We start from the raw sequence: 57,482 nt of genomic DNA on the forward strand, positions 1-57,482 counted from the left end.
GAGCGCGGCCAGTCGTCGCACCCGGCCCGCCCGTCCGCGATGGAGCGCGGCCGCCAGCTCACCGGCGCCCGCCGCACGGCGGACCGCCCGGATCTCCGGCAGGACGTGCCAGTTCCTCGCCCCGGCCACGTCGGCGACGTCGGCGGCGTGCAGGGGGTCGCCGCGTCCGGTCCTGATGACCAGGACCACGCCCGGGTGGTCGCGCACCGCGTTCCCGGCGGCGACAGCGCCCTGGAGGTCGGCCCTGGTGACGACGACGACGAGGTCCGCACCGGCGAACACCGGCCCGCCGTCGGCGAGCCCACCGCGATCGCTCACCACGAGTCCCCCGGCCGACCGGTGGGCCTGCTCCGCTCCCGGGGCGCCGTCGAGGGCGCGGACAGGGTCGGCCACGACCGGTCCACTCCTGGACCGCGCCAGGACGCCGAGTCCGGGCAGGGCCTCGGGCACCGCACCCCACAGGGCCTCCGGATCAGGTCCGCCCAGGTCGGCGCGCACGTCCTCGACCCGTAGCCCGGGCCGCTCCTCGACGCCCAGCACCAGATCGACGCCGGTGCCGTGCGGGTCCGCCTCGACCAGCAGGGTCCGGAGGGACGGCGCAGCCCGAACCGCCAGCGCCGCCGCGAGGGTGCTGGCCCCGCAGCCGCCCACCGCGCCGGCGACCACGATCAGCGGACCCGACCGCGTACGCACCGGCGCGAGCAGCGCACCCACGAGATCGCCGGTGCCGGACGGCAGGCGGACCACCTCGTCGTCGTCGCCCCGGTCGCGGTCAGACCCCACCCGCACGACGCGTGACCTACCGGTATCCACCACGGCGTCCGCGCGATCGGTGACCACCACCTCGGAGTGGTTCCCGGCCCGGGTGTCCGTGTCCAGGGCGAGGGCGGCCAGGACGGCACGCACGTCGGCGTCCAGATCGGGGTCCGCGACGTCCACCGCGACGGACCGCGCTCTCGTAGTCGTGTTCACGGGGCTCAGCCTCGCGCATCCACCCGCCCGTCGACCGCTCCGCGGAGGCCCACGGCGGCCCGCCTGTGGAGGGGGACGGGGCTGTGGACAACGTGCCGCGGGGAAAGCTCGCGAGGGCACTGTGCGGTGGGCGCGTCGGCAGCTGTCCGGTACAGCCGAGCCCGCGAAATGCGAGAGACCGCGGCAGGGGGTGCGGCGGTCTCTCAGAAGTGTCAGTTCTCGGGGGGATGAACTGAGCACCTTAGGGGGATGCCCATCACGGGCACCGTCAGTATCGCCCATCTGCGTCGCCAGCACAAGAACCGTATCGTTGGGGCGTGTCCGCCCCACGCCCACCGGGCCCCAGGATGTCGCACCGCCCTCGCCGGGTCGCTGCGTTCTTCGACCTGGACAAGACGATCATCGCGACCTCCTCGGTGTTCGCGTTCAACAAGTCGTTCCTCGGCGAGGGACTGCTGTCGCGACGGTCGGTGATCGATCTGGCCTATACGCAGCTGGCGTTCAGCCTGTCCGACGCCGACGACGAGCAGATGCAGAAGGTGCGTCAGGCCATGGCGACCGCCACCAAGGGGTGGTCGCCCGAGCAGGTCGAGCGGATCGTCACCGAGGGACTCAAGGAGACCGTCTCCCCGACCGTGTACGCCGAGGCCCAGGACCTGCTCGCCGAGCACCGCGCGCTGGGCCACGACCTGGTGATCGTGTCCGCCTCGGGCGAGGAGTTGGTGGCGCCGATCGCCCGGATGCTCGGCGTGGACCACTACGCCGGCACGCGGATGAACCGGGACGCTGACGGCCGCTACGGCGGATCGATCGAGTTCTACTGCCAGGGTCCCGGCAAGGCGGAGGCGATCAGCGCGTTCGCGGAGCGCTACGGTTACGACCTCGAGGCGAGCTACGCCTACTCGGACTCCTCCACCGACCTGCCCATGCTCGACATGGTCGGCCACCCGACGGTCATCAACCCCGACCGCGCACTGCGGCGCGAGGCGCTGGAGCGGGGCTGGCCGATCCTGACGTTCGAGAACCCCACTCCGCTGCTGCCCACGCTCGAACGGGCGACCGGGCCGATCGTTGGGGTGGCGGCCATCGTCCTGGCCGTGGGGTCCGCCACCGTGTCGTTCGTCCGGGCCGCGCGACACGCGGGGCGGTAGCGCGCACCATCGGGTGCGCGCGGCGGCGGGGCGGGCCCGTGCGGTGCGTCGGCAACACCTCATCATCGGCGTCGGCGACGGGCACGGGCGATAGCCGGACTCCCCCACGAGTTCCCGTGTTCCTTGTGCGATCCCACCATCGCCCCGGGCCGGTCACAGGCGGCATGCTCAGGGCACGGTGGTGAAGACGCCAGGACCGGGACGGAAGAGAAGTCACGGCCCCCCGCCCTCCTCACCGTCATCGACATTCGGAAACCCACGCGACGGATAACGCCCGAGAGGCAACACCAGCCGTGGGTCCGCGCCAGCTGTCACCGACGGTTGTCCCGGACCGGCGACACGGCGGATCACAGGACGCTTGGTACCCGGATCTCTCGATGCACCGCAGTGAATTGGCGGGTCGACTCCGGTCGGCCCGCCATTCGCGCGCGCCCGGCCCGTTCGGCCACCGGCGCGCTCCGCTTAGCCCCCGGCTGCGTCGGCGATCGAGGTGGCCTCGCGCGCGCCGGCCTCGAGGGCTCTACAGCAATGGAGGAGCCATTCGGTCACGCCCTCCTCGGTGCCGCTCATGTATCCCTGCAGGGCGGCCCGGTGTGCCTCCGGGTCCCGATAGAAGGTCACCTCGGGCACGCCCAGGCCATGGGGGTCGAGCCCGGTCGACACCCCGACCAGGCGGAACGCCGCCCGGGCGACGATCCCGTCCGCGGACCCGAACGGTCGCAGGCCCGAGAGTTCGCCGACGACGACCGCGGCGAGGACGGGCGCCGGCGCGCGGGTGCCACCGGTGATCAACTCGGCGAGGCCCTGGAGACGCTCGGCGACCCCCGCCTCCGGGCGCGGCCGGCCGAGACCCTGAGGGTCCACCCCGGGCCCGGACGCCGCGAGGAGGTGCAGATGGGCGAGTTCCTGGAGGGGCGAGCGGGTCCACACGGACACGGCGCGGTCGAGCGACTCGCCCGTCAGTTCCCCGGCCACGCGCAGCGCTGCCGAGAGCACCTCGTCCTGCTCGCCGTCGGTGTCCAGGCGGACGGACGCGCCCTCGACGCCGGCCGATGCGCGCGCACCCCGCAGCACCGATTCGGCGGCGGTGGTGGGCCATCCGCGGCGGTTGGCGGGGTGTCGGTGCACCGAGGCGAGGGCTGCCCGGGCGGCGTCCGCGGCCTCGGCCACACCGGGCAGGGCGAGGAGCGGGGCGAGCGGGTCGGGGGCGGTGGAGGTCACGGGTCGAGGTTACCGACCCGGCGCGAATCGGCCGACACAGGTGATTTTCAGCTGCCTCAACCGGTGTCGAGCTGGTGTAATCAGCCCAATCCGTCGGGGCACGCGCCCGGCTCAGCCCCTACACCTCGATCCCGGAGGCCCTCGTGAATCTCAAGGACCAGCTCGACGCGCTGCTCGACGCGACCGCCTTCGACTCGACCGGGGCCAAGGTCGGCACCGTGCGCCAGATCTACGTTGACGATGCCAGTGGCAAGGCGACGTTCGCGACCGTCGCCACCGGGATCTTCTCCGCCGACGCGATCGTCCCTCTCCACGGCGCGCGACTCCTCGATGACGAACTCCATGTCGACCACACCCGCGCCGTCATCCGCGACTCCCCGCGCCCCGACAACACCGAGGACGCCCTCACGCCGGAGCAGGAGGCCAGGTTGCTGGAGTACTACGGCATCGAGACCCTCACGCGGCTTCGCGGAACCTCCGCGTCCGGGCCCGGGACGGCGACCGGGGAGTCGGCGCCGAGCGGCGGAAAGGAGACGAGCGCGGGCAAGACGGCAGGCGTCGGGAAGGCCGAGGGCACCGGCAAGGCCGAGGGCGTCGGCAAGACAGCCGTCGCCGACAAGACGGACACCCCGGCGGGTGCGGGCAAGACGGACAGCGCCCGGACGACCAGCGGCACGCCGGCGAGCGGCGGCGGGGCCGCGGTCGGAGACAGCGCAGAGGGAACGGGCACGTCGTCGGGCACCGGCGCGCCGCGCCGGCCGGCTACCCCACCCGCATCGACCGGGACCACGGCACCGACGGGCGCGACGTCGGAGAGCGGGAACGAGTCGACGACGACGAGCTCCGCGACTTCATCCTCGTCGACCGACACCCCGGAACCCGCGAAGTCCTCCGGCCCGGGGCCCGCCACACCCGCCGGGCCGCCGTCCGACGACGGCTCCTCGAAGGGAGAGAACCCCCCTCGCGAGTGAACGGGATCGGGCGGGCCTCCCCCGGCCTCCCCCCGCCGGGCCAGATCCCGAACACGGTGCGCCGCATGTGACTACGCTCACATACATCGGTCCGGTCGCTTCCGCCGTGACGATCCCGGCCGTCCGTGAAATCTGATCCCGAGAGAGAGCCGCTGATGACCGCTCCCGAGCACGACCAGTCCTTCGCTCCCGACCCCGACTTCGCCGCGCAGGCCAATGCGCAGGCCGACCTCTACGACAGCGCGTCGAGCGACCGTCTCGCCTTCTGGGAGGAGCAGGCTCGGCGACTCGACTGGGACACCGAGTGGACCGAGGTCCTGGACTGGTCTGACGCGCCGGTCGCCAAGTGGTTCGTGGGCGGCAAGCTCAACGTGGCTTACAACTGTGTCGACCGCCACGTGGAGGCCGGCAACGGCGATCGTGTGGCCATCCACTGGATCGGCGAGCCCGGCGACGACGCCCGCGACATCACCTACGCCGAACTCAAGGACGAGGTCAGCCGGGCGGCCAACTACCTCAGCTCGCTCGGCCTCGTCGCCGGTGACCGCGTGGCCATCTACATGCCCCTGCTGCCCGAGGTCTACATCGCGATGCTCGCGTGTGCCCGCCTGGGCCTGACCCACTCCGTGGTGTTCGCCGGATTCTCACCGAACGCGCTGCGCTCCCGCATCGACGACGCGGAGGCGAAGCTCGTCATCACCGCCGACGGGCAGTTCCGGCGCGGTAAGCCCGCACCGCTGAAGGCGGGAGTCGACGACGCGCTCTCCGGAAACGGCGTCGATGCCGACGGCGACGCCGAGTCCGTGCAGAACGTGCTCGTGGTCCGCCGGACCGGTCTCGACGTGGACTGGACCGACGGCCGTGACGTCTGGTGGGACGAGGCGATGTCCGAGCAGTCCACCGAGCACACGCCGGAGGCCTTCGACTCGGAGCACCCGTTGTTCCTGCTCTACACCTCCGGCACGACCGGCAAGCCCAAGGGCATCGTCCACACCTCGGGCGGGTACCTCACCCAGTCCGCGTACACCCACCACAACGTCTTCGACCACAAGCCCGGCGAGGACGTCTACTGGTGCACCGCGGACGTCGGCTGGGTCACCGGCCACACCTACGGCGTGTACGCCCCACTGGCCAACGGCGCCGAGTGCATCGTCTACGAGGGAACCCCCAACTCGCCCGACGAGCACCGCCACTTCCAGATCATCGAGAAGTACGGCGTCACGATCTACTACTCCGCGCCGACCCTGATCCGGACGTTCATGAAGTGGGGCAACGAGATCCCGGCCGCGCACGACCTGTCATCGATCCGCTTGCTCGGTTCGGTCGGCGAGCCGATCAACCCGGAGGCGTGGCGCTGGTACCGCGAGAACATCGGCGGCGGCAAGGCTCCCATCGTCGACACCTGGTGGCAGACCGAGACCGGCGCCATCATGATCTCCCCGCTCCCGGGCGTCACCGAGACCAAGCCCGGTTCCGCCATGCGGCCGCTGCCCGGTATCGAGATCGCCATCGTGGACGGCGACGCCAAGGAGGTCGCGCCGGACGAGCAGGGCTTCCTCGTGATCACCGAGCCGTGGCCGGCCATGCTCCGCGGCATCTGGGGCGACATGGAGCGCTACCGCGACACCTACTGGTCCCGGTTCGCCGAGGAGGGCTACTACTTCGCCGGTGACGGCGCCAAGTGGGACGCCGACGGCGCACTGTGGGTGCTCGGTCGCGTCGACGACGTCATGAACATCTCCGGTCACCGCATCTCGACCTCCGAGGTCGAATCGGCCCTCGTCGGTCACCGCGCGGTCGCCGAGGCCGCCGTCGTCGGCGCTAACGACGAGACCACCGGCCAGGCGATCGTCGCGTACGTGATCCTGCGGGGCAACGTGGACGCCGAGGAGGATCGTCAGAAGCTCATCGACGAACTGCGGGCCGAGGTGTCGCAGGAGATCTCCCCGATCGCCAAGCCCCGCGACATCACGATCGTGCCCGAGCTGCCCAAGACGCGGTCCGGGAAGATCATGCGTCGCCTGCTCAAGGACATGGCCGAGGGCCGCGACGGCGGCGACACCTCGACCCTGTCGGATCCGACGATCATGGACCAGATCCGCGAGAAGGGCACGCGCGGCTGACGGGTAGCGGGTGAACACCGCCACGTGACGTGGCACGATGGACGACGGTGCATCCGTCGCCGGACTATGGAGGAACAACCGTGAGCCACGCCCAGGGAACGCACAAGCCGACCGAGGCCTCGATCCCCCTGCATGACGCTGACTCGATCGGCCGTGGCGACGCCAGTATCGGCACCCTGGTCAAGAACGCCACGACGCAGGTGTCGACACTGGTTCGTGCCGAGATCGAACTGGCGAAGACCGAGGTCACCGAGCAGGTAAAGAAGGCCGCGACCGGGTCCGGCTTCTTCGTCGCGGCCCTCGTCCTGCTGCTGATGTCCTTCTTCCCGTTCGTGTTCATGTGGGCCAAGCTCATCTCGATGTGGTTCGGCACCAAGACCTGGGACTGGATGGGCTTCCTCATCGTGTTCGTCGTCCTGGTGCTGCTCGCGGCGGTGTTCGGACTACTCGGGTACCGCAAGGTCAAGAAGATCCGGAAGCCGCAGCGCACCATCGACTCGGTGTCGGACCTCAAGCTGGCCATGCCGAAGGGCAACGAGCCCCGGCCCGGCACGGTGCGTGTCACCGAGACGCCCTTGCCCGCGTCGAAGTCCTGAGAACTCCCGCTCACCGGCCGCCCGACCCGTCGATCGTCAGGATCGACGGGTCGTGGCGGCATCGTGACGTCTCGGCCAACGGCATCCGCCTGCACATCGCCGAGGCGCTGCCGGCCGACACCCCGCCGGGCCGACTCCCCCCTCTGGTCCTCCTGATCCACGGTCTCAGTGGAATCTGGTGGACGATGCGGGCGCCCATGCTCGCGCTGGCCGACGCCGGGTTCCATGCCGTTGCCGTCGATCTCCGGGGCCACGGCGACTCGGACAAGCCGCCGCGCGGTTACGACGGGTGGACCCTGGCCGCGGACATGACCAACCTCATCCGGGCCCTCGGTCACTCCTCGGCGGTGGTCGTCGGCCAGGGCGAGGGCGGATTCATCGCATGGACCGCCGCCTACCGCCGGCCACGCGCGGTGCGGGGCCTCGTCGTCGTCGGCTCTCCCCACCCGGTCGCCACCCGGCGCGCGGCACTGCTCGACCGCTCCCAACGTCACGCTTTGGTGCCTCGCCTGCTCGCGGACCAGGCGCCGCGATTGCCCGAACGCCACCTCACCCGCGACGGCGCCGCAGCGGTCGAGGAGATGCTCCGCAGTCGATCCGGGCCCACGTGGCCCGGCACCGAGGATTTCCGTGAATCCGCCGACCTGCTCAGGCGGTCCATGCTCATCCCCAAGGTCGCCCACCTGACATTGGAGAGCCGCCGCTGGATGGTTCGGAGCCAGTTCCGTCCGGACGGCCGCGACTTTCGCCGCGCGGTCTCGGGCGTCCTGCCGCAGCCCGTGCTGGGGATCAGTGGGACCGAGGACCGGTTCATTCTGCCGGCCACCGTCCGCGCGTCCTCGGCGTGGGCGCGCGACTTCACCACCGAACTGGTCCCGGGGGCCGGGCACTATCCCGCGATGGAGGCCCCGGACGCCACGTCCCGGCTGATCGTGGACTTCGCGCGGCGCGTCACCCCGCTCTGAGCCGCCGGGACTCCGACCCGCCGGCCAGCCCCGCCGGCCGGGCCCCGCGGTGATCAGCTGGGCAGCCCCACGCACCGCCCCGTCGAGACCGATTCCTGCGCATCGACCGCGAGCTGGAGCTGCGGCAGCACCTGCTCCACGGTCAGCGCGTACCCGGTGTCCGCGGCGTCCATCGCGGCGCCGAACACCACACCGGCGACCTGCCCCTGCGGGGTGACCAGCGGTCCGCCGGAATTGCCCTCGCGAACGGAGCCCCGCAGGATGTATACCTCGCGCTCGACGGTCTGCTCGCGGTAGATGTCCGGGCCGCGCAGGGTCACACGCTCGCGGATCCGTGCCGCGTCCGGACGGTAGGGCCCGTTGCCCGGGTAGCCCACGACGATCGCGTCGTCGCCGGTGCGGGCACGGTTCTCGGCGAAGGGAAGAACCGGAGCGTCCAGACCGTCCACGCGCAGCACCGCGATATCCACTCGGGGGTCGTAGACCACCACCTCGGCGTCCAGCTCGTCATCACCGGACACCACGGTCGCGGACTCGGTGCCCGCCACGACGTGCGCGTTGGTCATCACGAGCCCCGGCGCGGCCACGAACCCCGACCCCTCCAGCGCGCGGCTGCAGGACTCGGCCCGGCCGCGGATCTTCAGCACGGACGGCTGTACGCGGGCCACCACCTCGGAGCCGGCGAGGACCGGATCGGGCGGTGGGACCTCCTGCATCGGGGTGGTCCCGAAGGGGCCGAGGATGTCCGGGAAACCGGTGGTGCCGAGGACCGAGGTGAACGTCGCGGGGATCCGTTGCAGCTGTTCGGGGGCGACGTCGTCGATCTTGGCCAGCACGGACGACCCTCGCACCGCCTTGCCCAGCCCGGGTCCCTCCTGCGCGGCGATGGGCACCGCGACCAGCCATGCCACGAGCAGCATGGCAGCGGACTGGAGGACGGCGCCCACCGTGCTGTCGAGGAGTCGTGCACCGGATCCGTCGATGTAGCGCCTGGCGGCGCGGCCGATCGTGACGCCGGCGACCTGCCCGATGATCACCATCACCGCGATGATCGCCAGCCCCGCGGACAGCCTGCCGAACGGCGAGTCGATCTCCCGTACGAGGTGCGGGGCCACCAGCAGTCCGGAGGTCGCGCCGATGCCCACTCCGAGCAACGCGAAGCCCGACGCGGCGGCCCCGTTGATCCAGCCCGAGATCGCCGCGGCCGCGGCGAGTGCGAACAGTGCCAGGTCGAGCCATTGCGAGCCCGTCACCGGTACCCCCTCCGAGGATTGTCCGCGGGCAGGTCGAGCGACTCCTCGCCGTCGGCGGGCTGCTCGCCGTCCCCGGCCAGCCCGCCGTCGGGAGCCGTGCCACCGGCGACGGTGCCGTCGGCGGCGCGCGCGCTCAGCCCGGGGACGCCGGCGACGGTGCGATCGGCCAGTGGGTCCGCGGATTCGCGGCGGGCCTCCTCCGCCGACATGCGGTGCTGCTCCCCGTTCGCGGACGCGGCCAGGGTCTTCTCGAGGTCCCGGATGTCGGACGTGTCCCAGTCCAGGTCCCATCCGGCGGAGTGGAACATCGCGGCGAGGATGCCGGCGGTGAAGCCCCACACGACGAGGTCGTCGTGCTGGAACGCCGGGCCGGTCCACCCGGTGGTGTGCCGGAGCAGGAATCGGTTGGCGGGATCGAGCAGCTCGTCGACCGGCACGGTCATCACGCGCGCGGTCTCCCCCGGGTCCACGACGTCGACCTCCATCGGCTCCCGCCAGTATCCGAGCACCGGTGCGACGGAGTAGTTCGAGACCGGGATGTACAGCTCGGGGAGCACCGCGAGCACGTCCACCCCGTGGGGGTCGAGGCCGGTCTCCTCCCACGCCTCACGCAGCGCGGCCTCCACCGGGCCGCTGTCCGTGTCGTCGACGCCGCCGCCGGGGAACGAGATCTGACCCGAGTGGTTGCGCAGCGTGGTGGCCCGGTGGGTGAGCAGGACGCGGGCATCGCTGGGTGGCTGGGGGCCGGGCGCGTCCTCCGAGCCGGAGAACAGCACCAGGACGGCGGCGTCGCGGTGCGGCCGGCCGACCTCGTTGGGACCGCGGTCCTCGGGCGGGCGCCGTCTCGGCAGCAACCCGTCGAAGCTGCCGTCGGTGCACGCCGTCATGAGGGGGTCCATCCAAGCGGGGTGCGGGACGCCGGTGACGTCGCCGGGCCGGGGCGCGGGCCCGTTCGCGGGGTTGCTCACGCGGTCACTCCCAGGTGTTCGGCGACGGCGTCCAGCACGTCCTGCTCGCTGTCCATGGGCTCGACCAGCACGTGCGCGATCGTCCCGTCGGCGCGGACGAAGAGCGTCAGCGGCAGGACGGGTGGCGCGCCGAGCACGGCCGGCAGCTCCTCCTCCTGGTCGGAGACCGAGATCAGTTCCTCGATGCCCAGCGCGGCGAGGGTGTCGAAACCCTTGGTCTCGGACGGGTCCGTGTGCGAGAGCACCACCCGCACCTCGTCACCGAGGGTGGCCTGGGCGTCACGGATGGCGGGCAGCTCACGGCGGCACGGTTCGCACCAGTAGGCCCACATGTTGACCACCATGGGCGTGCCGGCCTGGATCTTGCCGAGCGTGGTGGTGGAGCCGTCGTCCATGCAGCGCACCATCAGTCCGGCGACGGGGCCGGTGGTGGTGGCGGGCACGGCGCTGTCGCGGCAGGCGGGGAGCCCGGCCTCGGCGCGGACCGCGGGGTCCACGACGGTGCGCGGCTCGTCCGCGGGCGGGGCGCCCACGGGAGGTGCGGTGGGGGCGGCGGTCGGGTCGCCGGACCCGTCGTCGGTATCACCGAACGTGGAGAGAAGTGCGACGACGACGCCGATCATCGCCACGAGAGCGACCAGCGACCACCGGGCTGAGGCGCTCACGCGTGGTCCCCCAGTCCGACCAGTTCCAGCAGGTGGTCGCGCTCGGGTCCCGCCACGAGGCGGGCGGCGGCGACCGGGTCGAGCGGGCCGGCCTCGCCCGCGGACGGGCAGTCGTCGGCCAGCACACACGCCCCACAGGCCGCGGTCCGGGCGTGGCACACCCGGCGACCGTGGAAGATGATCCGGTGGCTCGCGTCGGTCCAGGAGGCCCGCGGCAGCATGCGCGACACTTCGCGCTCGATGCGGACGGCGTCCGTGGCCTCGGTCCACTTCCAGCGGTTCACCAACCGGATGAAGTGGGTGTCGACCGGCAGACCCGGGATCCCGAATGCGTTGCCCAACACCACGTTGGCCGTCTTCCGTCCGAATCCCGGGAGGGTGACCAGGTCCTCGAGCCGCTGCGGCACCTCGCCGTCGTACCTATCCACGAGCGCCGCGCCCAGGCCCTGGATGCTCCGCGCCTTGTTGCGGTAGAAGCCCGTCGGCCGGATGAACTCCTCCAGCTCCTCCCGGTCCGCCCCCGCGTAGTCGGCGGCGGTCCGGTAGCGCGCGAACAGTGCCGGCGTGACCTCGTTGACCCGCTTGTCCGTGCACTGGGCGGACAGGATCGTCGCCACGCTCAGTTCCAGCGGGTTGGTGAAGTCGAGCTCGCAGTAGACGTGCGGGAACGCCTCCTCGAGGGCGCGGAGCATGCGTCTCGCGCGCCGGGTGCGCCCGAGGTCGGTCTCCACCCCCCTCGCGGCCACCCCTCGTCTGCGGCGCTTCACGGCTGGAGCTGGGTCGGGCATGAGTCCACATTACGGCTCGGCGCCCCGACGGCGCGGAACCGCCGCCCCGGGTGCGTGTGCGTCCCGCGGTCCGGGGGTGGATAATCGGACAGATGCAGGGAATCCTCGTCGTCCTGGTGCCGGTCCTCCTCGCCGGATTCGCACTACTCATGGACCGTTTCGAGAACGCGATCCTCGACGAACCCGAACAGATCGACGTCTGAACCATCCCGCTGATCGCGCGTCGCCACCACCACCGACGCGCTTACGACTACAGTGGTTTTCGCCACACGCACGCCATGGCACGGACACGCATGTCCGCGCCCGAACGGAGGGTCACAGACTGTGACGATTGATCGCCGCACGGACCAGTCTGCCGACGACGTCCTCACCAGAGCCGGAATCTTCCAGGGCGTGGAGCCGGCGGCGGTCTCCGCCCTGCGTTCCGACCTGACCAGCGAGGAGTACTCGAAGGGTGACGTGATCATCCGCGAGGGCGAGCAGGGCGACAGCCTGTACATCGTCACCTCCGGCAAGGTGAAGCTCTCCCGGAAGGCCCCCGACGGTCGCGAGAACCTGCTCTCCATCCTCGGGCCGTCCGACATGTTCGGCGAGCTCTCCATCTTCGACCCCGGCCCGCGCACCTCGTCGGCCGTGTGTGTCACCGACGTGTCTGTGCAGGCCATGGACCGCTCGGCCCTCAAGCGCTGGATCGCCGAGCGTCCGGAGATCTCCGACCAGCTGCTGCGCGTGCTGGCCCGCCGCCTGCGCCGCACCAACAACAACCTCGCCGACCTCATCTTCACCGACGTGCCCGGCCGCGTGGCCAAGGCCCTGCTGCAGCTCGCGCAGCGCTTCGGCACGCAGGAGGGCGGCAACATCCGCGTGACGCACGACCTCACGCAGGAGGAGATCGCCCAGCTCGTCGGCGCCTCCCGCGAGACGGTGAACAAGGCGCTGGCCGAGTTCGCGCACCGCGGCTGGCTGCGGCTCGAGGGCAAGAGCGTCATCATCTCCGACACCGAGCGGCTGGCCCGCCGCGCCCGCTGACGCCCCGGCCCCAGCCCCGGCCCCGGCCCCGTCCCCAGCCCCAGCCCCCGCCCCGAAATCCGCTACCCGGAATAGGGATCCGCTAGTCCAATCCGACCAGCCGATCCCTATTCCGAGTAGCGGATTCTTGGTTGCCGGCGGGCGACGCTCTTACGCCGCACGGCCAAGTCCGAGTTGCTCCTGCCGACGCATCGCGTCCTTCACCCGCCGGACGATCACGTCCGGACGCCGCAGGTCATCCCATACCCAGCGAATCACCACGTAGCCGGCATCTTCCAGATCGCGCTGCCTGTGGCGTTCGCGGCTCAGTGCTTCCCGTATCTCCTGCGGGCTGTTCCCGTATTTGCCGAAGCCGTCCGCCTCGCCGATGAGCCTCCATTCTCGCCAGTAGAAGTCCACGCGGAACCGCTTGCCGCTCCGGCCCGACAGCCACACCTGCATCTCGGGCTGCGGGAGACCCGCGAACACCAGGATCAGCCGTATCAACGATTCCAGAACCGATTCCGCCAACCCGCATGTCAGCTCCGGCAGCGCCCGCGCGCGCCCGACACCCGTGCGCCCCTTCGCCAGACCCGCCTCGTCCTGGAGTTCTGGGCGCGACAGCATGCCTCGGCGGATGGCCTGATCGGCAGCAGCCACGCCGCTCTCCAGGCTCACCGTCCGTGCGACGTCGATGATCGTCCTGGCGGGAGAGGTCAACTGGATGCCGTCGACGAGTCTGGTCGCCCCCTCCACGGGCAGGGTGAAGCACACGAGCGCCGAACTGCGCCGCGTTCCGCCGCCCTCGCGTGGCCGGGTGGCGGTGGGCCGGTCCAAGGAGATCCCGTGGAGCGGCAGCCCGTAGAGCGCGAGGGCGGAACCGTGCGACATCACCGTCCCGGGTTCCACCGCGAGCGCGGCCGCCCGAGTTCGTTCGAGGAACTCCCGCTCCCTGCGGACGTAATCGGGCCCGCTCCCGGCGGGCGCCTCCTCCGGCTCGTGGGCGTAGACGCCGGACCGCACCCGCCGTAGCGTTCCGGCGCCGATCCGCCTGTTGATCTCATCGTGGTGCAGGCCGCTGCGGGCGAGCTGCGCGAACGTCGAGAGAAAGGGACTGTCGTGGTCGTCTGTCTTTGATGCACCCATGTTCGGCAGTCTCGCCCACGCCGACACGCGCACTCCCGCTGTAACCCGCGATATGCAGGCCGCCTGTGGAGAAATCCTCCCTGTGGACAATCTCCCCCGCGTCCCCGCGCCCCACCCAAATCCGCTAGCCGGAATCCGGATCGGCGACTCCAATTGGACTAGCCGATCCCTATTCGGACTAGCCGATTTTCGCGAATGGTCGGACCCGGCGGGCGTTGCGGGCGGGTCAGGCGTCGCGGGCGGGGCGGGGCGGGCTGGTCAGGTCGCGGGCGGATCAGGCGTCGGCGGCGCCACCCGTGCCCCCTGTATCCAGGCGGTCGAGGTAGCGCAGCGCGACCTTGGTGGACTGCTCGGCCACCTTGAGCAGGAACGGCGTCACGTCGCGGTAGATGTGCTGCGTGATCGCCTCGGCCGAGGCGTCGCGCCCCAACTCGGCCCGGGCGGCGATGATCTGGTCGAGTCGATCGCGCCGGTGCCGACCGAGTACCTGGGCCGCGCGGCCGGTGTTCTCCACGTCGGGCCCGTGCCCCGGGATGCCGATCACCCCGTCGGCCCGCGCCGCGAGGAGATCCATGCTGCCCAGGTAGTCACCGAGATCACCGTCGGTCGAGTCCAGCACCGTCGAATCCCGGCCGAGGATCGTGTCCCCGAGGACCACGCAGTCCGGCGGAGCAGTGAACCCGGTGCCCGCGGCCCGCACCTCGAGACTGATCGAGTCGGCCGTGTGCCCCGGGGTGCCCAGTACGATGATGTCCAGGCCGGCGGCGTGGATCACCTCGTCGTCGTCACCGCCCGTCACCAACGGCGCGGCGTCCCGGCAGAACCGTTCCTCCACGGCCCTGACGGGGGCGGAGGTGAATCCGCGCAGGTGATCGATGCCGTCGGTGTGGTCGCCGTGACGATGGGTGACGACGACGAGCTCGATCTCCCCCACGATGGCCGCGATCCGCTCGGCGTGCGCGAGGTCGTCGGGCCCGGGGTCCACCACCACGCAGGTGTGCGACCCCGGGGCCCGCAGGATGACGGTGTTGGTCCCTTCGAATGTCATCTCGGAGGGGTTGTCGCAGAGGATGACCCCGGACAGCTCCGTGACGGGTCGGAGGGTCTCGTACGCCGGGAAGGTGATCGGGGCCAGGCCTGCGGACATCGCGGCTATCCCTCGACCTCGACCACGAGCTCGACCTCGACGGGTGCGTTCAGCGGCAGCTCGGACACACCGACCGCCGACCGGGCGTGGACGCCGGCGTCGCCGAAGATCTCACCGAGCACGTCGGAGGCGCCGTTGAGGACACCCGGCTGCCCGCTGAAGCCGGGCGCGGAGGCGACGAACCCGACCACCTTGACGACCTTCACCACCGAATCGATCCCGACGAGCCCGTCGACGGCCGCCAGCGCGTTGAGGGCGCAGGTGCGGGCCAGCTCGGCGGCCTGCTCGGCGGTGACCTCGGCCCCCACCTTGCCCGTGGCCGCCAGGGCGCCGTCGACCATGGGCAACTGCCCGGAGGTGTAGACGAACGCGCCGGTCCGTACTGCCGGGACGTAGTTGGCGACCGGCGGGACGACCGTCGGCAGCTCCAGACCCAGCTGGTCGAGCTTGCGGGTCCAGTAGCCGGCGGTCTCGGTCTCGGGCATCAGAGCTGTCGCTTCATGTAGGCGACGTGCTGCTCACCCGTGGGGCCGGGCAGAACGGAGACCAGCTCCCAGCCGTCGCCTCCCCACTGGTCGAGGATCTGCTTGGTGGCGTGCGTCAGCAGCGGGACCGTCACGTACTCGAACCGGGCTGCTCCAGTGGATTCGCTCATGTGCCCCACTCTAGGTAAGTCACGAGCGCCCCGCGCGCGGTGGTGTGAGCGCTTAGTGTGGAACGCATGCCGTCCACGATGAGTCCAGGTACGCGGTCGACACGATCGACCATCGCCGACGAGCTGTCCACCGGGTGGTCCGACAGCTCCGAACGGGCCGAGTTGCACTACGTCTCGGGGAAGGGCGGCACCGGCAAGACGACCGTCGCCACCTCCCTCGCACTGGCGCTGGCCTCCACCGGTAAGCGGGTCCTGCTGGTGGAGGTGGAGGAACGTCAGGGCATCGCCCGGATCTTCGACCGCGCCCCCCTGCCCTACCGCGAGGAACTCGTGGCCAGGGTCGACGGCGGCGGCAAGGTGTTCGCGCTGGCGATCGACATCGAGGCCGCGATGCTCGACTACCTCGACACCTTCTACCGCCTCGGGGTGGTGGGCAAGGTGATGAAGTCGGTCGGTGCGATCGAGTTCGCGACCACGATCGCGCCCGGGCTCAAGGACGTCCTGCTCACCGGCAAGATCTATGAGGTCGTCGCACGCGAGCACGCCAAGCGTGAGGTCGTCTACGACGCCGTGGTGGTCGACGCCCCGCCCACGGGCCGGATCGGCAAGTTCCTCGACGTCACCACCGCGATGGCCGACCTCGCCGGCGGGGGCGGGCCCATCCGCCGCCAGGCGGAGGCCGTGGCCGAGCTGGTCCACTCCACCCGCACGGTCGTGCACCTGGTGACGCTGTTGGAGTCGCTGCCGGTGCAGGAGACCATCGAGGCGATCGCCGAACTCAAGAGCCACGGACTGCGGGTCGGGCAGGTGATCATCAACCGCGCGGAAACCCGTCACCTCGACGACGAGGCGCTGCGGCGGATCGCCGAGGAGGACATCGACGCCGAGGCGGTCGCGGACGGCCTCGACGCGACCGGCGTGGAGGTCGACGACGAGGGACTGCAGGGCCTGCTGGTGCAGGCGATCGAGCACGCCCGCGTGGCCCGCGGCCAACTCCGCGCCGGCGAGACGCTCACCTCCGCCGCCTGCCCCACCCTCGTGCTGCCGGCGCTGCCCAACGGGGTGGAGGTCGCGGACCTCTACGACCTCGCCTCCGCCCTCGTCGACCAGGGAGTCCACTGACATGACACGTCGCCTAGACATCACCGCCATGCTCACCGACCCCGCCACCCGGGTGGTGGTGTGCACCGGCGCCGGCGGCGTGGGCAAGACGACCACCGCCGCGGCGGTCGCCCTGCGGGCCGCCGAACTCGGCCGCGACACGGTCGTGTTGACCATCGACCCGGCCCGTCGCCTCGCGCAGGCCCTCGGCATCGACGAGTTGTCCAACGAACCCTCCCCCGTGGACCTCGGGCAGGAGAAATCCGCCGCCGGCGGGTCACTGCACGCGATGATGCTGGACATGCGCCGTACGTTCGACGAACTGGTGGTGGCCAACACCACGGAGGCCAAGGCCCGGGACATCCTGGACAACCGCTTCTACAAGACGATGGTCACCTCCTTCGCGGGGACCCAGGAGTACATGGCCATGGAGAAGTTGGGGCAACTCCTCGACGACTCCGCGTGGGACCTCGTCGTCGTCGACACTCCCCCGTCGCGCAACGCACTTGACTTCCTCGACGCACCGCGCCGCCTCGGCGCGTTCCTCGACAGTCGGCTCATGCGGTTGCTCTCCACGCCCGGCCGCGGGGTCGGACGCCTGGTGACCGGCGCGATGAGCACCGCGATGCGCGGCGTGTCCACGGTGGTGGGGTCCTCGATGCTCAAGGACGCCTCCGAGATGGTGGTGGCGCTGGACTCCACGTTCGGCGGGTTCTCCACCCGCGCGTCCCGGACCCAGGCGATCCTGCGCCGCAAGGGCACGGAGTTCCTGGTGGTCTCCTCCGCGGAGCGGCCCGCCCTGCGCGAGGCCGCGTTCTTCGCCGAGCGCCTGTCCGAGGAGAAGATGCCGCTGGCGGGGGTCGTGGTCAACCGCACCCATCCGCGACTGACCGACCTGAGCGCCGAACAGGCCTGCGCGGCCGCCGACCGCCTGGCCGGGGAGAACCCGGAGGCCGAGGCGGTGCTGCGCATCCACGCCGACCGGGCGGGCACCGCCAAGCAGGAGGTCCGACTGCTCGAGTCGTTCACCGACACCCACCCGGACGTGCGGATCGTCGGCGTGCCCTCACTGCCGTTCGAGATCTCCAACCTGGAGGCACTGCGGTCGGTGGGCGACCAACTCTGCGGCTGACGGATACGAGCGCGGCCCGCGGCGGGTGCCGCGGGCCGCGCTCGAGGTGTCCGGGCCTCGACTCGCCAGGACTCGGTGGACCTCAGGACTCGGTAGACCTCTGGACTCAGTAGACCGCGGTGTGCCGCTCGATCTGCTGCGCGAAGAAGTCTGCCCAGGAACGGACCTCGGGGTGCTGCTTGAGCAGGGCGCGGCGCTGACGCTCGGTCATACCGCCCCAGACACCGAACTCGACGCGGTTGTCGAGTGCGTCGGCCCGGCACTGCAGCAGGACCGGGCAGTGCCGGCAGATGGACGCGGCCTTACGCTGCGCCGCGCCGCGGACGAACAGCTCGTCCGGATCGATGTCCTTGCACCGGGCCTGGGCCACCCATTCCTGGCGACCCTCCCCGATGATGATCTCCTCGGAGCCGAGGGGGTTGCCGGCACCGGGGCGGACCCCGTGGTCGGAGGAGTGGGTGGTCCCGGGGAGGGTGGACGTCATCGAAGTACCCCTAGCGTGAGTGGAGTCGTGGACGGGTTCACCGCGCTCGTCTCCGGCCTTCTGAGCCCGCCCGACGCGGCGGACTCACTGTGTCGGCGGGCGTTCGCACCTGGGATTCGTGTATCGCGATCCCATTCCGGTCCGATCCGTCCCGCGTTCCCCCATATTGTTACCGCAGTCACACAACAGAAGTAAAGAGTCGACACATGATCGCCGCGCGACGGGTGGTCCCGGAGGGGTGGTCACGTACCCTGTGCGTGTGTCGGCTATGAGTTCGCTGGGAAAGCTGGTCGCGACGTGTGTCGCCGCCGGGGTGGTCACGGCGGGGTCCCTGTTCCCGATCGCGGGGGCAGCGGGGCTGGCATCCAACAAGATGGCCGACACGTTGGCCGGGACGTCCGCGGACCTCATCAAGGGTGACCTGCCGTCGATCTCCACGGTGACCGACTCGGCCGGCGCCCCCATCGCGTGGCTGTACGACCAGCAGCGCGTGCCGGTGCCCAGCGAGGAGATCTCGCAGCAGATGAAGCTGGCGATCATCGCCATCGAGGACCGCCGGTTCGCGGACCACAACGGTGTCGACTGGCGAGGCACCGTCCGCGCGGCCCTGACCAACGCCACCTCGGGCGAGGTCGAGCAGGGCGCGTCGACGATCGACCAGCAGCTGGTCAAGAACTACCAGTTCCTCGTCTCCGCCGAGAACGACGCGGAGCGTCGCGCCGCGGTCGAGACCACGCCCGCGCGCAAGATCAAAGAGATTCGGATGGCGCTCACCCTCGACGGGGAGTTGAGCAAGGACGAGATCCTCACCAAGTACCTCAACCTGATCTCGTTCGGCAACGGCACGTTCGGCGTCCAGACCGCCGCGCAGACCTACTTCGGCGTCGACGCCCGCGACCTCAGCGTCCCCCAGGCGGCGATGCTCGCGGGCATGGTGCAGTCCACCAGTCGGTTCGACCCGTACACCAACCCCGAGGGCACCACGCAGCGCCGCAACACTGTCATCGACACGATGGTCCAAACCGGCGCCATCACCCCGGCCGAGGGCGAGGCCTACGCGGCCGAACCGCTGGGCGTGCTCAAGCGACCGAACCCGCTGCCCCGCGGGTGCATCACCGCCGGTGACAGCGGATTCTTCTGCGACTACGTCCTCCAGTACCTCGAGGAGAACGGCCTGAGTCGCGACATGGTGGAGCAGGGCGGGTACACGATCCGCACCACCCTCGACGAGACCGTCCAGTCCAACGTCCAGCGCTCGGTCGACACGTACGGCAACCCGACCGCCCAGGGCGTGGCCGAGGTGATGAGCGTCGTCCGGCCCGGCAAGGACTCCCACAAGGTCGTCGCGATGGCCTCCAGCCGCCAGTACGGACTCGAACTGGGGGACAGCCAGACCGTGCAACCGCAGCCGTTCTCGCTGGTCGGTGACGGCGGGGGCTCGGTCTTCAAGGTCTTCACCGTCGCCGCCGCCATGGAGAAGGGCATGGGCACCAACACGAGCCTCCCGGTGCCGCGTCGCGTCCAGGTCTCCGGACTCGGCGCCGGTGGCGCCGCCGGGTGCCCGCCCGCACAGTACTGCGTGGAGAACGCCGGCTCGTACCCCTCTTCCTTGTCCGTGACCGACGCCCTCGCGCAGTCGCCCAACACGACGTTCGTGAATCTCATCAAGGACGTGGGCGTCTCGCCCACCGTCGACATGGCGGTCCGCCTCGGCATGCGTTCCTACGACCGCAAGGGCACCGCGCCCGGAGGCGAGTCCATCAGCGAGTTCGTCAAGAAGAACAACCTCGGCTCGTTCACCCTCGGGCCCACCGCCGTCAACGCGCTGGAACTGTCCAACGTCGGCGCCACCATCGCCTCCGGCGGCGTCTGGTGTCCCCCCAGTCCCATCGAGTCGATCACCGACCGCACCGGCGCACCCGTCGAGCTGAACGAGCCGGAGTGCGAGCAGGTGGTCGAGGAAGGGCTCGCCGACACCCTCGCCGTCGCCATGTCCAAGGACCACGTGAGCGGCGGCACGGCGGCCGGCGCCGCATCGGGCGCGGGGTGGAGCCTGCCGATGTCCGGCAAGACGGGAACATCCGAGGCCAACCGGTCCTCCGCGTTCCTGGGCTTCACCAACAACTACGCGGCGGCCGTCTACGCGTTCAACGACGGCACCACCACCACCGAGCTGTGCACCAGCCCCCTGCGCCAGTGCTCGTACGGCAACCTCTTCGGTGGCCTCGAGCCGGCACAGACCTGGTTCTCGGCCTTCTCCCCGATCGCCGACATCTACGGCCCGCTCCGACTGCCCGCACCCGATCCCGCCTACCAGGCCGGGACCAGCGGGGCCGCCGCCCCGGACGTCGCGGGCATGAGCCAGTCCGCCGCGACGTCGCTGCTCACCAACGCCGGGTTCGTCGTCAACACGCAGTTCGTCTCCGGCACGGGCCGCCCGTACGGCACCGTCATCGGCGTCGACGGCAGCACCGGCATCCCCGGGTCCCAGCTCACCCTCCGCGTCTCCGACGGATCGGGCGGCGGCGGGGGCGGGGGCACCGGCGCGCAGGGGCAGGGCGCCTCCGGCCCGGGGGCGCCGGTCGGGGACGAACCCATCGTGCTCAACGTGCCGGGCCTGGCCCCCATCACCATCTCGCCGCCGCGGTGACCCCGCCCGGCGTCGGTAGTCTGGACTGATGTCACGCCCTTCACGCAAGACCCGGGTTTCGACGACCTCCCCCGCCCGCGCGGCGGCCGTCCTCGCCGGGGCGGTCGTGGCGGGAACCGTGTACGCCACGGGCTGGGAGCGCAACGCCTTCACGCTGCGCCGCCACTCCCTGCCGCTGCTCGCGCCCGGCTCGCGGCCCCTGACGATCCTCCACGTCTCGGACCTGCACATGATGCCCGGCCAGAAGCGTAAGCAGCAGTTCGTCAACTCGCTGGCGGAGTTGGAGCCCGACCTGGTCGTCAACACCGGCGACAACCTCTCCGACGCCCGGGCCGTGCCCTCCGTGGTCCAGGCCCTCGGGCCACTGCTCGACCGGCCCGGGGCGTTCGTGTTCGGCTCCAACGACTACTACGCCCCGGTCCCCAAGAGCCCGCTGCCGTACATCGGGATAGGCCGCCAGAAACACTCGGCCGTCCCGTTGCCGTGGCGGGATCTCAGGGCCGCCTTCACCGAGCGGGGCTGGGTCGACGCCACCCACCAGCGCGCCGAGATCGCGGTCGACGGCCGTAGCGTGCTCGTCGCCGGTGTCGACGACCCCCACATCGGACGGGACCACTACAACGAGATCGCCGGACCCGCCGGGCCCGCCTTCGACCTGCGGATCGGGTTGCTGCACTCCCCGGAGCCACGCGTGCTGGACCGGTTCGACGCCGACGGGTACGACCTCGCGCTCGCGGGGCACACCCACGGTGGTCAACTCTGCCTCCCCACCGGCGCGATCGTCACCAACTGCGGCATCGACCGCTCGCGGGCCCAGGGTCTGTCCGCGTGGGGCCGGAACCTGGTGCTGCACGTCTCCGCCGGCCTGGGCACCTCTCCGTACGTGCCGGTTCGGACGTTCTGCCGCCCGGAGGCGACCCTGCTGGAACTGGTCGCCGCCCCCGGTGGTGGCGGCGAGGGATCCGAGGTCCCGGTGACCCCGCAACGGGTGAAGGTGCCCCTGCCGGCCTGACCCGGTTTCGCGATTCCGGCGGCGGGGCGCTAGAGTATCCCTCGTTGTCGACCGGGGTGTGGCGCAGCTTGGTAGCGCGCTTCGTTCGGGACGAAGAGGCCGTGGGTTCAAATCCCGCCACCCCGACAATGCGAGGGCCCGGATCACGTCGGTGATCCGGGCCCTCGGTCTTTTCGTGCCCTCGGCCAGTTCGTGCCGTGCCCTCGGGTTCCCCCTGCCGTGGTGCCGCCGACGTGGGGCCGCTCTTCCGGTGCACAGCGGCGCGGACTCTCCGTAGAGTCGTGTCATGACCTCCGAGACCGACGTCCAGAACGCCGCCGCCGCAGGGGACAGTGCACCCGGGACCGGCCCGGCCGTGCACCCGAACTACGGCCGCATCACCACCACCGGGGCGGGGGACGCGGTCCTCGCGGCCTCGCTGCAGAAGGTCCTCGACGGGACCTGGGCCGATGCCCGCGAGTTCACGCGCGAGGCCATGACCCCGGACATGCTCAACCCGATCGGGCTGGGCATGGAGGAGCATCGCGACCATGTACTGGCGCAGCTCCAGCGCCTGGCCGACTCCGGGATGCCCAAGCTGGGGTTCCGCGAGGAGGACGGTGGGACCGGTGTCACCGGCGGGGCGTTGACGTCCTTTGAGATGCTCGGCCACCTCGACCTGTCCCTCATGGTCAAGGCCGGCGTCCAGTGGGGCCTGTTCGGCGGCGCGATCGCCAACCTCGGCGACTCCGAGACCCGTAAGAAGTACCTGCCGGACGTCATGTCCCTGGACCTGCTCGGCTGCTTCGCCATGACCGAGGTCGGCGGCGGCTCGGACGTGCAGAACCTGGAGACGACGGCGACGTTCGATCGTGAGACCGGCGAGTTCGTCGTCAACACCCCCACGCCCAGCGCGGAGAAGGCCTACATCGGCAACGCCGCCCGCGACGGCCGGATGGCCGCCGTGTTCGCCCAGCTGATCACGACCGCGGACGACGGCGGGGAACTCCGCCACGGTGTCCACTGCCTGCTCGTGCCGATCCGCGACGAGGCCGGTAACGACCTGCCGGGGGTGCGCACCTCCGACCACGGCCCCAAGGGCGGCCTCGCGGGCGTGGACAACGGCAAGATCTGGTTCGACGACGTGCGGGTCCCGCGGGAGGCGCTGCTCGACCGCTTCGGCGCCGTCGACGCCGACGGGGAGTACTCCTCCCCCATCGATTCGGTGGGCGCCCGATTCTTCACCATGCTCGGCACGCTCATCCGCGGTCGGGTGTCGGTGGGAGCGGCGGCGGGCGCGTCCGCGCGCACCGCGCTGGCGCTGGCCGTGCGGTACTCGCTGGTCCGCCGGCAGTTCGACCACCCGGAGACCGGCAAGGGCATCCCGCTGCTGGAGTACCGCGAGCACCAGCGTCGGCTCATGCCACGGGTCGCCCGCGCGTACGCGTTCGCGTGCGCCCAGAACGCCATCATCCTCGAACTGGACGAGTTCGAGAAGAACCCGGAGGCCTTCGACGAGGTCCGTCGCCGCGAGATGGAGACCCACGCCGCGGGCATCAAGGCCTCGGTCACCGCGTTCGCCAACGACACGATCATCGAGGCCCGCCTGGCCTGCGGCGGCGCCGGCTACATGGCGGAGAACCTGCTCACGGAGATGCGCAAGGACTGCGACGTCTTCTCGACCTTCGAGGGCGACAACGTGGTGCTCACCCAGTTGGTGGGCAAGGAGCTCCTGAGCTCCTACGCCGCGGACTTCGGCGACATGGACCAGCGCGAGACCGTCGCGTTCGCGCTGAGCACGGCCGTCGACGTGGTGCAGGAGAAGGCCCGCGCCTCCACCCTGTGGCAGAAGCTCGTCGACGCCGTGACGGACCGCGAGCACACCGACCTGCTCGATCGCGGCAACCAGCTCCAGCTCCTCGTCGACCGCGAGGAGCACCTGCTGGAGACGGTCGCGCGACGGCTGCGCAAGGCGCAGGGCCAGGACGGTTCGGCGGCGTTCAAGGTCTTCAACTCGGCGCAGGATCATCTCCTGCAGGCCGGTCGCGCCCACATGGACAGCTGGGTGTTCGCCCGCTTCGCCGAGGCCGTGGAGGCCTGCGAGGACCCGGAGGCCAGGGAGGTCCTCGGGATGTTGTGCGACCTGTACGTGCTCGACATCGTGGACGGCGACAAGGGCTGGTTCCTCGAGCACAACCGTCTGACGACCGAGCGGACGAAGGCGGCCACCGCGGCCCGCAACCGTCTCTGCACCAAGTTGGCCGGCCGGGCGCGCACGCTGGTCGACGCCTTCGCGATCCCCGAGTTCGTCTTCAGCGTCCCCATGCTCACCGACGGCGGCGTGGACGCGATCACCGACGAGCCCTCCGACGAACACGAGGTCGTCGGCCTGGCCGACTGACCTCGCGCGACCCCTTCATCCCGAAGAGCGTTCCGCACACGTTTCCCGAGAGGGAGGCGTGCGGAACGCTCTTCTCGTCGGCGCGGGAGCGGGTCCGCCTCGGCGCGACGTCTACCGGCGGGCGCGGGGCCGCCCGGCGACGATCACCGCCAGAAGCGAGAACACCGCGACCGCCAGCAGGACCGCCGCGCCGGTCCAGGCGACGGAGGCGGGCCCGGACAGGAGCACGGCGTCGAGCGCCGCGGTGGCCTGCCCGGTCGTGGTCGCCGAGGTGACGGTGACGATCGCCGAGGGCGCACCGCCGGCGACCCACACCCACCACGCCGCGCCGGCCGACGCGGCGGCGAGGATCACCGCCGTGATCCGACCGGGCCACGGGCCGAGCACCGCGACGAGGGCGCGCCACAGGGCGGAGGAGGCGACGACGACGAGGGCGACGAGAGCCACGGCGGCAGTAGCCCCGCCCGCGGTGGGGCCGTCGGCGGTGGCCAGCGCCCACGCGGACAGGCTCGCGGTGAGCAGGGTCAGCGCGAGAACCGACTCGGCGATCGACGAGCCGGGCCGGCGGACGAGCTGGACGAGCAGTGCTCCGAGCATCGCTGCGGCGGCGACGCCGAGGATCCCGGCGGAGGTGCGGCGCTCGGAGTCGTCGGCGGCCGCGGCGGCCTCCAGCCCGGCGTCGCCCTGCTCGACGGCCAGGGCCCGCCCGGTCTTGCCGATGGACTCCTGGGTGCGGCCGGCGGAGTCGGCGACGCTGGCCGCACCGTCGCGGAGCGTGTCGGCTCCCGTGGCGAGCTCGCCCGCGCCGCCGGCGAGTTCGCGGGCGCCACGGGTGGCGGAGTAGACGCCGTCGCGCAGCTCGGCGCCCGGGGCGGAGAGTTGGCGGGCGAGTTCCGCCGCGCCGGAGTCGAGCTGGTCGAGGTTGCTCAGCGTGTTCTGGTCGAGGCCCTGGGTGGCCAGCTGGTCGCGGAGCCCGGTCAGGGCGTTGCGCGCCTGGACGACCTCCGGGGCGTCGCCCTGCAGCCGCGACAGGGCGTCCTCGATCGCGGTGGAGACCTGCCCCTGGATCACGGCGACCCCGCGGACCGCACCCACGACCTGACGGACGCCGCCCGCGACCTCCTCGGCCCCGGATCCGGCCTGCCCCATCCCCGCCTGCAACTGCTCCATGCCCGTGGCCAGCTCCGCGGAGCCGTCGCGCAGCTGCCCGGCACCGTCGGCGAGTTCGGCCGTCCCGGAGCGCAACTGCTCTGCTCCGGCGACCGTGAACGACGAGTTGGCCGACGCCTCCGCCAGCGCCGAACGCAGCGGCCCGCCGGCGCCGGGGGCGGCGTCCTCCTGCTGGGGGGTCGGCCCGACCACCGCCCACAGTGCGGCCAGGACGAGGGGCAGGACGATCAGCGCCAGGCCCAGCAGCCGCCGCGCGGGTCCCCCGCGGGCGGCGCCGACCTCGTGGCCCGGGGCGTCCGGCGCGTCCGGGGGGTCTGATCGAGGGGAGGTGCCGGGGTCGGTGACGGGCAGGATGTCGGTGTCCGGCGAGGTCTCAGAGGGGGCGTCCGAGGAGGTCATGGCCGGATCGTAGCCCCCTGGAACCGGTGTTCCCGCAGGTCACTCGGCATGCCCCCGCATCGGTGTCCGTGGCTGTTGATAAACTTCCGTGGAAACCTTCGCACCCCTCGCCACCCGCTGCCGCGCAGGAAGGAGCCATGAGCCCCGTCCTCGCGATCGCTGCTGCAGGTCTGGCCACCCTGCTCGCGTGGCCGCTCACACGGTGGTTGGGCCGGGGCGCGGGATGGCCGCTCGCGGCGCTCTACCTACTGGGGGCGTTCGCGCTGCTGGGGCCGCTCTCGCTGGCCCTGTCGGGGAGGCCCACCGAGGTCGTACGCATCCCCTGGGTGCCCGCCCGAGACTGGACCCTGGATCTGTTCGCGGACCCCACGGGCCTGCTCTTCGCGATGCTCGCGTTGGTGATCGGCGCGATCGTGTTGATCTATTCGTCGTCGTATCTCTCCGGCGGCGGTGACCACGGGCACGGGCGCCGACACGGTCGCGAGCGGCGCCCACAGCACTACGGCTTCTACCAGCTCATGACCCTGTTCACGGTCTCCATGCTGGGGCTCGTCCTCACGGACTCGATGGTGCTGCTGTACGTGTGCTGGGAGCTCACGTCCTTGGCGTCGTTCGCGTTGATCGCCAACTCGGGCCGCGCCGCCTACGCCGCCGCGCTGCGCACCCTCACGGTGACCGTCGTCGGTGGCCTCGTGCTGCTGGGCGCGCTCGTGGCCATGTGGTTGCGCACCGACACCACCTCCATCTCGGAGGCCCTCGCGCACGACGTGTGGTCCACCGACCCCGGCTTCACCGCAGCGATCGCGGTCGCCGTGGCGGTGGCCGCGTTCACCAAGTCCGCCCAGTTCCCGTTCCACTTCTGGCTGCCGGACGCGATGGCGGCGGCGACCCCGGTGAGCGCGTACCTGCACGCCGCGGCCGTGGTCAAGGCCGGGATCTTCCTGTTCATGCGGTTCTCCCCGGCCTTCCACGACGTGCCGGTGTGGAACGCGCTGCTCGTGTCCGTGGGCATGGGAACCGCCGTGATGGCGGCCGTGTTCGCCCTGCAGAAGACCGACCTCAAGCAGCTCATGGCCTATTCCACCGTGAGCCAGCTGGGGTGGATCACCGCGGCGATCGGCGTGGGGACGCAGGAGGCCCTCGCCGCGGCGGCGCTGCACACCGTCGCCCACGCCCTGTTCAAGTCCGGACTGTTCATGCTGGTCGGCGTGGTCGACCACGAGGCGGGGGCCCGCGACATCCGCGACCTCGGCCCGCTGTGGCGCCGTATGCCGTGGACGTTCGGCGCCACCGTGCTCGGCGCGGGCGCCATGGCCGCCGTGCCGCCCACCCTGGGATTCGTGTCCAAGGAGTCCATGCTCATCGCGTTCGGCGACGTCGCCGGCGGGAACACGGTGGCGGTGACCGCCCTGCTGACCGCCGCCGTGATCGGGGCGATCCTCACCTTCCTCTACTGCGCCCGGATCGTGCTGGGCGGCTTCCTCGGCGTCTACCGCGACCCGGCCCGGCCGGCGGCCGACCCCGGCCGGGTCCACGAGGCGCCGGTCCGGCTCTGGCTGCCCGCGGCCCTGCCCGCCGCGATCGGGTTGCCGCTGGCGCTCGTGGTCCGGGTCTTCGACGTGCCGATGTCCGCGGTCGCCGAGGCCGCGGCCGGGCCGTTCGGCTGGCCCCCGAACGAGCCGGGCACCGCCGTCGTCTACGGCACCGCTCCCGCCGGGACGATCGACGACCTGACCTACGAGGCCCACTTCGTCCTGTGGCACGGGCTGACCCTGGAGGTCGGGCTCACCGCCCTGATCCTCGTCGTCGGCGCCCTGCTGGCCTGGAAGCGCACGCCGATCGACCGCGCACTCGACCGGGAGCTGCTCCCCTTCACGGGCGCCTCCGTCCTCGAGGGCCTGACGTCGGCGGCGACGCGCGCCGGCCGCGCGCTGGTCCGTCCCACCGCGTCGGACTCCCCCGCCCGGCACGCCGGCGCCCTGCTGGCGGTACTGAGCGTCTACGCGGTCGGGATCGGCGGATGGGCCCTGGCGACGGGCAGTTCGATCCCCCCGCGCGTCGGCGGGCTCGAGAGCGCGATCGACGTCGTGTTGCTCCTCGTGGTCGCGGTGGGCGTGCTGGGACTGTGCGTCACGCACTCGCGACTGTCCGCAGCGGTTCTACTGGGTGCGGTCGGGATCGCCGTGACCATCCAGATCTTCGGCCTCGGCGCGCCCGACGTCGGCCTGACCCAGCTGCTGGTCGAGGCGCTCACGGTCATCATGTTCGTGCTGGTCCTGAGGCGCCTGCCCCGCGACTTCATCGCCGCCTCGCGCCCGAGGAACATCGCCGCCATCGTGCTGGCCGTCCTCACCGGCATCACGACCACCATCGGGGTCCTGGTCTTCACCGGGCGCCGGGAACGCTCCCCGATCGGCGTGTACCTGCTCGAGAACGGCCCCGAGATCACCGGCGGGAGCAACATCGTCAACACGATCCTCGTGGAGTTCCGCGCGCTCGACACCTTCGGCGAGGTGGCCGTGCTCGGCGTGGCCGGCATCGCGATCCTCGGCGTCCTCGGCTCGGTCCGGGCCACCGCCCAGACCATGGATCCCGGGTCCGTCCGCGAGACCCTGCCCGGTTCCGCGAAGAGCACCGGCACGGCCGCGGAGGCGTTGGAGGACGCCGCCCGCAACACCGTGCCGTTGAAGCTGCTCGCACGGGGCGTGACCCCGGTCCTCGCCGTGGTCTCCGTGATGCTGCTGTGGCGTGGCCACAACGAGCCCGGCGGCGGCTTCATCGCCGCCCTGGTGGCGGCGTGCGCGTTCGCGCTGGTCTACCTGGCCCGCGAGTCGGATCGCCCCGTGAGCCGGCCCTCCACCCCGGTCGCGCTCATCGGCGGGGGGCTGGTGGTCGCCGGACTCACCGGGATCGGCGGCTACGCGCTCGGGCAGTTCCTCCAGCCCGCCAACGGGTACTTCCTGGGCCAGCGCCTCTCCAGTGCCCTCATCTTCGACCTCGGGGTCTACGCCGGCGTCCTCGGACTGGTCATGACCGCGTTCAACACGCTCGGCGCGGGCCGCGCCCCCGCAGAGGTCGTCTCCGGCCCCGACGCGCCGGACACCGGCCGCCGGAAGTCAGGCCCGCGGAAAACCAGTGGTGGGGCCGGTACCGGCGTAACCGGGGGCACCCCGGGGACTCGTCGCGGAACCGACGAGGAGGTCGCCCGGTGACCATCGCGATCATGATCGGCGTCCTCACCGCGGGCGGCGTCTACCTGATGATGCAGCGCGGCATGGTCCGTGTCGTGTTCGGTCTCGCGCTCATCAGCCACGCGGTCAATCTCACGTTGCTCAGCGCTGGCGTGGCGGCCTGGCGGGCCGAGCCACTCGCCGACGTCAACGCAGTCGACGTGTCCGCCGACCCGCTCCCCCAGGCGTTCGTCCTCACCGCGATCGTCATCACGCTCGCGGTGACCGTGTTCATGCTCTCGCTCGCGGTGGTTAGCCGCGACGACGACACCCACAACGTCCCGCCCACCGGTGAGGAGTACGCGTCGTGACCGCCCTGCTCCTGCCCCTGCTGGCAGCCATTCCCGTGATGGCGGCCGCCGTGACGGCGATCCTGCCGTCCCGGCAGGCCGGCCGTCTCGTGGCGCTGGCGGTCCCGGCGGCCACCGCGGTCGCCGGGGTCGTGCTCCTCGTACTGCACCGGTCCGAACCGGTGATCGCCGCCTCGGTGGGCGGCTTCGTGCCGGGCGTCGCGATCCCCTTCGTCTCCGACTCGTTCGCCGCGCTCATGCTGGTCACCACCGGTGTGGTGGCGTTGATGTCCCTGGTGTTCTGTGACCAGACCGGGGAGTTCGGCCGGAGCCGCTACTTCGCCCCGCTGGCCCTGCTGCTGCTCGCCGGCGCCAACGGCGCCCTGCTCACCGGCGACCTGTTCAACCTCTTCGTCTTCGTCGAGGTCATGCTGCTGCCCTCGTACGCCCTCATCGCCATGACCGGTACGTGGCGCCGCCTCGGCGTGGGCCGGTTGTTCGTCGTGATCAACCTCCTCACCTCCACGCTGCTGCTCGCGGGCGTCGGCTTCGTGTACGGCACCGCCGGAAGCGTCAACCTCGCCGTGCTCGCGGGAGCGGCACAGGAGGACGGCCGGGTCGCCGCCGCCCTGGGTGTGGTGCTCATGGCCCTGTGCATCAAGGCCGGCGCCGTACCCGTCCACGGGTGGCTGCCCCGCGCCTACCCCGGCACCTCCGCCGGGGTCATGGCGCTGTTCTCCGCGCTGCACACCAAGGTGGCTCTCTACGCGGTCATCCGGATCTGGGCCACCGCCTTCGACCTCGATCCGGCATGGGGCCGCGTCCTGTTGGTCGTGGCGCTGGTGACCGCGCTGTGGGGTGCCGTCGCCTCGGCGTCCCCCGTCGGCGCCCGCGAGATCCTCGCCTGGCAGATGGTCTCCGGGGTCGGCGTCATCCTCGCCGCGCTGGCGGTCGCGCAGGCTCCCGGCGGCGCGATCGTCTACATGATCCACCACATGGTCACCATCGGGGCGCTCGTGATGCTGATCGGTGCCGCCGAGCACGTCTACCGCAGCGGGCAGCTGGGCGGGCTGTCGGGCCTCTGGTACCGCGAACGTCCGCTGGGGGTGCTGCTGGTGCTCGCCATCGCGGCCCTCGTCGGACTGCCGCCCACCTCGGGGCTGACCGGCAAACTCGAGGTCGTGACCGCCGCCCTGGGGACGGGTGGCGCATGGGGAGTCGCCACCGTCGTCGTCGTCCTGGTCTCCTCCCTCATCGGGCTCGTGGCCATGCTCCGGTTGTGGCGCGGCATCATGTGGGGCGGACCCGCGCCCCGTCCCGGCGATGACGACGGTGACAGCGACGAGCGCCAGCAGTGGGTTGACGAGCACGGCGACGACGATGACGACGACGACAACGACGTTCGCCCGTCTCCGCGCGTGCCGGCGCGCCTGCTCGTGCCCGGGGGCGTACTCGCGGCCCTGTCGGTGGCCATCTTCCTGGGGTACGGGGCGATCGCCCCGGAGGTGGACCGGGCGGTGGCCGGCCTCGTCGATACCGACGCCTACGTCTCGGCCGTGCTCGACGGCCCCGATGCGATGACGGACTCGACGATCGGGGGACGCTCGTGATCCGTCGGGCACTCCGCGCCCCGGTCGTCCTGGGGTGGTTGTTGTGGAACGTCGTGCTGTCGTCGTTGGCCCTGGCCAAGGAGGCCGTCACCCCCGGGCCGATCGGCACCCCGGTGCTGGTGCGCTACCCCATGCGCTGCCGCACCGACGTGGAGATCACGGCCCTGGCCTGGGCGATCACCGTCACACCGGGAACACTGGTGACGGTCATCGGTGACGACGAGATGTGGGTCCACGTCGTGCTCGGCGGGCCCCGTCAGGAGATGATCGAGTTGCTCGGTCGGACCGAGGACCGGGTGCTGTCCGTTCTGCGAGGTGATGACCGATGAGCTCACTGTTGACGGTGCTGCTGGCCGTGTCGACCGTGATCGTCGTCGCGAGCATGGTGGTGGCGGCGGTCCGCGCGGTACGTGGACCGGGCGACGCCAACCGTGCCGTCATGGCCGATCTGAGTTACTTCTGCGCGGTGGCACTGTTCGTGTTGTTCGTGATCCGTCAGGGATCTGCGGTGGCACTGGACGTGGTGATGCTCGGATCGCTCATTGGTGTGCTCTCGACCGTCGCCCTCGCGCGGTTGCTCTCCCGAGGACAGCGGTGACGGGGATGGAGGGCTCGATGATCGCGGACCTGGTGATCGGTGTACTGGCGCTGCTCGGGTCGCTGTGCTTCCTGGTGGCCGCTGTGACGATGTCCCGGGCCGGCGACGCGCTGACCCGGATCAACATCCTGTCCGTGGCGACCGGCCTGGGGATGATGCTGTTCATCTTCTCGGCCTACGGGCACGAGCTGAGATCCGGGTTCTCCTGGGCGCAGCTGCTCATGGCGTTGGTGGCCCTGGGAGCGACGGTGGTGGTGACGACGGTCGCCTCCATGACGCTCGCCCGCGCCGCCTACCGGGCAGACGGCAGACTCGACCCGTTGACCGCGTATGACGACATCGCCGAGGAGACCGGGACATGACCGGGCCGGGTGACGCGCGCGACGGCCGGGACCAGACCCTGCGTGATCCGGCCGACGCCGCCCGACGGATCGATTCCCTGATCGACAGCGGCGACCTGCGCACGGCCTCCGACATGGTCGAGGAGATGCCGCCCTGGCTGATCGTCGACGTCCTCGAGCGCAGCGGCGCCAAGGACCGGGCCGTGCTGTTCCGGTTGCTGTCCAAGGGCACCGCGCTGGTGGTCTTCGAGGCCCTCGACCCGCCGCTGCAGTCCGAGCTGATCCGCGCGCTGCACACGGACCGCGTCAGCCAGATCTTCACCGACCTCGACCCCGACGACCGGGCCGGGCTGATCGACGAACTCCCGGCGCGCGTGGCCACCCGGCTCATGCGGGAACTCGACCACGACGAGCAGGCCCTCACCGCAGCGGTGCTCGACTACCCGGTCGGCTCGGTCGGTCGGCGGATGAGCCCGGAGTTCATCTCCACCCACCCCGACGTCACCGCCGGCGAGACCCTCGACCGTGTGCGCCAGCGGATCGACGAGGCCGAGACGATCTACGGCATCCCCGTCACTGACGACCAGCGGCGCCTGGTGGGCATCGTCGGTCTGCGCGCGATCATGCGTGCCGCGCCGGAGACGGCGGTCCGCGATCTGATGAACGACGCGATCACCGCGCGGGCACGCGAGTCCGCCGAGACCGCCGCGCGCAGGTCCGCGGAGGAGCGCCTCATCGTGATGCCGGTCGTCGACGACGAGGGCCGGCTGGTCGGGATCCTCACCTTCGACGACGCCCTCCGGATCCTCGAGGACGCCGAGACCGAGGACACCGCGCGCGCCGGTGGTGCGGAACCGCTGCGCGCGCCCTACCTCGCGACCCCGGTGCGATCGCTGGTGCGGTCGCGCGTGGTGTGGCTGCTGGTCCTCGCCCTCGGCGCCGCGCTCACCGTCCAGGTGCTCGAGGTGTTCGAGGGGACGATCGAGCAGGTGGTGGCACTGTCACTGTTCGTGCCGCTCATCATCGGCACCGGCGGCAACACCGGAAACCAGGCGGCCACCACGGTGACCCGCGCGCTCGCGCTGGGGGACGTGCGTCCCCGGGATGGGCTGCGCGTACTGGCCCAGGAGGTGCGGACGGGGTTCACGCTGGGTCTGGTCCTCGGCGGGGTCGGGGCGCTGGCCGCGGGACTGATCTACGGCACCGATCTGGGACTCGTGATCGGGTTGACGCTGCTGGTGTTGTGCACCGTCGCGGCGACCGTGGGCGGTCTGATGCCGCTCCTCGCGCAGGCCGTCCGCGCCGACCCGGCCGTCTTCTCCAACCCGTTCATCACGACGTTCGTCGACGCCACCGGGTTGATCGTCTACTTCCTCATCGCGCGGGCGGTCCTGGGCCTGTAGGCCGAACTCCCCGGTGTGCTGCGGTGCGCTGCGGTGCGACGCCGACCCGCGACACCGTAGGGCGACCGTGCCGACGGAGCGCGGGAACCGCCGCTGCCGGACACCACGTGGCGTTACGGTGACACATGTCACATCCGGTTCGTCCGGAGTCCCTCGCCCCGAAGGTGCCCATGGCCGACGACGCCGCCCGACCGCCTGCCGCTCCCCCCGCCCTCATGCCCGAGCTCGCCTGCTACGGGCTGGCCGGACACAGCGCCTCCCCGGCGGATCTCATCGCCGAAGCCGCGCGGGCCGAGGAGCTGGGCCTGGGGTCCATCCTGCTGTCCGAGAGGTTCGCGCTCAAGGACGCCGCGGTGATGGCGGGCGCGGCGGTGGCGGCGACCTCCCGGATCGGAGTGGGCACCGCCGCGACCAACCACAACACCCGCCACCCGCTGGTGACCGCGACCATGGCGACGACCCTGCACCGGATGTCCGGCGGGCGCTACGCCTTCGGACTGGGCCGGGGCATCTCCCTGCTCTTCGACATCATGGGCCTGCCGCACGTGACGTCGGCGCAGCTCGAGGACGCGATCGGTATCTACCGCACGCTGTGGGGCGGCGGGGCGGTGGTCGGTCACGACGGCCCGGCCGGCAGCTACCCGTACCTGATGCAGGACGCGTCGTTCGACGAGGACATCCCGGTGCTGATGATGGCGATGGGCGACAACCAGCTGCGGCTGGCCGGGCGGATCGCCGACGGCGTCGTGCTCCACACCTTCATGTCGGATGCGGCGGTGCAGCGCTGCGTCCGCCTGGTCCGGGAGTCCGCGGAGCAGGCCGGCCGCGACCCCGCGGGCGTGCGGATCTGGTCGGTGATGGCGACCATCGAGGACTCGCTCGACGAGACGGCCCGGTTGCGCAAGCTCGTCGGGCGATTGGCCACCTACCTCACCGGCTACGGCGATGTCCTGGTGCGGGTGAACGGGTGGGACCGGGCGGAGCTCGAGGCGTTCCGCGCGGACGAGCGACTGTCCTCCCATTCCGGCGCGCTCGACGCCACCGACGATCTCGACCTTCTGCGCCATGCCCGCGAGGTCCTGCCCGACGCGTGGCTCGCCACGGCCGCCGTCGGCAGCGCCGCGCAGTGCGCCGACCGGATCGAGGGCCAGCTCGCGCTCGGCGCCGACTCGGTGGTCCTGCACGGTGCCACTCCCGACGAGCTCGCCCCGGTGCTCACCGAGTGGCGCGGGCGCCGGGACCCCGACCGCTTCGCCCACCTCGAGCCCAATCCCGGAAGGATCTCCCGTCATGACTAGTGTCGCGTCGAACCCGCAGGTGGTCTGTACGCCGGAGGAGGTCACCGCGCCGTGGCTGTCGCAGGCCCTGGGCACCGAGGTCCGGTCGGTGCGGACGGAGCTGGTCGGCACCGGTCAGATCGGATGCGGCCTGCTCGCCCACGTCGACGGCGACGGGCTCCCGCCGACGCTGTTCGTGAAACTGCCGAACCCCGACGAGGGCATGCGGCCGCTGTTGCACGGCGTGTACCGGACCGAGGTGCTGTTCTATCGTGACCTCGCGCCGACCGTGGCCGTGCGGGTCCCGCGGGTCCGGTTCGCCGCACTCGGCGAGCGGGAGGGCGAGTTCACGCTCATCCTCGACGACGTCACCCCGCTCGTCCAGGGCGACCAGCTCGCCGGGCTGACGATCGACCAGGCCCGCGACTGCGCCGTCAACCTCGCAGGACTCCACGGACCGCGCTGGTGCGACCCCACGCTCCGGAGCATCGAGGGCCTCGCGGCGCCGACGGTCGAGGACAACGTCACTCTCCAGGAGCTCGGCGGGCCGGCGCTGGAGGCGTTCCTCTCCGAACTCGGGGGAAGACTCGACGACGACGAGCGCCGCATCATGGCGGAGATCGCCCCGCTGATCGCCCGGTGGGCCAACGGGCGGGCCGAGCGGTTCGCGCTCCTGCACGCCGACTACCGGGCCGACAACATGCTGGTGGACCCGGCCGGGAACCGTCCCTCGCTGGCCTGCGACTGGCAGACGCTCGCGGTGGGCCTGCCCGGGCGTGACCTGGGCGGGTTCCTCGGTTCGAGCCTCACCGTGGACGACCGGCGGGCAGCCGAGCGCGACATCGTGGCGGACTACCACCGGGCCCTGCTGGATCACGGTGTCACCGACTATTCCGCCGACGCCTGTTGGGACGACTACGTCTACGGCCTGCTGCAGACGCCGGTGCTGGGGATCTTCGGCTGGATGTACGGCACCCGGACGGATCGGGGTGACGAGATGTTCGCCCTGCTGATGCGGCGGGCGTGCCGCGCCATCGCGGATCACGACGCGCTGGCGATGGCCCGGGCCGGTTGACCGACGACGACACAACGAAATCCGCTACCCCGCCCCCGGATTCGCTAGTCCAATCGGAGTAGCGAATCCGTAGGGGGAGTAGCGGATGTCGGCCTGCTACTGGCCGGCTACCGGGGTGTCACTCCTGCAGCGTGTGGTTGCCGCGGGGGCTCGCCTCGACGCCTGCCTTGACGGCCTCGCAGAGGCCCTGGTCGACGGCGGCCCAGTAGGCATAGACGCGGTCGAGCAGCTCGGTCTCCGACGGGTCGATCGCCGAGACGTGACCGGCGATGTTGGCCGCCAGCCGCTCGCGGGCGGCGTCGTCGAGGACCTCGCGGTACAGGATTGAGGCCTGGACCGAGTCGGTGTCCTCGGCGTGCGGGCTCACGTCGCCGCGGTGGATGTCCGAGCCCTTGGTGTCCCAGGCGCCGATGTCGAACGCCTTGGACGCGTCGGCGGTCGGACCACCCAGCGAGTTGGGGTGGTACTCGGCCTGCGCGGGGTGCGGGTACTCGTACTGCATGGCGCCCTCCTTGGAGTAGGAGTTCACCGGAGACAGCGGACGGTTGACCGGCACCTGCTGGTAGTTGGCGCCGATGCGGTAGCGCTGGATGTCCGGGTAGGCGAAGACGCGGCCGAGCAGCATCTTGTCGGGCGAGAAGCCGATGCCCTTGACGATGTTGGTCGGCGCGAACGCGGCCTGCTCGATCTGCGCGTGGTGGTTCTGCGGGTTGCGGTTCAGCGTCATGGTGCCGACCTTGCGCAGCGGGTAGTCCTTCTGCGACCACGTCTTGGTGAGGTCGAAGGGGTTGTACTTGTACCCGTCCGCCTCGTCGACCGGCATGACCTGGACGTGAAGGTCCCAGGACGGGAAGTCACCGTTCTTGATGGACTCGAACAGGTCCTGACGGTGGTAGTCGGCGTTCTCGCCGGCCAACTTGTCGGCCTCGGCCTGCGTGAGGAAGTCGATGCCCTGGTTGGTCTTGAAGTGGAACTTGACCCAGTGGCGGACGCCGGCGGCGTTGATGAACTGGTAGGTGTGCGAGCCGAACCCGTCCATGTGGCGCCAGGTCTTGGGGATGCCGCGGTCGCCCATGAGCCAGGTCACCTGGTGGGTGGACTCGGGGCTCAGGGTCCAGAAGTCCCACTGCATGGCGTGGTTGCGCAGGCCGGAGGCGTTCTTGCGGCGCTGCGAGTGGATGAAGTCCGGGAACTTCATCGCATCGCGGATGAAGAAGATCGGCGTGTTGTTGCCGACCATGTCGTAGTTGCCCTCTTCGGTGTAGAACTTCAGGGCGAAGCCACGCGGGTCGCGCCAGGTGTCCGGGCTGCCCTTCTCACCGGCGACGGTGGAGAAGCGGGCGAGCATCGGGGTCTTGACGCCCTTCTGGAACAGGCCGGCGCAGGTGATGTCCGAGATGTCCTCGGTGGTCTCGAACTCGCCGAACGCGCCCGAGCCCTTGGCGTGGGGCAGGCGCTCCGGGACGTTCTCCCGGTTGAAGTGGGCGAGCTTCTCGATGAGGTGGAAGTCGTGGATCGGCTGCGGACCCTGCGGGCCGACCTGGGCGCTGAACTCGTCGTGCGGGACGGGCTGGCCACTGTCGGTGGTGGTGTGGGAGTTCGGCTGGAAGTCGCGCACGCCGCGGTCTGCGGGATGAATGGTCACGTCAGTTGCTCCTCGAGATGGGGTGTGGAGTAGAAGGTGCGGAGTAGTGGTGTGGTCCAGGCCTCAGTATCAGACAAGCGAGGCCTGCCCTGCCTGGCATTCGGGGCAAGTTCCCCAGTAGTTGACCTCTGCTTCGTCGATCTCGAAGCCGTGGTCCCGGTCGGCGGTGAGGCAGGGGGCGTGTCCGACCGCGCATTCGACGTCCTCGATGCGCCCACACTTCCGGCACACGAGGTGGTGGTGGTTGTCCCCCGTCCGACGCTCGTACAGCGCCGGGGAGCCGGCGGGTTCGATGCGGCGCATGAGGCCGACGTCGGTGCACACGCGCAGCGCGTCGTAGACGGTCTGCGTGGACACCGCGCCCAGCCGTTCCCTGACGAGAGCCGCGACGTCCTCCGCCGCGATGTGGGGACGACCGGCGACGACGGCGAGGACCGCCAGCCGCGGCGAAGTGACCCTCAGCCCGGCATCGCGGAGCACTGCCCCCTGGTCCTCGGTTGCTGTCGTCATGGGCATCACCCTAGCCCACTTTCTGGAACAGGTCCAGAAAACGAGGGGCTCTGTTCTAGGAATCCCATCGGCCGACCCGGCACGCGTCCGGGGTCCGCGGAGCACGGGCGACCGTCAACGGGCTGCGACTAGGCTGGACCCGGACCCCGGATCGCCGTCACCGCACCGCGGCGGCCCTGACCGCGTGCCCCCGAACCTGCAGGAGGAACCCATGTCGGAGACCACCACCGGACCGGTCGTGTGCGGGTACGACGGTTCGCGTGACGCCCGCAGAGCCGTGGCCTGGGCGGCCGCCTGGGCCCGCGACCACGGCACGTCACTCGAGGTGATCTCCGCCGACCGGGCGGTGGGCCGCGTCGTGGCGTTCGACGAGACCGCCCGCGCGAACGTCGAGGGCGCGATGCGCGACCAGCTCGCCGACCTCACCGCCGACGTGCCGACCACCCACCGGGTGATCGCGGACAGTCCCGTCAGCGCGCTGGTCGGGGTCGGCCGCGACGCCTCGGCGATCGTCGTGGGCAGCCGCGGCCTCACCGCGCGCGAGGACTTCGCGATGGGGTCGACCTCCGCCGGCGTCGTCGAGCACGCGACCTGCCCGGTCCTCGTCATCACCCCGCGGACGCCCGAGAGCCCCACCGGGGGCCCGGTCGTCCTGGCCGCCGACGGTTCGGCGGCGAGTGACCCCGCCGTGGCGTTCGCGTTCGCCGAGGCCGAGCGCCGGGGTGTCACCCTGCGCGCCGTGCACTCGGTGGAGGTGCCCAGATTGCCGGGCACGTCACTGTTCGACCTCGATCAGCTGGCCGAGAGCGTGCTCGCCGAGGACGAGAAGGACATCCTCGACTCCCTCGCCCCGCACGAGGCCCGCCACCCGGAGGTCAGCGTCGAGCTCATCCTCGTCGTCGGCGAGCCCGCCGTCACGGTCGCTGACGAGGCCACGGGGGCGTCACTGCTGGTCACCGGCTCGCGTGGCCACGGCGGATTCGCCGGATTGCTGCTCGGGTCGGTCAGCCGCCGCCTGCTCCAGACAGCGCCGTGCGCGGTCGCGGTCGTCCGCCCCGCCGACTGACCCCCGCCGCCTGACCCACCCACCGCCTGATTCGCGCGCCTGACCCACGCACCGGCTGACCCCACCCACCACCTGACCCACGCACCGCCTGACCCGCGCGCCTGACCCGCGCACCGCCTGCCCCCACCCGCCGACAAGAGGATTTCGCGTGTATCGCCCGAGAGCGGCCGCGCGTTTTCCTCTTGTCGGCGGCAGGGTCGGCTTGTCGGCGGCAGGGTCGGCTTGTCGGCGGCAGGGTCGGCTTGTCGGCGGGTGCGCGGGTGCGCGGGTGGGCGGGAAGACAGTTCGGCGCGGGTGGGCGGGCGTGCGTTGCAGCGGTCGCGCGATCGGCGTCAGGCGGGGCCGATGCGGAGCATGCGCGTGAGGGTGGGTTGCCACTTCACGCCGGGCGCGTCGCCGCGGGAGGCGATGGTGCCGGTGAGCTCCATCGGTTCGTCCAGCGGGGCGTGGCCGAGGAAGCTGCGGGCCACCTCGCGGCCGGTCTCCACGTCGGTCGAGGTCACGTCGACGGGCCCGAACTTCTGCGCGAGCCCCTGATCGAGCGCCGAGGCGAGCCCCGGGTCGGTCGCGGAGCCGGGCGCGGACAGCACGCGGGGCGGGCCGTAGGCCAGCGCGTGGATCTGCCCGTCGCCGGTGGTGAGCTTGGGCAGGGACGCCGTCCGGGCCAGCGAGGTCCACGCACGCGAGCACGCGTCGTCTCCGGCGCCGACGCCGACGCTGACGCCGTCCGGTCCCCCGGCCCCGTCGGCCCGCACGTCGATTCGGGTCATCCCACCCGTGTACGGAGCCGACGAGGGCACCGCGGGACCGTCGACGGCGAACGGCGGGTATTCGAACCCGTACGTGTTGACCAGCACCAGCGCGTTTCCGGTCGCGATGATCGAGTTCTCGGTGCCCGCGGGCCCGTCGATGAGGACCCCGTCGGCGGCGGCCGAGTCGGGCCGCAGGGTCGTGGCGAACGCGGGCATCCGGCACACCTGCGACCCGTCGTCGCGACGCAGGACGATCAGCTCGGGGTGCTCGGCGTCGTCGGTGATCGCCACGAGCGAGTCACCGGGCCCGAAGTAGGTGGGCGTGGTCCCCGACCCGTGCGCGAGCAGGCCCGGTTTCCGCGCCTGCCCCACCGCGTAGCCGCGCCGCCAGCGCACGCTGGGGGTCCCGTCCTCGGAGCTGTCGATCTCGTAGAGGGCGCGGGTGGTGATCACCGACGCGCCGCCGGGCCGGACCGTCAGCCCGTTGGTGATCTTCTCCCCTGCCGGCAGGGCGAGACTGCGGAGCTCGTCGTCGTCGCCCCCGGGCCGCACGGTCCCCACCACCCCGCCGGAGGTGGCGAACCACACCCGCCCGTCGAAGGCGGGCATGAGGCCGGTGACCGCGTCACCGGCCGGGACGGCCCGGGAGAGATCGGCCAGGACGTCGACCGTCATGCGCCACGGGCCGGCGTCGGTGCGTTCGTGCCCGACGGCCAACAGCCTGCGGTTGCCGTCCGCGACCACCACCCGGTCCTGCTCGTCGAGGTATCCGTAGACCCCGCCGAGCAGCGCCCCCTTGGCCAACTGCACCTCCGCCAGCACTGCCGCGGTGTCGGGATGGAACAACTTGACCGTCGGCGCGAGCGGGGTGGGCGGGGCGAGTCCGACGTACGAGGTGCACAGGGCGACCGGGAAGCCGTCGGTGCCGACGAAGACGGTCGAGCAGGTGGCTCCGGTGAGTGCTGACGCGACTGCCGGGTTCGTGCCGGGACCGCGGCCGGGCAGGGTGTCGGTCGAGGCCGCGTCACCGTGGACGGTGGCCGTGCCCGCGGGGCCGAGCCCGGGCGGGGAGGCCGCCTGCGGCGCGGCGACGGCAAGCGTCGACGGTGCTTGCGCGGTGGCAGGGGCGGGCAGCAGGGCCGCGCCGGTGCCGAGGCCGACGACCAACGCCGCAGCCGTGACCGCCCGGGCGGCCGAGACCCTCCGGGCAACCCGGACCGCGGCCGCCGGGTGCTTCCGTCTCATCGAGCGCATGGGGTTGATTCCATCACCGCCGGCGCTGCGGTGTCCCCGGATCCCGTCGTGAGACCATTCCATCGTGGCGCCGAGGCACGGGCTTGCACCGGGGTGGTCGAGCGGATGAGCCGACCCCCCGCCCCGTCGCGCACACCGGCCCGCAGCGCAGCCGGCGACTCCCGCCGCGAGCCCGGCAAGCCCCGCCGCGCGCCGGGCGTCGGCCAGATCCTCGGCGAACTGCTGCTCACCGTGGGCGTGGTACTGCTGCTGTACGTGTTCTACGAGGCGTTCTGGACGAACCTCGCCTCCGGGCGACTGCAGGCGGAGGCCGCCGCCGGGCTCGAGGAGAAGTGGAGCGACGGCCCCGTCCCCGACGCGAGTGGCCCCGACGCGGCCGGTCGGCCCGCCGGCGATCCGGTCCCGCCGCCCGTGCCGACGCTCGGCGACCCCTTCGCCCGGATCCACCTGCCGACGCTCGGCCCAGACGCGGTCTACGCGGTGGTGGAGGGGACGCGCGCCGAGGACCTGCGCACCGGGCCGGGCCACTACCCCGGGACCCAGCTGCCCGGCGAACCGGGCAACGCCGCGCTCGCGGGCCACCGCAACGGCTCCGGCGCCGTCTTCGAGCACCTCGACCGGCTGGACTCGTGCGACGCGATCGTCATCGAGACCGAGACGCAGTGGCAGACCTACCGGCTCCTGCCGGTGCAGCCCGGGGGCGCGGATCGGCTCGCGGCCGCCCGCGAGTGCCTCACCCCGCGGCAGACCGACCGCGTCGCCGTCGGCGACTACGCCCACGTCGCGGGCCGGCACATCACGACCCCCGACGCGGTCGAGGTGATCGCCCCGGTGCCCGGTGCGGCAGGCGCAGAGGGCGAGGCGGGCGCAGCGGGCGCAGCGGGCGCAGCGGGCGCAGCGGGCGCAGCGGGCGCGGCGGGCGCGGACGACGCGACCGAGGCCCCCGAGCGCCTGCTCACCCTGACCACCTGCCACCCGATGTACTCCAACGCCGAGCGGCTCATCGTGCACGCCGCCCTCGTGGAGACCACCGCGAAGACCGACGGCCGCCCGGCCGCCCTGGAGGAGTGAGCCGATGTACGCCTACCTGTGGCGATCCCTGCCCGGCCCGCGGCCGGTCAGGGTCGCGCTCGTCCTCATCCTGCTGGCGGCCGTGTTCCTGCTGCTCATGGAGGTCGTGTTCCCGTGGGTGGCGCAGCAGCTGCCGCACACCGACGTCACCGTATAGACAGAACCGCCGCGCAGTCGCCGTGACCGTGGCGGCGACGTCACCGCGGCGGGCCCCCTAGATGTGGACGGTCACGTCCGCATCCGCGCGGAGCTTCTGCGACAGCTCCTCCATCGCGCCGGCCTCCTGCTCGGCCCGCACCTGCTCCTCGACCTGACCGCGGACCTGCTCCAGCGGCGGCAGCCCGCCACCGCCGGCCTCACCGCCGCCGGACATCGCCTGCTGCTGCGCGACCTGCTCGTAGGCGGCCTGCACCTCGGCCTCGGTCACCTCGAACTCCCCGTACTCGTCGGTGATCAGCTTCTGGACGCGCAACTGCTTGTCGATCTGGTCCAGCACGGCCGCGCGGTCCAGGCCCTGCCCGCCCATCGCCTCGACGAACTCGTCGGTGCTGACCTGGTTGCGCTCGGCGAACACGGCCAACTCGGCCTGGATCTCCTCATCGGAAACCTCGATCCCCCGAGTGCCGGCCTCCTGCGTGAGCAGTTCGGTGCCGATCAACCCGTCGGTGGTCAGCTCCTTGAGCTGGGCCTCGTCGACGGGCTGGCCGGACATCTGGGCCTGCATGCTCATCTGCTGGTACTGGTTCTCGAACACCGACAGGAACTCGTCGCGTGAGATCTCGGTGCCGTTCACCTCGGCCACCGGGTCGGGGATGTCGGAGGTGTCGGGCCCGTCCGCGGACTGCTCGCCCTCCTGCCCGGGCTCAGCTGCCTGTTCGGACTGCTCGGCTGCTGCCTGCGTCTGGGCGGCGCCGCCCTCGTCGTCGTCGCCCCCGGCGCCGCACCCCGCGACCACCAGTACGAGTCCTGCGGCGGCGACCGCCGACCTCCACGTTCGTGTGCGCACTCGATCTCCTGACGTTGACGTGTGCGTGAAGCCGCGACGCTACACATCCGAGTTGAGCGGGAGCTGTGCACGAGACGCCAGCGGGTGCGGGCAGCGCGCCGTCACGCGCCGCCCGCACCCACGTCGGCGTCGGGGGCCGGCGTCGGGGGTCAGAATCGGAGGATCGCGCCCTCCGCCACGTCCTTCGGCAGGGAGTCCACCACGACCACCGATCCGGACGTGGCCAGGACCTGACCGACCGCGGTGTCCAGATCGTCGGGGCCGTGCTCGGCGGTGCAGCGACGACGGGTGAGCAGCAGCGTGTCGACGCGTCCCTCGCGGGCGGCGTGCAGGATGTCCGACCCGCCGCCTGCCAGCGCGCGACCGGCGCCGATCGCGTCACCGAAGCGTTCCGCGACCGCGTCGGACTGCCGTTGCATCGCCGGCCGGACCACCGCCCACGCGCGCTCGTGCAATTCGGCGGGCGACAGGGCGTCCGGGTTGCCGGCGGCCACCTCGTCCACCAGGTGTTCGTAGTTCAGGTACCCGCGGAACTGCGGGAGGTGCTCGGTCACCGCCGCCAGGACGACGGGCCGCCGATCGTTGGGGCGCAGCGCCTCCTGCAGCCCCTTCGCGATCTGCCGCAGGAACTTCTCCCGCTGCACGTCCCCGACCTCGGCGCCCGTGCCGTGACTGTGCACCATCCCCCCGCCGGCTCTGTTCGCCCCGGGGCCGGCGCCGGCGGCCCCGCTGAACCGCTGCTGCTGGTGCGAGGGCGGCTGGATATCGCCGGCCATGTCGTCGATCGAGGACGGGATCGAGCCCAGGTCGAGCTCGCGGATAGTCGAGGCGGTGCCCTCGAGGAGGCGGACCTTGTTCTGGCTGCCCGCGAGGACCAGGAACTCGCCGTCACCGACCGCGGCCGGCACGATCGGCCGGACGGCGAACCGGTCGCTCACGTGGACCGCCTCGGCGACGTCCGTGGACAGGCGGTACGCGCGCCAGAACCCCTTCGACGCGAACAGCGCGAGACCGTCGGACAGGCGCTGCCAGTACGCGTCCTCCTCCAACAGGGCGACCAGCGGGCCGAGGATCTCGTCGGACTCCTCCTGGGCCACGCCGTGCGCCTTGAGTCGGGTCTCGGCGTCCTTGATGAGCGACTTGGCGCGGATGGGGTTCTCGCGGACCTCTGCCCCGGCCCGGGCCGTGGGCAGGAAGATCGACACGGCCCGGCCGCTGGTGGTGCCCAGCTCGGCGAGGTCGGTCAAGGGGATCGGATCGACTTCTGCGGTGCGGGTGACATCAGCCATGACCCGACGCTACTGACCGCAGCGGCGCACGGGTAGGTCGTGACAGGGTTGTTGCGCGCCCGTGACCGTCGGGCCCGGGGCGTCCGCCGTGGATACCATCGCGGAAGTGACCGATGCGCCCGTGACCCCCGCGACGACCCGGCCGGTCAGCACCGCCCGGGTCCTCACCACCCTGATGGTCCCGATGTTCATGGCGCTGCTCGCGCTGTCGGTGATCAACGTGGCGCTGCCGGTGATCGGCACCGCCCTGGACTCGGACTCGCGGGGACTGCAGTGGGTGGTGTCCGGGTACGCGCTGGCGTTCGGGCTGCTGCTCGTGCCGTCGGGGCGGCTGGGCGACGCCACCGGACGCAAGCGCCTTTTCCTGGCGGGCGTGGCGGTCTTCGTGGGCGGTGCGGTGGTCGCCGGGTCCGCCCAGTCGATCGAGATGCTCAACCTGGCGCGCCTCATCCAGGGCGTGGGGTCGGGGATGCTCAACCCGCAGACGTTCGGCCTCATCCAGAAGTACTTCCGGGGTGGGGCGCGGGCGCGCGCGTTCGCCACGCTGGCCACGACGGTCTCCATCGCCACCGCGTCGGGGCCGCTGGTCGGCGGGTTGCTCATCGAGGTCCTCGGCGATGACCTCGGGTGGCGCGCGATGTTCCTGGTCAACGTGCCGCTCGGCGCGTTGGCGCTGGTGCTGGGCTGGCGCTGGTTGCCCGACGACCGCCGCCTCCCGCCGGGCGAGGCGGGGCCCGACGTCGGTGGGTCCGCCGCGCGTGCCGGCGACATGGCGCGCCTGTCCGCGGAGCGCGGCGGCGACGCCGAGCAGGGTGACGGCGATGTGCACGGTGACGGCGCCGAACGTGGTGACGGGCCGGGGCACGACGACGACGAGGCCGGCCGCGCCTCCAGGATCGCCGCCGCCGTGAACGCAGGGCTGCCCAGGCCGCGGCACCGGGGCCGGCGGACGCGCCTGGACCTCGACCCGGTCGGCATCGTCCTGCTCGGCGTCGCGGTGCTGTCCCTGATGCTGCCCTTCCTGACCCGTGGCGGCAGCCCCGCCCTGTGGGCGCTGGTTCCGGTCGGGCTGGGCCTCATGGCCGCCTTCGCGTGGTGGGAGCGGCGCTACGAGCGGATCGGGCGGCCGCCGCTGGTCAACCCCGACATCTTCCGCGACCCGGCGTTCCGCAACGGCATGATCATCGTGTCCATCTATTTCGTGGGCGGCACGAGCCTGTGGATCGTCATGCCGATGTACCTGCAGTTCCACCTGGGCTACGCGCCCATCGACTCGGCGTTCATCAGCCTGCCCGCCTCGGTCCTCGCCGCCATCTCGGCCCAGGTCGCGGGACGGTTCGTGCTCCGACTCGGGCGGCGGATGGTCATCGGCGGTTTCTGCCTCACCATCACCGCGCTGCTGACGTTCATCCTGCTCGCGGGCGTCGTGGAGTCCGGTGCGGTGAGCTACCTGATCTTCATGGCCCCCGCCGCGATGATGGGCACCGCGCAGGGCATGACCATCTCCCCCAACCAGACGCTCACCCTGCGCGCGGTGGACCCCGAGTACGGCGGGGTCGCCGGCAGCATCATCTCGCTGGGCCAGCGCATGGGCACCGCGGTGGGCACGGCGATGGTGCCGGGCGTGTTGTTCTGGATCGTCGAGACCCAGGACGACTGGCTGCTTGCGTTCCGGGTGGCGCTCGGGCTGATCGCCGCGCTGGCCGCGGGCGCGTTGGCGTTCAGCATCGTCGACCGCCGCCGCGAGGTGCGCTGCGGTTCCTAGAGGGCTGCCGCGAGCTCCACTCCCTGCTTGATCGCGCGCTTGGCGTCGAGCTCGGCGGCCACGTCCGCGCCGCCGATCACGTGGACCCGTCCGTTCACCCCGCCGCCCAGCTGATCGGCCACCCCCACCAGGTCGCGCACCGATTCCTGGCCCGCGCACACCACGACCGAGTCCACACGCACGAGCTGCGGACGGCCGTCGGCGTCGAGGATGTGCAGCCCGTCGTCGTCGACCTTCACGTAGGTCACCCCGGTGTGCTTCCGCACGCCGCCGGCCTCGAGCTCGGCGCGGTGCACCCAGCCGGTGGTCTTGCCCAGGCCCCGGCCGATGCGGGAGGTCTTGCGCTGGAGCAGGTGCACCTCGTGGGCCGGTTCGGCGTGCACGGCCGTGCCCAGTCCCGCGCGCTCGAGCGCCGGATCGGTCACGCCCCAGTGGCGCCGCCACGCCTCCACATCCGTGGAGTGGCCGCTCGGTTCGCGGCCGTCGACGGCGATCCCGGGCCCGCCGGCCAGCAGGAACTGCGAGACGTCCACGCCGATGCCACCGGCACCGATCACCGCGACCCGGCGGCCGGGGGTCCGCGTGCCGGTGAGCAGCTCGGGATAGGTCATGACCATGGGGTGGTCGGCGCCGGGGATCGTGATCTCGCGCGGCCGCACCCCGGTGGCGATCACCACGTGGTCGAAGCCCGCGAGATCGTCCGGGTGGGCGCGGCGGCCGAGGTGCACCGGCACGCCGAGGACGTCCAGGCGCCGGCTGAAATAGGCGATCGACGCCGCGAACTCCTCCTTGCCCGGCACGCGCATCGCGTAGCGGAACTGCCCGCCGAGCTCGTCCTCCGCCTCGAAGACCTCCACCGCGAGTCCGCGGGACGCGGCGGCCTCGGCGCACGCCAGCCCCGCGGGTCCCGCGCCGACCACCGCCACCCGCCGCCGGGTGGGGGCCACGGTGAGCAGGAGCTCGGTTTCGCGGCCGGCGCGCGGATTGACCAGGCAGGAGGCACGCTTGTTGGCGAAGGTGTGATCGAGGCAGGCCTGGTTGCAGGCGATGCAGATGTTGATCTCGTCGGCCCGCCCCTCGGCGACCTTGGCGGCGAACGCCGGGTCCGCCAGGAGCGGCCGCGCCATGGACACCAGGTCCGCCTGACCGCGGGCGATGATCTGCTCCGCGATGTCCGGGGTGTTGATGCGGTTGGACGCGATCACCGGGACACCGACGGTCTGCTTGAGCCGGGCCGTGAGGTCGACGAACGCGGCCCGCGGCACGGAGGTGACGATGGTGGGGATGCGGGACTCGTGCCAGCCGATGCCGGTGTTGAACACGTCGACACCAACGGCCTCGAGGCGCTGCGCGAGTTCGGCGGTCTCCTCCCACGACTGGCCGCCGTCGACCAGGTCGAGCAGGCTGATCCGGTACTGCAGCAGGAAGTCGCGGCCCACCTCGGCGCGGATGCGGCGCACGATCTCCTCTCCGAACCGCATCCGCCTGCTCGCGGTGCCGCCCCACGAGTCGGTGCGGTCGTTGGTCCGGGCGGCGAGGAACTGGTTGATGAGGTAGCCCTCCGAGCCCATGATCTCGATGCCGTCATACCCCGCGCGCCGGGCCAGGCGGGCGGCCCGGACCCAGTCGTCGATCGTCCGCTCGACACCCCGGGCGCTCAGGGCGCGCGCTCTGAACATGCTGATCGGCGACTTGGTCGACGCGGCCGAGCGGACGAACGGCTGGTATCCGTAGCGGCCGGCGTGGAGGACCTGCAGGAGGATGTGGGCGCCCTCGGCATGGACGGCGTCAGTGAGGCCGCGGTGCTTGTCGGCCATCCGGCGCGAGGCCATCATCGACCCGGCCGGCAGCAGCCACCCCTCCACGTTGGGCGAGTACCCGCCGGTGACCATGAGGGCGGCCCCGCCGCGCGCCCTCTCGGCGAAGTAGGCGGTGAGCTCGGGCAGGTGCTTCGAGCGGTCCTCCAACCCGGTGTGCATGGACCCCATGACCACGCGGTTGCGCAGGGTGAGATGCCCGACGGCGAGGGGACTGAGGAGGTGAGAGTGACTGTGGCCCATGGGGGCTGATTCTGCCCGGTATCCGGTCGCCCGACCCCGCGGTAGAGGAATTTTCGCTCACCGGGGCGTCCGGACCGGCGTGGCGATGCGGGCCGATCAGGGGCACGCCCGAACATCGATCCGGAGGCGTCGCACGCCTTACTGGACGAATGTCTGTGTGACGAGTCAGCAACCTGGGCGCCTGACCTGCAGTTTTGAGGGTGCACAAAATTGTGTCGCGGGGGTCGATAATGCGGCGATCTCGAAGAACTGACCTTATCCTCAGATTCGTGGCTTCCCTCGGTCACATGTCCTCCCCCGACGTTCCCCCAACCCCTCAGGAATCCCCTCAATGCGAACCATCGTCAGGCGGCGCATCGGCGCCGTCGCCGCCGCTGCCGCCACCTTCCTCGCCCTGGCCGCCCCCGTCACCGCCGCCCAGTCGCTCCAGTTCACCGTGGGCGCGCCCGCCCCCTGTGAGCAGGCGACCCCGGCGGAGACCGAGCAGGTGATCGCGGACATCCACGAGTACACCAACCGCGAGCGCGTCTCCCGCGGCCTCAACCCCGTCACGCGCCTCGCCAGCCTGGACCGGATCGCCCAGGACTGGAGCGAACAGATGGCCAGCGTGGACGCCATGACGCACAATCCGCAGATCAAGGCCCTGATGGCGGCAACCTACGACGGAACGCCGCTCAGCGACGGCAAGTGGACCAGTTACGGCGAGAACGTGCTGCAGAACTGGTGCGGCGCCTCGGGCGAGGCGCTCGTCCAGCAGTGGATGAACTCGCTTCCGCACCGCCTCAACCTACTCAACCCGGTGCACACCCACCTCGGTGTGGGCGTGGAGGTCGCCGACAGCCGGAAGCTGTACTCCACCCAGAACTTCGCCCGACTGACCTGACCCCCGCGGCCCCCTCGGTCGTCGCCCCCTCCTACGGCGCCCCCACCCCCGGTCCACACCGGCGGCGGGGGCGCCGTCGTCTCGGCGCCCACTCGCGCGCGGGCATACGAATGGGAATCGCGTCGGTGTAACGCATGTGACTAGAGTGACGACAGAGGCAGGAGTGAACTGGCTCGGGCGACACCGTCCGATCCGGCACACGCTCCACACGCAGGCCGCGGCGCGAGCCGCAGCCCGAGGAAAGGACCATCGCGTGCGTCATCCCCTTCGTTCCGCCGTCGCCACCGGCGCGGCCGCCCTCCTGCTCGCCTCCGGCACGGGCACGGCCGCCGCGCAGGGCTCACTGGAGCTCGCGTTGCCGTTCTTCGCCACCATCCCCGGCTTGGCCTCCCTCGCCCCGGACGCTCCCGGGGCACCCTCCGCCCCGGTGGCCGACCCGGCCGCCGCGGCCGCGGACGATCTGCTGCCCGAGGAGATCAGGCTGATGGCGTTCGAGGGCAGCGTGGTGGCCGCCGTCAACGAGGCCCGCCTCGTGGTGGGCGCCGACCGGCTCATCACCGACCCCCGACTCGAAGCGTCAGCCCGCGAGCGGGCCGCCCAGCTCGCCGCGGGCGACCCCACGACCGGCGAGGTGACCGTCCCCGCCGATGCACGGGTCGACGCTGACACCGACACCCCTGACGCCGCTGCCCCCGGCGCGGACTCGGACGTGGACCCGGCCGGCGACCGCACCGTTCTCGCGCTGCCCGCCGGCGCGACCCCGCAGAAGGCGCTCTCGGCCCTGCTCTCCGACACCGGCATGCGCGATCGGATGCTCGACGGCCGGTTCGTCCGGGTGGGCGTGGGCGTGGCCACCGCCGAGGACGGCACCGTGCACGTGGTGCAGGACTTCGCCCGCGACTGACTGCCGGACGATCGTCCAGCGGGGGTGGGGTGGATAACGCCCCTCCCCTGCTCACGGTGGTTACGGGGTGATGACGGCTGGCTTAGGGCTGGAGCCGGTTCCTACCGTTGCGCTCGGCGACCCGACAGTCGGGCCCCCAGCACCCGAAAGGTACCGACACTCGTGACCCGAGCCCTCCAGCACCTGCGTCGTGGCCTGATCCTGGCCGCCGCGGCTTCCGCCACCCTCGCCCTGAACGCGGCCCCGCAGGCCTCGGCCCAGGCGCCGCAGATCCAGCTGCCCCAGATCCACCTCACGGGCCTGACGATCGGTTTCGCCAACCCCGCCCCCGCCGGCACCGCGCCGACGATCGACCCCGCCTCCGCCGAGTACCGGGCCCAGCTCGAGGGCGCCACCAACGCCGCCCGCACCGCACACGGCCTCGCCCCTCTCGCCGTCAACGGCGGCCTCACCGCGGTGGCCACCAACTGGAGCGGCACGCAGGCCGCGCAGAACCGCATGTTCCACAACCCGGATGTGGGCGCGCAGATCCCCGCCGGGTGGGGCCACTACGGCGAGAACGTGCTGCAGAACTACGCGCACGCCACCCCGCAGCAGCTGGTGGACCAGTGGATGGCCTCCCCCGGCCACCGCGTGAACCTGCTCAACCCGGGCCACACCTCGATGGGCGTCGGCGCCGCGGTGGCCGCGGACGGCAAGCTCTACGCCACCCAGGTCTTCGCCCGCTACTGAAGCGCCCACCCCCCGCCCCGGACGCTCTTCTCGATGGGAGTCGTCAGGCCTGGACACCCGCGAGCATCGCGTCGAGACCCTCCCGGAAGCGCGGATCGAACTCGACCGTCGGCGTCGCGGGGTCGGCGACCGTGAGGTTGTGGTGGGTCTGCTCCTCCAGGCTCAGGCCCACCACGTAGCCCGTCAGGGCCGTGGTCAACCCCGGCGCGCGGCCCTCGAGTCCGTGGCGGGAGCACGCCGCCTCGACCACCTCGGCGACCGGATTCACCGCACCCGCCGCCAGACCCAGCGCCACGACCTCGGCGCCGTCCGGAACGCCCGTGACGGCCGCGCGCAGCGCCTGCCCCACCGCCCGTAGTTCGTCGGCGGCCGAGTTCCCCTCCCCGACGGGACCCATCGTCGCCAGGATGCGCTCCGCGACGACCGTGAGCAGCGCCTGCTTGGACGGAACGTGCCAGTACAGCGCGCTCGGTTGGACCCCCAGCCGGGTCGCCAACGTGCGCATCGACATGCCGGGTAGCCCCGACTCGCGGAGCAGTTCCAGGGCGGTGTCGACGACCGCCGTCTTTGTCAGGGCCACGGGCGCCGATCCTACCGGCCGCCACAACCCTCTCCTGAACGCTGTACAAGTCGACGACCGTGCGCTAGCTTGAACGGCGTTCAATGAACGGCGTTCAGGAGGAACAATGGCCATCACGACCCCCCGCTGGCACGAGCTCGCGGATCACGTACTCGACGGCGGAGTCGTCACCGCGGCGGACGCCCTCGCCGTGCTCCGGTCCCCGGACTCCGAGCTCATGGAGGTGGTCGCGGCCGCGTCCCGGCTGCGGTTCCAGCACTTCGGCAACAAGGTCAAGGTCAACTACCTGGTCAACCTCAAGAGCGGCCTGTGCCCGGAGGACTGCTTCTACTGCTCGCAGCGGCTCAACTCCACCGCCGGCATCCTGCGCTACACCTGGCTCAACACCGAGGAGGCCGTCACCGCGGCCAAGGCGGGCATCGCGGCCGGCGCCTCCCGAGTGTGCCTGGTCGCCAGCGGCACCGGCCCCAGCAATCGCGAGGTCGGCAAGGTCTCCGACATCATCGAGGCCATCAAGTCCGACACCCCGGGCGTCGAGGTGTGCGCCTGCCTGGGTGCACTGAAGGATGGCCAGGCGGAGAAGCTGTGCTCCAGCGGCGCCGACGCCTACAACCACAACCTCAACACGGCCGAGAGCCATTACGAGGACATCTGCACCACCCACACCTACGCCGACCGGGAGCACACGGTCGCCCAGGCCCACGGAGCCGGACTCTCGGCGTGCTCGGGCTTCATCGCGGGCATGGGTGAGACGCACGACCAGCTCGTCGAGCTCGCCTTCGACCTGCGCGCCAAGGACGTCGACTCGATCCCGGTCAACTTCCTGCTGCCCTTCGACGGCACCCCGCTCGAGGGCGTGGACACCCTCAACCCGCGCGACTGCCTGCGCATCCTCGCGATGGTCCGCTTCGTCGCCCCCGACACCGAGATCCGGATGGCCGCCGGCCGCGAACGCCACCTCGGCTACCTCCAGGGCATGGGCCTCTACGTCGCCAACTCCCTGTTCCTGGGCGACTACCTCACCAGCGAGGGCCAGCCCGGCGGCGAGGACCTGCAGATGATCGCCGACGCCGGCCTCGAGGTCCTCCAGATGGACCACCCGGCCGGGGACACCGGGGACGGGACGGTGGAGGCCGCCACCGCGGACGCGCCCGCGAATGCCGCCGGGCCGGCCACGCCCGCCGTCGCCACCGGGCGGGACCAGAAGGTGGCCATCCGCACCCGCGGGGCCGGCACCAGCGAGCCCGCGAACGCCTGACATGTCCGCCTCGGTCCACTCTCCCGGTGCCCGGGACCTCGTCGTCGTCGACACTCCCTCCTCCCCCTCCACCCCGGACGACGCCGCGGCGATGCTGGCCACCGACGCCGAACAGGCCGCCACCACCGCGCTGCTCGCCGCCGACGCCGAGCACGTCTGGCACCCCTACGGTGGGTTCCCGGCGAGCACGCCGCCGCTGCCGGTCGTCTCCGCCTCGGGGGTCCGGCTACGGCTGGCGGACGGGCGCGAGCTCATCGACGGCATGAGCTCGTGGTGGGCGGCCATCCACGGCTACCGGCACCAGCACCTCGACGCGGCCGCGCACCGGCAGGTCGACACGATGAGCCACGTGATGTTCGGCGGGCTCACGCACGCACCGGCCGTCGAACTGGCGACCCGACTCGCCCGCATGGCGCCGGGCGAGCTGAACAAGGTGTTCCTCGCGGATTCGGGCTCTGTATCCGTAGAGGTGGCCGCGAAAATGGCGATCCAGTACCAGCGCTCGCTCGGCCGCCCCGAACGCACCCGGCTGGCGACGTGGCGCGGCGGGTACCACGGCGACACCCTCTCCCCGATGAGTGTGTGCGACCCCGACGGCGGCATGCACTCGATGTGGCGCGGGGTGGTGGCCGAGCAGGTCTTCGCGTCCGCCCCGCCCGCCGACTACTGCGCTGACTACGTCGCCGAGCTCGAGCGGGTGATCCGTGGGAGCGCCGACGAACTGGCGGGGATCATCGTCGAGCCGGTGGTCCAGGGCGCGGGCGGGATGCGCTTCCACCACCCCGGGTACCTGCGTGACCTGCGCCGGTTGGCCGACGAGACGGGCACGCTGCTCATCTTCGACGAGATCGCCACCGGCTTCGGCCGCACCGGCGAGCTGTGGGCTGCCGACCACGCGGGCGTCGCACCGGACGTGATGTGCGTGGGCAAGGCCCTGACCGGCGGGTACCTCACCCTCGCCGCGACGCTCACCACCGACCGGGTGGCCGATGTCATCAGCGCCGGCGAGGCGGGGGGCCTGGCGCACGGGCCGACGTTCATGGGCAATCCGCTGGCGTGCGCGGTGGCGTGCGCGTCGCTGGATCTGGTGGCCGGCGGCGGGTGGCGGCGCGATGTGCCGCGCATCGAGGCGCGCCTGCGCCACGGGCTGGCGCCCGCGCTCGACGTGCCCGGTGTGGTCGACGTGCGGGTGCTCGGGGCGATCGGCGTGATCCAGCTGGCCGAGCCGGTGGAGATGACGACGACGACAACAGCGATCACCTCGCACGGCGTGTGGCTACGCCCCTTCCGGGATCTCATCTACACGATGCCGCCGTACACCTCTACAGACGAGGAGATCGACCGGATCTGTGCGGCGGCGGTTGCAGGGGCTGCAGCGCCAGGGGCGGGCCGATGACCATGCAGACATCCCCCGCCCTGGACTGGCTCGACGACGCCGCCGCCGACCGGGCCTCCCGGCATGTGCGGCGGGTGCTGTCCCCACGCGCGGCCGAGGACGGCGTGATCGACCTCGCCTCCAACGACTACCTCGGACTGGGTCGGCACCCCGAGGTCGTGGACGCCGCCGTGGCAGCGACGCGCCGCTGGGGTGCGGGGGCGACGGGATCACGCCTGGTCACCGGAACGACGCAGGAGCATCTGGCGCTCGAGGACGAGCTCGCCGAGTTCTGCGGCAAGCCCGCGGCGCTGGTCTTCTCCTCCGGGTACACCGCCAACCTCGGAGCCGTGGTGGCGCTGTCCGGGCGGGGATCGCTCATCGTCTCCGATGGCGGCTCGCACGCCTCGCTCGTGGACGCGTGCCGGCTCGCGAGGGCCCGCGTCGTCGTCGTCGACCGGGGTGACGTCGGCGCGGTGGCCCGGGCCCTGGCCGAGCGCACCGAGAAGCGCACGCTGGTCGTCACCGACTCGGTGTACAGCGCGGACGGTGAGCTGGCCCCCCTGCTCGCGCTGCACGGGGCGAGCCGCGCGCACGGCGCGGTCCTGCTGGTCGACGAGGCCCACGGCCTCGGCGTGCGCGGCAGCGGCGGGCGGGGGCTCGTGGACGAACACGGCTTGAGCAGGCACGAGGACGTGGTGGTCACGGCGACGCTGTCCAAGGCCCTCGGGTCGCAGGGCGGGGTGGTCCTGGCGTCCGAGCGGGTGCGCGAGCACCTCATCAGCAGCGCGCGCACCTTCATCTTCGACACCGGCCTCGCCCCCGCCGCGGTGGGCGCGGCCCGCGCAGCCCTCGGCGTCCTGTGCCGCGACCCCGCGCTCGCCTCGCGCGTGGTGGAGGTGGCCGAGCACCTGGCCGCGGTCACCGGCGCCGAGCAGCCGCGGTCAGCGGTGGTGTCGGTGATCCTCGGCGACCCCGCCCGCGCGGTCTCCGCCGCCGGCAGGTGCCTCGAGCTGGGCGTCCGGGTGGGGTGCTTCCGCCCGCCGTCGGTTCCCGAGGGCACCGCACGGCTGCGCCTCACCGCCCGGGCGGACCTCTCCGGCGCCGATCTCGCGCGGGCGAGCGACGTGCTGGCGCAGGTGTTGGGCGAGCACGGTCACCCAGTTGGCGCGGCCGCGCGGCTCGAGGGGGCCCGCGCATGACCACCTCGCCCGGCCCGGCGCCGATCGTCATCACCGGCACCGGCACGGACGTGGGCAAGACCGTCGCCACCGCGGCGCTGGCCGCCCACGGCCTGTCGCTGGGCCTGGACGTGGGGATCTGCAAGCCGATCCAGACGGGACTGGGCCCGGGCGAGCCGGGCGACGCCCACGAGGCCGCGCGCCTGTCCGGGGTGCGGCGGGTGCTGGAGGTCCGTCGGCTGCCCGATCCGCTGGCACCCGAGACCGCCGCCCGCGTCGCCGGCCTGCCGCAGTCCACGCTGCCCGGATTGCTCGACCCGATCCGCGAGTGGCTCGGCGAGCCCCCCGGTGTGGCGTCCGCCGGGTCGCGACTCGACCTCGTCGAGGGCGCCGGCGGTGTGCTCGTGCGACTCGGCCCGGACCTCACCGTCCTCGACCTCGCCCGGTCGCTCGACGCCCCGGTGGTCGTGGTCGCCCGCGCGGGACTGGGCACGCTGTCGGACACCGAGCTCACCATCCGCGCCATCGGGGCCGCGGGTCTACGCTGCGCGGGGATCGTCATCGGCTCCTGGCCGTCCGTCCCGAGTCTCGCCGAGCGCTGCAACCTCGAGGATCTGCCCCGCCTGACCGGAGTCCCGGTGCTCGGTCGGGTCCCCGCGGGTGCCGGTCAGCTCGCCCCGGTCGAGTTCACCAGTCGCGCGCCGGGGTGGTTTCAAGCGTCAAGACTTCTTCAAAGGTGTGGCCTGCTGCGGTGAGCTCGGACAGGGGGCCCTTCCAGAGTGAGGGGCCCACCGAGATGACACCCAGCAGTGAGTGCATCTCGCAGACCGTTCAGCCAGGAATTCCACGACGAGCTGTGGGTTGAACAAGTACCGCGAGACCCACGGTGGCGGTGGCACCGAGACCGAGGTGACGCTCGATGAGCGGGCACGGCTCAAGGAGCTGGAGTACGAGTACCTCGACACCTGCAGAATCGACGCCGCCGAGACCAACCCGGTGGACACGATGAGCGCTCGGCTGACCGTGTCGACCTCTGGGTTCTACCACTGGCTTTCGCGCCCGACCCCGGCGACAGCGGCCCGCGGACAGACGCCGACGGCCCGGCTGCGGCACTTCTTCGCCGCCACCGACGCCAGGGTGCCGGGAATGAACCGGGGCCAGGGATTGCGTCTGAGCCCAGGCACGCCTCTGATGGACGGTCCAAGCCGTTCCCCGGCACGCGACACACGCCCCGGCGCCCGTCACCACCACGGAATTTGGCGAGGTCAATGTGGCCAGCGGGCCGTCGCTACTGTCCCATGACAGGTGCCGGGAGTGACCGGGCGATGATCTCCTTCATGATCTCGGTGGTGCCGGCGTAGATCTGACTGATCCGCAGGTCGGTCCATGCGCGCGCGATCGGATACTCCTCCATGTAGCCGTAGCCGCCGTGGAGTTGCAGGCAGGTGTCGGCGACTTGCTGAGCGCGTTCGGAGCTCCAGTACTTCGCCATCGCGGCGGTGGGGATGTCCAGTTCGCTCTTGACATGCAGGTCGAGACACTCGTCGATGAAGGCGCGGGTGACGCGGGCTTCGGTGGCGACCTCGGCGAGCTTGAACTTGGTGTTCTGGAATCCGAAGATCGGTTTGCCGAACGCCTCGCGCGTGAGTGTGTACTCGTGTGTCAGGTCCAGCATCAAGTCCATCGACGCGGCGCAACTGACGGCGACGATGAGCCGCTCCTGCGGGAGCTGCATCATGAGCTGGACGAAGCCCTGCCCCTCCTCGGTGCCGAGCAGATTGCTGGAAGGCACACGTACGTCATCGAAGAAGAGCTCGCAGGTGTCTTGCCCCTTGAGGCCGATCTTGCCGAGGAGACGGCCGCGTCGAAATCCTTCGGAGCTGGTCGGCACGATGACCAGTGAGACGCCTGCAGCAGCCTGATCGGGGCTGGTCTTGCAGGCGACGAGCACCATGTCTGCGTGGTAGCCGTTGGTGATGAAGGTCTTGGCTCCGTTGATGACGTAGTCGTCGCCTTCTCTGACTGCCTTCGTCTTGATTCCCTGGAGGTCGGAACCGGTCCCCGGCTCGGTCATCGCAATGGCGGTCACGACCTCGCCGGAGGCCATTTTGGGCAGCCACTCGCGCTTCTGCTCCTCGGTGCCGTAGTGCAGCAGGTAGTGCGCCACGATGCCGCTGTGGAGTGCGGCCCCCCAGCTGCTGTCACCGATGCGGGCCTGCTCCTCGATAAGGATTGCCTCGTGGAAGAAGTTGCCGCCGCCCCCGCCGTACTCCTCGGGAATGGAGGCGCACAACAGGCCGAGCTCGCCGGCGCGGGTCCAGAGTTCGCGGTCGACGCGCTTCTGTTCGATGAACCGCTCGATGTTGGGCT

General features: G+C 71.6%; 52 protein-coding genes and 1 tRNA gene (2 of these 53 cut by a window edge). 33 read left to right on the plus strand and 20 right to left on the minus strand.

The features are described 5' to 3' along the window. On the minus strand, positions 1 to 972 hold the 5' portion of the coding sequence (locus CK206_RS08445) for a chromosome partitioning protein (RefSeq protein WP_132062774.1). 42 nt of this gene lie to the left of the window's left edge; only the first 972 of its 1,014 coding nucleotides appear in the window; its start codon is at positions 970 to 972; the stop codon falls past the left edge of the window. Positions 973 to 1,289: 317 nt separating this feature from the next. Here CK206_RS08445 and CK206_RS08450 point away from each other — a divergent pair, with 317 nt between their 5' ends. After that, entirely contained in the window at positions 1,290 to 2,123 is an 834-nt protein-coding gene (locus CK206_RS08450; protein WP_096906146.1) for an HAD family phosphatase, read from the plus strand. 462 nt (positions 2,124 to 2,585) lie between these two features. Here CK206_RS08450 and CK206_RS08455 read toward each other — a convergent pair whose 3' ends face one another. Next, the gene (locus CK206_RS08455) at positions 2,586 to 3,344 is read right to left on the minus strand and encodes an oxidoreductase (protein WP_067711427.1); all 759 of its coding nucleotides are present in this window, start codon (positions 3,342 to 3,344) and stop codon (positions 2,586 to 2,588) included. Positions 3,345 to 3,487: 143 nt separating this feature from the next. Here CK206_RS08455 and CK206_RS08460 point away from each other — a divergent pair, with 143 nt between their 5' ends. The 4 genes from CK206_RS08460 (at position 3,488) to CK206_RS08475 (ending at position 7,999) form a co-directional block, all read left to right on the plus strand. Next, positions 3,488 to 4,315, plus strand: a complete 828-nt coding sequence (locus CK206_RS08460) for a PRC-barrel domain-containing protein (protein WP_143337709.1) — start codon at positions 3,488 to 3,490, stop codon at positions 4,313 to 4,315. A 155-nt stretch (positions 4,316 to 4,470) separates the two neighbouring features. Next, entirely contained in the window at positions 4,471 to 6,438 is a 1,968-nt protein-coding gene (gene acs / locus CK206_RS08465) for an acetate--CoA ligase (protein WP_096906148.1), read from the plus strand. A gap of 80 nt (positions 6,439 to 6,518) precedes the next feature. Continuing rightward, on the plus strand, positions 6,519 to 7,034 hold the full coding sequence (locus tag CK206_RS08470; RefSeq protein WP_067711418.1) for a phage holin family protein: 516 nt from the start codon (positions 6,519 to 6,521) through the stop codon (positions 7,032 to 7,034). A gap of 95 nt (positions 7,035 to 7,129) precedes the next feature. Next, entirely contained in the window at positions 7,130 to 7,999 is an 870-nt protein-coding gene (locus CK206_RS08475; protein ID WP_096907365.1) for an alpha/beta hydrolase, read from the plus strand. A gap of 53 nt (positions 8,000 to 8,052) precedes the next feature. Here the strand turns inward: CK206_RS08475 and CK206_RS08480 are convergent, their stop codons facing one another. From CK206_RS08480 to nth, 4 genes are read right to left on the minus strand one after another with little or no spacing between them, the layout of a single operon-like run. Continuing rightward, complete coding sequence (locus CK206_RS08480; RefSeq protein WP_096906149.1) at positions 8,053 to 9,252, minus strand: MarP family serine protease; 1,200 nt, start codon at positions 9,250 to 9,252, stop codon at positions 8,053 to 8,055. After that, complete coding sequence (locus CK206_RS08485; RefSeq protein WP_227022182.1) at positions 9,249 to 10,220, minus strand: CoA pyrophosphatase; 972 nt, start codon at positions 10,218 to 10,220, stop codon at positions 9,249 to 9,251. Before CK206_RS08485 ends, CK206_RS08480 begins: the two co-directional genes overlap by 4 nt. Next, the gene (locus CK206_RS08490; protein WP_096906150.1) at positions 10,217 to 10,885 is read right to left on the minus strand and encodes a TlpA disulfide reductase family protein; all 669 of its coding nucleotides are present in this window, start codon (positions 10,883 to 10,885) and stop codon (positions 10,217 to 10,219) included. The genes CK206_RS08485 and CK206_RS08490 overlap by 4 nt, the downstream gene beginning before the upstream one ends. Next, positions 10,882 to 11,673, minus strand: coding sequence for an endonuclease III (nth, locus tag CK206_RS08495; protein WP_096906151.1), 792 nt, complete (start codon positions 11,671 to 11,673; stop codon positions 10,882 to 10,884). The genes CK206_RS08490 and nth overlap by 4 nt, the downstream gene beginning before the upstream one ends. A gap of 324 nt (positions 11,674 to 11,997) precedes the next feature. Between nth and CK206_RS08500 the strand changes: the two genes are divergently transcribed. Next, complete coding sequence (locus CK206_RS08500) at positions 11,998 to 12,702, plus strand: Crp/Fnr family transcriptional regulator (protein ID WP_096906152.1); 705 nt, start codon at positions 11,998 to 12,000, stop codon at positions 12,700 to 12,702. A 150-nt stretch (positions 12,703 to 12,852) separates the two neighbouring features. On the opposite strand, the gene CK206_RS08505 is transcribed toward CK206_RS08500, so the two are convergent. The 4 genes from CK206_RS08505 to CK206_RS08520 form a co-directional block, all read right to left on the minus strand. Then, positions 12,853 to 13,827 carry a hypothetical protein gene (locus CK206_RS08505; RefSeq protein ID WP_096906153.1) on the minus strand — a complete coding sequence of 325 codons (975 nt, stop codon included), beginning with the start codon at positions 13,825 to 13,827 and terminating at the stop codon, positions 12,853 to 12,855. A gap of 274 nt (positions 13,828 to 14,101) precedes the next feature. Beyond that, positions 14,102 to 14,974, minus strand: a complete 873-nt coding sequence (locus tag CK206_RS08510; RefSeq protein ID WP_096906154.1) for an MBL fold metallo-hydrolase — start codon at positions 14,972 to 14,974, stop codon at positions 14,102 to 14,104. Positions 14,975 to 14,979: 5 nt separating this feature from the next. Next, a complete protein-coding gene (locus CK206_RS08515; protein WP_096906155.1) occupies positions 14,980 to 15,459 on the minus strand; it encodes a RidA family protein in 480 nt (159 codons plus the stop codon). After that, a complete protein-coding gene (locus tag CK206_RS08520) occupies positions 15,459 to 15,629 on the minus strand; it encodes a DUF4177 domain-containing protein (protein WP_096906156.1) in 171 nt (56 codons plus the stop codon). Before CK206_RS08520 ends, CK206_RS08515 begins: the two co-directional genes overlap by 1 nt. A gap of 66 nt (positions 15,630 to 15,695) precedes the next feature. Here CK206_RS08520 and CK206_RS08525 point away from each other — a divergent pair, with 66 nt between their 5' ends. After that, positions 15,696 to 16,751 carry an ArsA-related P-loop ATPase gene (locus CK206_RS08525; protein WP_096907367.1) on the plus strand — a complete coding sequence of 352 codons (1,056 nt, stop codon included), beginning with the start codon at positions 15,696 to 15,698 and terminating at the stop codon, positions 16,749 to 16,751. A 1-nt stretch (position 16,752) separates the two neighbouring features. After that, positions 16,753 to 17,862 (plus strand): ArsA-related P-loop ATPase, encoded by a 1,110-nt coding sequence (locus CK206_RS08530; protein ID WP_067716252.1) that lies wholly within the window; start codon positions 16,753 to 16,755, stop codon positions 17,860 to 17,862. 106 nt (positions 17,863 to 17,968) lie between these two features. Here CK206_RS08530 and CK206_RS08535 read toward each other — a convergent pair whose 3' ends face one another. Continuing rightward, positions 17,969 to 18,346 carry a WhiB family transcriptional regulator gene (locus CK206_RS08535; protein WP_187352252.1) on the minus strand — a complete coding sequence of 126 codons (378 nt, stop codon included), beginning with the start codon at positions 18,344 to 18,346 and terminating at the stop codon, positions 17,969 to 17,971. Positions 18,347 to 18,614: 268 nt separating this feature from the next. Here CK206_RS08535 and CK206_RS08540 point away from each other — a divergent pair, with 268 nt between their 5' ends. The 4 genes from CK206_RS08540 (at position 18,615) to CK206_RS08555 (ending at position 24,388) form a co-directional block, all read left to right on the plus strand. Then, the gene (locus tag CK206_RS08540) at positions 18,615 to 20,996 is read left to right on the plus strand and encodes a transglycosylase domain-containing protein (RefSeq protein ID WP_096906157.1); all 2,382 of its coding nucleotides are present in this window, start codon (positions 18,615 to 18,617) and stop codon (positions 20,994 to 20,996) included. Between the two features lie 28 nt (positions 20,997 to 21,024). After that, on the plus strand, positions 21,025 to 22,008 hold the full coding sequence (locus CK206_RS08545; RefSeq protein ID WP_069389392.1) for a metallophosphoesterase: 984 nt from the start codon (positions 21,025 to 21,027) through the stop codon (positions 22,006 to 22,008). A gap of 52 nt (positions 22,009 to 22,060) precedes the next feature. After that, a tRNA-Pro gene (locus tag CK206_RS08550) sits at positions 22,061 to 22,134 on the plus strand. A gap of 160 nt (positions 22,135 to 22,294) precedes the next feature. After that, entirely contained in the window at positions 22,295 to 24,388 is a 2,094-nt protein-coding gene (locus CK206_RS08555; RefSeq protein ID WP_096906158.1) for an acyl-CoA dehydrogenase, read from the plus strand. A 111-nt stretch (positions 24,389 to 24,499) separates the two neighbouring features. Here the strand turns inward: CK206_RS08555 and CK206_RS08560 are convergent, their stop codons facing one another. Then, the gene (locus tag CK206_RS08560) at positions 24,500 to 25,957 is read right to left on the minus strand and encodes a hypothetical protein (protein ID WP_096906159.1); all 1,458 of its coding nucleotides are present in this window, start codon (positions 25,955 to 25,957) and stop codon (positions 24,500 to 24,502) included. Between the two features lie 137 nt (positions 25,958 to 26,094). Here CK206_RS08560 and mbhE point away from each other — a divergent pair, with 137 nt between their 5' ends. The 9 genes from mbhE to CK206_RS08605 all read left to right on the plus strand — a co-directional run bounded on the left by mbhE (position 26,095) and on the right by CK206_RS08605 (position 35,781). Then, complete coding sequence (gene mbhE, locus CK206_RS08565) at positions 26,095 to 29,169, plus strand: hydrogen gas-evolving membrane-bound hydrogenase subunit E (RefSeq protein ID WP_096906160.1); 3,075 nt, start codon at positions 26,095 to 26,097, stop codon at positions 29,167 to 29,169. Then, positions 29,166 to 29,498: a sodium:proton antiporter gene (locus CK206_RS08570; protein ID WP_067716236.1), complete on the plus strand. Its 333-nt coding sequence runs from the start codon at positions 29,166 to 29,168 to the stop codon at positions 29,496 to 29,498. Before mbhE ends, CK206_RS08570 begins: the two co-directional genes overlap by 4 nt. After that, positions 29,495 to 31,087, plus strand: a complete 1,593-nt coding sequence (locus tag CK206_RS08575; RefSeq protein ID WP_069390352.1) for a proton-conducting transporter membrane subunit — start codon at positions 29,495 to 29,497, stop codon at positions 31,085 to 31,087. Before CK206_RS08570 ends, CK206_RS08575 begins: the two co-directional genes overlap by 4 nt. After that, on the plus strand, positions 31,084 to 31,416 hold the full coding sequence (locus CK206_RS08580) for a Na+/H+ antiporter subunit E (RefSeq protein WP_096906161.1): 333 nt from the start codon (positions 31,084 to 31,086) through the stop codon (positions 31,414 to 31,416). Before CK206_RS08575 ends, CK206_RS08580 begins: the two co-directional genes overlap by 4 nt. Then, positions 31,413 to 31,685 (plus strand): monovalent cation/H+ antiporter complex subunit F, encoded by a 273-nt coding sequence (locus CK206_RS08585; protein ID WP_096906162.1) that lies wholly within the window; start codon positions 31,413 to 31,415, stop codon positions 31,683 to 31,685. The genes CK206_RS08580 and CK206_RS08585 overlap by 4 nt, the downstream gene beginning before the upstream one ends. Positions 31,686 to 31,690: 5 nt before the next feature. After that, entirely contained in the window at positions 31,691 to 32,047 is a 357-nt protein-coding gene (locus tag CK206_RS08590; protein WP_067716225.1) for a monovalent cation/H(+) antiporter subunit G, read from the plus strand. Then, complete coding sequence (gene mgtE, locus CK206_RS08595) at positions 32,044 to 33,429, plus strand: magnesium transporter (protein WP_096906163.1); 1,386 nt, start codon at positions 32,044 to 32,046, stop codon at positions 33,427 to 33,429. Before CK206_RS08590 ends, mgtE begins: the two co-directional genes overlap by 4 nt. A gap of 170 nt (positions 33,430 to 33,599) precedes the next feature. Continuing rightward, a complete protein-coding gene (locus CK206_RS08600; protein WP_096906164.1) occupies positions 33,600 to 34,727 on the plus strand; it encodes a TIGR03857 family LLM class F420-dependent oxidoreductase in 1,128 nt (375 codons plus the stop codon). Next, positions 34,720 to 35,781: a phosphotransferase family protein gene (locus tag CK206_RS08605; RefSeq protein ID WP_096906165.1), complete on the plus strand. Its 1,062-nt coding sequence runs from the start codon at positions 34,720 to 34,722 to the stop codon at positions 35,779 to 35,781. The genes CK206_RS08600 and CK206_RS08605 overlap by 8 nt, the downstream gene beginning before the upstream one ends. Positions 35,782 to 35,899: 118 nt before the next feature. On the opposite strand, the gene CK206_RS08610 is transcribed toward CK206_RS08605, so the two are convergent. After that, positions 35,900 to 37,426, minus strand: coding sequence for a catalase (locus CK206_RS08610; protein WP_082923904.1), 1,527 nt, complete (start codon positions 37,424 to 37,426; stop codon positions 35,900 to 35,902). A 69-nt stretch (positions 37,427 to 37,495) separates the two neighbouring features. Beyond that, a complete protein-coding gene (locus CK206_RS08615; RefSeq protein ID WP_096906166.1) occupies positions 37,496 to 37,936 on the minus strand; it encodes a Fur family transcriptional regulator in 441 nt (146 codons plus the stop codon). A gap of 211 nt (positions 37,937 to 38,147) precedes the next feature. Here CK206_RS08615 and CK206_RS08620 point away from each other — a divergent pair, with 211 nt between their 5' ends. Continuing rightward, positions 38,148 to 39,002 (plus strand): universal stress protein, encoded by an 855-nt coding sequence (locus tag CK206_RS08620; protein WP_067716215.1) that lies wholly within the window; start codon positions 38,148 to 38,150, stop codon positions 39,000 to 39,002. 332 nt (positions 39,003 to 39,334) lie between these two features. Here CK206_RS08620 and CK206_RS08625 read toward each other — a convergent pair whose 3' ends face one another. Next, on the minus strand, positions 39,335 to 41,008 hold the full coding sequence (locus CK206_RS08625; protein ID WP_227022415.1) for a hypothetical protein: 1,674 nt from the start codon (positions 41,006 to 41,008) through the stop codon (positions 39,335 to 39,337). A gap of 105 nt (positions 41,009 to 41,113) precedes the next feature. Between CK206_RS08625 and CK206_RS08630 the strand changes: the two genes are divergently transcribed. Both CK206_RS08630 and CK206_RS19995 read left to right on the plus strand, forming a co-directional pair. Beyond that, positions 41,114 to 42,079 (plus strand): class E sortase, encoded by a 966-nt coding sequence (locus tag CK206_RS08630; RefSeq protein ID WP_096907370.1) that lies wholly within the window; start codon positions 41,114 to 41,116, stop codon positions 42,077 to 42,079. 4 nt (positions 42,080 to 42,083) lie between these two features. After that, positions 42,084 to 42,236 carry a hypothetical protein gene (locus tag CK206_RS19995; protein WP_007628348.1) on the plus strand — a complete coding sequence of 51 codons (153 nt, stop codon included), beginning with the start codon at positions 42,084 to 42,086 and terminating at the stop codon, positions 42,234 to 42,236. 57 nt (positions 42,237 to 42,293) lie between these two features. Here CK206_RS19995 and CK206_RS08640 read toward each other — a convergent pair whose 3' ends face one another. Both CK206_RS08640 and CK206_RS08645 read right to left on the minus strand, forming a co-directional pair. Next, positions 42,294 to 43,085: a SurA N-terminal domain-containing protein gene (locus tag CK206_RS08640; protein ID WP_254050525.1), complete on the minus strand. Its 792-nt coding sequence runs from the start codon at positions 43,083 to 43,085 to the stop codon at positions 42,294 to 42,296. 149 nt (positions 43,086 to 43,234) lie between these two features. Then, positions 43,235 to 44,374, minus strand: a complete 1,140-nt coding sequence (locus CK206_RS08645; RefSeq protein WP_007628342.1) for a hypothetical protein — start codon at positions 44,372 to 44,374, stop codon at positions 43,235 to 43,237. Between the two features lie 106 nt (positions 44,375 to 44,480). Here CK206_RS08645 and CK206_RS08650 point away from each other — a divergent pair, with 106 nt between their 5' ends. Continuing rightward, positions 44,481 to 46,139: an MFS transporter gene (locus CK206_RS08650; RefSeq protein WP_050797136.1), complete on the plus strand. Its 1,659-nt coding sequence runs from the start codon at positions 44,481 to 44,483 to the stop codon at positions 46,137 to 46,139. Here CK206_RS08650 and CK206_RS08655 read toward each other — a convergent pair. Next, complete coding sequence (locus tag CK206_RS08655) at positions 46,136 to 48,199, minus strand: NADPH-dependent 2,4-dienoyl-CoA reductase (RefSeq protein WP_096906167.1); 2,064 nt, start codon at positions 48,197 to 48,199, stop codon at positions 46,136 to 46,138. The two genes, CK206_RS08650 and CK206_RS08655, sit on opposite strands and share 4 nt — an antisense overlap. Before the next feature lie 331 nt (positions 48,200 to 48,530). Between CK206_RS08655 and CK206_RS08660 the strand changes: the two genes are divergently transcribed. The 3 genes from CK206_RS08660 to CK206_RS08670 all read left to right on the plus strand — a co-directional run bounded on the left by CK206_RS08660 (position 48,531) and on the right by CK206_RS08670 (position 50,718). Then, complete coding sequence (locus CK206_RS08660) at positions 48,531 to 49,082, plus strand: CAP domain-containing protein (RefSeq protein WP_007628337.1); 552 nt, start codon at positions 48,531 to 48,533, stop codon at positions 49,080 to 49,082. Positions 49,083 to 49,335: 253 nt separating this feature from the next. Next, a complete protein-coding gene (locus CK206_RS08665; RefSeq protein WP_007628335.1) occupies positions 49,336 to 49,986 on the plus strand; it encodes a CAP domain-containing protein in 651 nt (216 codons plus the stop codon). A 162-nt stretch (positions 49,987 to 50,148) separates the two neighbouring features. Beyond that, a complete protein-coding gene (locus CK206_RS08670) occupies positions 50,149 to 50,718 on the plus strand; it encodes a CAP domain-containing protein (protein ID WP_096906168.1) in 570 nt (189 codons plus the stop codon). A 43-nt stretch (positions 50,719 to 50,761) separates the two neighbouring features. Here the strand turns inward: CK206_RS08670 and CK206_RS08675 are convergent, their stop codons facing one another. After that, positions 50,762 to 51,298 (minus strand): TetR family transcriptional regulator, encoded by a 537-nt coding sequence (locus CK206_RS08675; protein ID WP_063972193.1) that lies wholly within the window; start codon positions 51,296 to 51,298, stop codon positions 50,762 to 50,764. 106 nt (positions 51,299 to 51,404) lie between these two features. Between CK206_RS08675 and bioB the strand changes: the two genes are divergently transcribed. From bioB to CK206_RS19530, 5 genes are all read left to right on the plus strand, one after another. Beyond that, positions 51,405 to 52,556 carry a biotin synthase BioB gene (bioB, locus tag CK206_RS08680; RefSeq protein ID WP_096906169.1) on the plus strand — a complete coding sequence of 384 codons (1,152 nt, stop codon included), beginning with the start codon at positions 51,405 to 51,407 and terminating at the stop codon, positions 52,554 to 52,556. A 1-nt stretch (position 52,557) separates the two neighbouring features. Next, positions 52,558 to 53,952 carry an adenosylmethionine--8-amino-7-oxononanoate transaminase gene (locus CK206_RS08685; RefSeq protein ID WP_096906170.1) on the plus strand — a complete coding sequence of 465 codons (1,395 nt, stop codon included), beginning with the start codon at positions 52,558 to 52,560 and terminating at the stop codon, positions 53,950 to 53,952. Beyond that, positions 53,949 to 55,133: an 8-amino-7-oxononanoate synthase gene (locus tag CK206_RS08690; protein WP_096906171.1), complete on the plus strand. Its 1,185-nt coding sequence runs from the start codon at positions 53,949 to 53,951 to the stop codon at positions 55,131 to 55,133. The genes CK206_RS08685 and CK206_RS08690 overlap by 4 nt, the downstream gene beginning before the upstream one ends. After that, on the plus strand, positions 55,130 to 55,867 hold the full coding sequence (gene bioD, locus CK206_RS08695; protein WP_096906172.1) for a dethiobiotin synthase: 738 nt from the start codon (positions 55,130 to 55,132) through the stop codon (positions 55,865 to 55,867). The genes CK206_RS08690 and bioD overlap by 4 nt, the downstream gene beginning before the upstream one ends. A 106-nt stretch (positions 55,868 to 55,973) precedes the next feature. Continuing rightward, positions 55,974 to 56,414 carry a hypothetical protein gene (locus CK206_RS19530; protein WP_143337712.1) on the plus strand — a complete coding sequence of 147 codons (441 nt, stop codon included), beginning with the start codon at positions 55,974 to 55,976 and terminating at the stop codon, positions 56,412 to 56,414. Here the strand turns inward: CK206_RS19530 and CK206_RS08700 are convergent. Next, a protein-coding gene (locus CK206_RS08700) for an acyl-CoA dehydrogenase family protein (protein ID WP_063972188.1) crosses the window boundary here: on the minus strand, positions 56,401 to 57,482 show its 3' portion. 85 nt of this gene lie beyond the right edge of the window; the window shows 1,082 of its 1,167 coding nt (coding positions 86-1,167); the start codon falls outside the window, past its right edge; it ends in the stop codon at positions 56,401 to 56,403. The genes CK206_RS19530 and CK206_RS08700 overlap by 14 nt on opposite strands.

Origin of the sequence: Dietzia sp. WMMA184 (genome assembly GCF_002441635.1) — a bacterium.
GTDB classification, from domain to species: Bacteria; Actinomycetota; Actinomycetes; order Mycobacteriales; family Mycobacteriaceae; genus Dietzia; species Dietzia kunjamensis.

Coding starts and splice junctions, on each gene's coding strand:
- acs (WP_096906148.1), top strand. CDS start 4,471: ATGACCGCTCCCGAGCACGACCAGTCCTTCGCTCCCGACCCCGACTTC.
- nth (WP_096906151.1), bottom strand. CDS start 11,673: ATGCCCGACCCAGCTCCAGCCGTGAAGCGCCGCAGACGAGGGGTGGCC.
- CK206_RS08505 (WP_096906153.1), bottom strand. CDS start 13,827: ATGGGTGCATCAAAGACAGACGACCACGACAGTCCCTTTCTCTCGACG.
- CK206_RS08510 (WP_096906154.1), bottom strand. CDS start 14,974: ATGTCCGCAGGCCTGGCCCCGATCACCTTCCCGGCGTACGAGACCCTC.
- CK206_RS08515 (WP_096906155.1), bottom strand. CDS start 15,459: ATGCCCGAGACCGAGACCGCCGGCTACTGGACCCGCAAGCTCGACCAG.
- CK206_RS08520 (WP_096906156.1), bottom strand. CDS start 15,629: ATGAGCGAATCCACTGGAGCAGCCCGGTTCGAGTACGTGACGGTCCCG.
- CK206_RS08525 (WP_096907367.1), top strand. CDS start 15,696: ATGCCGTCCACGATGAGTCCAGGTACGCGGTCGACACGATCGACCATC.
- CK206_RS08530 (WP_067716252.1), top strand. CDS start 16,753: ATGACACGTCGCCTAGACATCACCGCCATGCTCACCGACCCCGCCACC.
- CK206_RS08535 (WP_187352252.1), bottom strand. CDS start 18,346: ATGACGTCCACCCTCCCCGGGACCACCCACTCCTCCGACCACGGGGTC.
- CK206_RS08540 (WP_096906157.1), top strand. CDS start 18,615: ATGAGTTCGCTGGGAAAGCTGGTCGCGACGTGTGTCGCCGCCGGGGTG.
- CK206_RS08545 (WP_069389392.1), top strand. CDS start 21,025: ATGTCACGCCCTTCACGCAAGACCCGGGTTTCGACGACCTCCCCCGCC.
- CK206_RS08555 (WP_096906158.1), top strand. CDS start 22,295: ATGACCTCCGAGACCGACGTCCAGAACGCCGCCGCCGCAGGGGACAGT.
- CK206_RS08560 (WP_096906159.1), bottom strand. CDS start 25,957: ATGACCTCCTCGGACGCCCCCTCTGAGACCTCGCCGGACACCGACATC.
- mbhE (WP_096906160.1), top strand. CDS start 26,095: ATGAGCCCCGTCCTCGCGATCGCTGCTGCAGGTCTGGCCACCCTGCTC.
- CK206_RS08585 (WP_096906162.1), top strand. CDS start 31,413: ATGAGCTCACTGTTGACGGTGCTGCTGGCCGTGTCGACCGTGATCGTC.
- CK206_RS08590 (WP_067716225.1), top strand. CDS start 31,691: ATGGAGGGCTCGATGATCGCGGACCTGGTGATCGGTGTACTGGCGCTG.
- mgtE (WP_096906163.1), top strand. CDS start 32,044: ATGACCGGGCCGGGTGACGCGCGCGACGGCCGGGACCAGACCCTGCGT.
- CK206_RS08600 (WP_096906164.1), top strand. CDS start 33,600: ATGGCCGACGACGCCGCCCGACCGCCTGCCGCTCCCCCCGCCCTCATG.
- CK206_RS08605 (WP_096906165.1), top strand. CDS start 34,720: ATGACTAGTGTCGCGTCGAACCCGCAGGTGGTCTGTACGCCGGAGGAG.
- CK206_RS08615 (WP_096906166.1), bottom strand. CDS start 37,936: ATGACGACAGCAACCGAGGACCAGGGGGCAGTGCTCCGCGATGCCGGG.
- CK206_RS08620 (WP_067716215.1), top strand. CDS start 38,148: ATGTCGGAGACCACCACCGGACCGGTCGTGTGCGGGTACGACGGTTCG.
- CK206_RS08625 (WP_227022415.1), bottom strand. CDS start 41,008: ATGCGCTCGATGAGACGGAAGCACCCGGCGGCCGCGGTCCGGGTTGCC.
- CK206_RS08630 (WP_096907370.1), top strand. CDS start 41,114: ATGAGCCGACCCCCCGCCCCGTCGCGCACACCGGCCCGCAGCGCAGCC.
- CK206_RS19995 (WP_007628348.1), top strand. CDS start 42,084: ATGTACGCCTACCTGTGGCGATCCCTGCCCGGCCCGCGGCCGGTCAGG.
- CK206_RS08645 (WP_007628342.1), bottom strand. CDS start 44,374: ATGGCTGATGTCACCCGCACCGCAGAAGTCGATCCGATCCCCTTGACC.
- CK206_RS08655 (WP_096906167.1), bottom strand. CDS start 48,199: ATGGGCCACAGTCACTCTCACCTCCTCAGTCCCCTCGCCGTCGGGCAT.
- CK206_RS08660 (WP_007628337.1), top strand. CDS start 48,531: ATGCGAACCATCGTCAGGCGGCGCATCGGCGCCGTCGCCGCCGCTGCC.
- bioB (WP_096906169.1), top strand. CDS start 51,405: ATGGCCATCACGACCCCCCGCTGGCACGAGCTCGCGGATCACGTACTC.
- CK206_RS08685 (WP_096906170.1), top strand. CDS start 52,558: ATGTCCGCCTCGGTCCACTCTCCCGGTGCCCGGGACCTCGTCGTCGTC.
- CK206_RS08690 (WP_096906171.1), top strand. CDS start 53,949: ATGACCATGCAGACATCCCCCGCCCTGGACTGGCTCGACGACGCCGCC.
- bioD (WP_096906172.1), top strand. CDS start 55,130: ATGACCACCTCGCCCGGCCCGGCGCCGATCGTCATCACCGGCACCGGC.